The organism is Clostridiales bacterium, from assembly GCA_015243575.1.
Taxonomy (GTDB): Bacteria; Bacillota; Clostridia; order Peptostreptococcales; family Anaerovoracaceae; genus Anoxybacterium; species Anoxybacterium hadale.
Genome location: CP042469.1, coordinates 57,672 through 115,342 on the forward strand (window position 1 = coordinate 57,672; position 57,671 = coordinate 115,342).

General features: G+C 44.3%; 42 protein-coding genes and 3 pseudogenes (1 of these 45 only partly in view). 30 read left to right on the forward strand and 15 right to left on the reverse strand.

Going from position 1 to position 57,671, the window contains the following annotated elements; all coding sequences use genetic code 11:
• Positions 1-230 precede the first annotated feature (230 nt).
• Entirely contained in the window at positions 231-1,505 is a 1,275-nt protein-coding gene (locus FRZ06_00270; GenBank protein ID QOX65771.1) for an amino acid permease, read from the forward strand.
• On the opposite strand, the gene FRZ06_00275 is transcribed toward FRZ06_00270, so the two are convergent.
• Together FRZ06_00275 and FRZ06_00280 are read right to left on the reverse strand one after the other, a co-directional pair.
• Positions 1,506-1,853: a metal-dependent transcriptional regulator gene (locus tag FRZ06_00275; GenBank protein QOX61899.1), complete on the reverse strand. Its 348-nt coding sequence runs from the start codon at positions 1,851-1,853 to the stop codon at positions 1,506-1,508.
• A 483-nt stretch (positions 1,854-2,336) separates the two neighbouring features.
• Complete coding sequence (locus FRZ06_00280; GenBank protein ID QOX61900.1) at positions 2,337-2,945, reverse strand: TetR/AcrR family transcriptional regulator; 609 nt, start codon at positions 2,943-2,945, stop codon at positions 2,337-2,339.
• Between FRZ06_00280 and FRZ06_00285 the strand changes: the two are divergent.
• Positions 2,905-3,054, forward strand: a pseudogene (locus FRZ06_00285) (MFS transporter). The gene FRZ06_00280 and the pseudogene FRZ06_00285 sit on opposite strands and share 41 nt — an antisense overlap.
• A gap of 176 nt (positions 3,055-3,230) precedes the next feature.
• A complete protein-coding gene (locus tag FRZ06_00290; protein QOX61901.1) occupies positions 3,231-4,685 on the forward strand; it encodes an MFS transporter in 1,455 nt (484 codons plus the stop codon).
• Between the two features lie 140 nt (positions 4,686-4,825).
• On the opposite strand, the gene FRZ06_00295 is transcribed toward FRZ06_00290, so the two are convergent.
• Positions 4,826-5,713: a fructose bisphosphate aldolase gene (locus tag FRZ06_00295; GenBank protein QOX61902.1), complete on the reverse strand. Its 888-nt coding sequence runs from the start codon at positions 5,711-5,713 to the stop codon at positions 4,826-4,828.
• A gap of 344 nt (positions 5,714-6,057) precedes the next feature.
• On the opposite strand from FRZ06_00295, the gene FRZ06_00300 reads away from it, so the two are divergent.
• Together FRZ06_00300 and FRZ06_00305 are read left to right on the forward strand one after the other, a co-directional pair.
• Entirely contained in the window at positions 6,058-7,293 is a 1,236-nt protein-coding gene (locus FRZ06_00300; GenBank protein QOX61903.1) for an MFS transporter, read from the forward strand.
• A 57-nt stretch (positions 7,294-7,350) separates the two neighbouring features.
• Positions 7,351-7,887: a MerR family transcriptional regulator gene (locus FRZ06_00305; protein QOX61904.1), complete on the forward strand. Its 537-nt coding sequence runs from the start codon at positions 7,351-7,353 to the stop codon at positions 7,885-7,887.
• Positions 7,888-7,901: 14 nt separating this feature from the next.
• Here FRZ06_00305 and FRZ06_00310 read toward each other — a convergent pair whose 3' ends face one another.
• Entirely contained in the window at positions 7,902-8,249 is a 348-nt protein-coding gene (locus tag FRZ06_00310; protein ID QOX61905.1) for a winged helix-turn-helix transcriptional regulator, read from the reverse strand.
• A 267-nt stretch (positions 8,250-8,516) separates the two neighbouring features.
• On the opposite strand from FRZ06_00310, the gene FRZ06_00315 reads away from it, so the two are divergent.
• Positions 8,517-9,050, forward strand: coding sequence for an NAD(P)H-dependent oxidoreductase (locus FRZ06_00315; GenBank protein QOX61906.1), 534 nt, complete (start codon positions 8,517-8,519; stop codon positions 9,048-9,050).
• A 15-nt stretch (positions 9,051-9,065) separates the two neighbouring features.
• Here FRZ06_00315 and FRZ06_00320 read toward each other — a convergent pair whose 3' ends face one another.
• Positions 9,066-9,626, reverse strand: a complete 561-nt coding sequence (locus FRZ06_00320) for a TetR/AcrR family transcriptional regulator (GenBank protein ID QOX61907.1) — start codon at positions 9,624-9,626, stop codon at positions 9,066-9,068.
• 168 nt (positions 9,627-9,794) lie between these two features.
• On the opposite strand from FRZ06_00320, the gene FRZ06_00325 reads away from it, so the two are divergent.
• A complete protein-coding gene (locus FRZ06_00325) occupies positions 9,795-10,559 on the forward strand; it encodes a 4Fe-4S ferredoxin (protein ID QOX61908.1) in 765 nt (254 codons plus the stop codon).
• A gap of 23 nt (positions 10,560-10,582) precedes the next feature.
• Here FRZ06_00325 and FRZ06_00330 read toward each other — a convergent pair whose 3' ends face one another.
• A complete protein-coding gene (locus tag FRZ06_00330; GenBank protein QOX61909.1) occupies positions 10,583-11,245 on the reverse strand; it encodes a TetR/AcrR family transcriptional regulator in 663 nt (220 codons plus the stop codon).
• 204 nt (positions 11,246-11,449) lie between these two features.
• Between FRZ06_00330 and FRZ06_00335 the strand changes: the two genes are divergently transcribed.
• From FRZ06_00335 to buk, 5 genes are all read left to right on the forward strand, one after another.
• Positions 11,450-13,192: a CocE/NonD family hydrolase gene (locus tag FRZ06_00335; GenBank protein ID QOX61910.1), complete on the forward strand. Its 1,743-nt coding sequence runs from the start codon at positions 11,450-11,452 to the stop codon at positions 13,190-13,192.
• Positions 13,193-13,211: 19 nt separating this feature from the next.
• Complete coding sequence (locus FRZ06_00340; protein QOX61911.1) at positions 13,212-13,448, forward strand: acyl carrier protein; 237 nt, start codon at positions 13,212-13,214, stop codon at positions 13,446-13,448.
• Positions 13,449-13,784: 336 nt separating this feature from the next.
• Complete coding sequence (locus FRZ06_00345; protein ID QOX61912.1) at positions 13,785-14,129, forward strand: holo-ACP synthase; 345 nt, start codon at positions 13,785-13,787, stop codon at positions 14,127-14,129.
• Between the two features lie 28 nt (positions 14,130-14,157).
• Positions 14,158-15,201, forward strand: a complete 1,044-nt coding sequence (locus FRZ06_00350) for a phosphate acetyltransferase (protein QOX61913.1) — start codon at positions 14,158-14,160, stop codon at positions 15,199-15,201.
• Entirely contained in the window at positions 15,198-16,295 is a 1,098-nt protein-coding gene (gene buk / locus FRZ06_00355) for a butyrate kinase (protein QOX61914.1), read from the forward strand. The genes FRZ06_00350 and buk overlap by 4 nt, the downstream gene beginning before the upstream one ends.
• 4 nt (positions 16,296-16,299) lie before the next feature.
• Here buk and FRZ06_00360 read toward each other — a convergent pair whose 3' ends face one another.
• A complete protein-coding gene (locus FRZ06_00360) occupies positions 16,300-17,838 on the reverse strand; it encodes a hypothetical protein (GenBank protein ID QOX61915.1) in 1,539 nt (512 codons plus the stop codon).
• A gap of 292 nt (positions 17,839-18,130) precedes the next feature.
• Here FRZ06_00360 and FRZ06_00365 point away from each other — a divergent pair, with 292 nt between their 5' ends.
• The 7 genes from FRZ06_00365 (at position 18,131) to FRZ06_00395 (ending at position 27,608) form a co-directional block, all read left to right on the forward strand.
• Positions 18,131-19,084, forward strand: coding sequence for a flavodoxin family protein (locus FRZ06_00365; GenBank protein ID QOX61916.1), 954 nt, complete (start codon positions 18,131-18,133; stop codon positions 19,082-19,084).
• Between the two features lie 21 nt (positions 19,085-19,105).
• Entirely contained in the window at positions 19,106-21,196 is a 2,091-nt protein-coding gene (locus FRZ06_00370) for a 2Fe-2S iron-sulfur cluster binding domain-containing protein (GenBank protein QOX61917.1), read from the forward strand.
• Positions 21,196-21,867, forward strand: a complete 672-nt coding sequence (locus FRZ06_00375; protein QOX61918.1) for a 4Fe-4S dicluster domain-containing protein — start codon at positions 21,196-21,198, stop codon at positions 21,865-21,867. The genes FRZ06_00370 and FRZ06_00375 overlap by 1 nt, the downstream gene beginning before the upstream one ends.
• Before the next feature lie 16 nt (positions 21,868-21,883).
• Positions 21,884-23,353, forward strand: a complete 1,470-nt coding sequence (locus FRZ06_00380) for an FAD-dependent oxidoreductase (GenBank protein QOX61919.1) — start codon at positions 21,884-21,886, stop codon at positions 23,351-23,353.
• 6 nt (positions 23,354-23,359) lie between these two features.
• The gene (locus FRZ06_00385) at positions 23,360-24,652 is read left to right on the forward strand and encodes an OFA family MFS transporter (protein QOX61920.1); all 1,293 of its coding nucleotides are present in this window, start codon (positions 23,360-23,362) and stop codon (positions 24,650-24,652) included.
• 242 nt (positions 24,653-24,894) lie between these two features.
• Positions 24,895-26,151 carry an MFS transporter gene (locus FRZ06_00390; GenBank protein ID QOX61921.1) on the forward strand — a complete coding sequence of 419 codons (1,257 nt, stop codon included), beginning with the start codon at positions 24,895-24,897 and terminating at the stop codon, positions 26,149-26,151.
• A 182-nt stretch (positions 26,152-26,333) separates the two neighbouring features.
• Positions 26,334-27,608, forward strand: a complete 1,275-nt coding sequence (locus tag FRZ06_00395) for a 4Fe-4S dicluster domain-containing protein (GenBank protein ID QOX65772.1) — start codon at positions 26,334-26,336, stop codon at positions 27,606-27,608.
• Positions 27,609-27,733: 125 nt separating this feature from the next.
• Here the strand turns inward: FRZ06_00395 and FRZ06_00400 are convergent.
• From FRZ06_00400 to FRZ06_00410, 3 genes and pseudogenes are all read right to left on the reverse strand, one after another.
• A pseudogene (locus FRZ06_00400) lies at positions 27,734-27,961 on the reverse strand (MATE family efflux transporter).
• A gap of 64 nt (positions 27,962-28,025) precedes the next feature.
• Entirely contained in the window at positions 28,026-28,631 is a 606-nt protein-coding gene (locus tag FRZ06_00405) for a methyltransferase domain-containing protein (GenBank protein QOX61922.1), read from the reverse strand.
• A gap of 93 nt (positions 28,632-28,724) precedes the next feature.
• Positions 28,725-29,105, reverse strand: a complete 381-nt coding sequence (locus tag FRZ06_00410; protein QOX61923.1) for an Rrf2 family transcriptional regulator — start codon at positions 29,103-29,105, stop codon at positions 28,725-28,727.
• Between the two features lie 178 nt (positions 29,106-29,283).
• Between FRZ06_00410 and FRZ06_00415 the strand changes: the two genes are divergently transcribed.
• The 11 genes and pseudogenes from FRZ06_00415 to FRZ06_00465 all read left to right on the forward strand — a co-directional run bounded on the left by FRZ06_00415 (position 29,284) and on the right by FRZ06_00465 (position 50,803).
• The gene (locus tag FRZ06_00415) at positions 29,284-30,168 is read left to right on the forward strand and encodes a radical SAM protein (GenBank protein QOX61924.1); all 885 of its coding nucleotides are present in this window, start codon (positions 29,284-29,286) and stop codon (positions 30,166-30,168) included.
• Positions 30,169-30,260: 92 nt separating this feature from the next.
• Positions 30,261-30,431, forward strand: a pseudogene (locus FRZ06_00420) (response regulator transcription factor).
• Positions 30,432-30,476: 45 nt separating this feature from the next.
• The gene (locus FRZ06_00425; GenBank protein QOX61925.1) at positions 30,477-31,142 is read left to right on the forward strand and encodes a hypothetical protein; all 666 of its coding nucleotides are present in this window, start codon (positions 30,477-30,479) and stop codon (positions 31,140-31,142) included.
• A gap of 363 nt (positions 31,143-31,505) precedes the next feature.
• The gene (locus FRZ06_00430) at positions 31,506-32,885 is read left to right on the forward strand and encodes a hypothetical protein (GenBank protein QOX61926.1); all 1,380 of its coding nucleotides are present in this window, start codon (positions 31,506-31,508) and stop codon (positions 32,883-32,885) included.
• Between the two features lie 439 nt (positions 32,886-33,324).
• The gene (locus FRZ06_00435; GenBank protein ID QOX61927.1) at positions 33,325-39,387 is read left to right on the forward strand and encodes a DUF1349 domain-containing protein; all 6,063 of its coding nucleotides are present in this window, start codon (positions 33,325-33,327) and stop codon (positions 39,385-39,387) included.
• Between the two features lie 90 nt (positions 39,388-39,477).
• On the forward strand, positions 39,478-43,740 hold the full coding sequence (locus tag FRZ06_00440; protein QOX61928.1) for a DUF1349 domain-containing protein: 4,263 nt from the start codon (positions 39,478-39,480) through the stop codon (positions 43,738-43,740).
• Between the two features lie 99 nt (positions 43,741-43,839).
• Positions 43,840-46,587, forward strand: coding sequence for a hypothetical protein (locus FRZ06_00445; protein QOX61929.1), 2,748 nt, complete (start codon positions 43,840-43,842; stop codon positions 46,585-46,587).
• 22 nt (positions 46,588-46,609) lie between these two features.
• Positions 46,610-47,653, forward strand: a complete 1,044-nt coding sequence (locus FRZ06_00450; GenBank protein ID QOX61930.1) for a hypothetical protein — start codon at positions 46,610-46,612, stop codon at positions 47,651-47,653.
• A gap of 11 nt (positions 47,654-47,664) precedes the next feature.
• A complete protein-coding gene (locus FRZ06_00455; protein ID QOX61931.1) occupies positions 47,665-49,539 on the forward strand; it encodes a hypothetical protein in 1,875 nt (624 codons plus the stop codon).
• A gap of 211 nt (positions 49,540-49,750) precedes the next feature.
• The gene (locus FRZ06_00460) at positions 49,751-50,095 is read left to right on the forward strand and encodes a helix-turn-helix transcriptional regulator (protein ID QOX61932.1); all 345 of its coding nucleotides are present in this window, start codon (positions 49,751-49,753) and stop codon (positions 50,093-50,095) included.
• 192 nt (positions 50,096-50,287) lie between these two features.
• On the forward strand, positions 50,288-50,803 hold the full coding sequence (locus tag FRZ06_00465) for a cysteine hydrolase (GenBank protein ID QOX61933.1): 516 nt from the start codon (positions 50,288-50,290) through the stop codon (positions 50,801-50,803).
• Positions 50,804-50,887: 84 nt separating this feature from the next.
• Here FRZ06_00465 and FRZ06_00470 read toward each other — a convergent pair whose 3' ends face one another.
• The 5 genes from FRZ06_00470 to FRZ06_00490 all read right to left on the reverse strand — a co-directional run.
• A complete protein-coding gene (locus FRZ06_00470) occupies positions 50,888-52,078 on the reverse strand; it encodes an MFS transporter (protein ID QOX61934.1) in 1,191 nt (396 codons plus the stop codon).
• An 18-nt stretch (positions 52,079-52,096) separates the two neighbouring features.
• Positions 52,097-52,975 (reverse strand): MBL fold metallo-hydrolase, encoded by an 879-nt coding sequence (locus FRZ06_00475; GenBank protein ID QOX61935.1) that lies wholly within the window; start codon positions 52,973-52,975, stop codon positions 52,097-52,099.
• Between the two features lie 267 nt (positions 52,976-53,242).
• Positions 53,243-54,751, reverse strand: a complete 1,509-nt coding sequence (locus tag FRZ06_00480; protein ID QOX61936.1) for a hypothetical protein — start codon at positions 54,749-54,751, stop codon at positions 53,243-53,245.
• Between the two features lie 191 nt (positions 54,752-54,942).
• Positions 54,943-57,027: a hypothetical protein gene (locus FRZ06_00485; GenBank protein QOX61937.1), complete on the reverse strand. Its 2,085-nt coding sequence runs from the start codon at positions 57,025-57,027 to the stop codon at positions 54,943-54,945.
• A 180-nt stretch (positions 57,028-57,207) separates the two neighbouring features.
• Positions 57,208-57,671, reverse strand: partial view of a Crp/Fnr family transcriptional regulator gene (locus FRZ06_00490; protein QOX61938.1) — the 3' portion only. It continues 211 nt past the right edge of the window; the window shows 464 of its 675 coding nt (coding positions 212-675); the start codon falls outside the window, past its right edge — the gene reads right to left on this strand; the stop codon is at positions 57,208-57,210.

The window sequence follows — 57,671 nt, forward strand, 5'->3', positions numbered from 1 at the left end:
TATGGATTGTAATGAATTACGTTGCTTGGGGTATGTGTGCTTTGTTTGCTTTTTTGATCCTAAAAGATTTCATTAAGGTTGAAAAAGAAAACAAGGAATAAGGAAAGAATATCCTCGACTTGAAAGGAGATTTGATTTTGGACAATGAAAAAGGTAAGCACCTGTTGAAAGTTTTGGGGCCATTACATATTTGGGCCTTGGGAGTTGGAATCGTTTTAGTGGGGCAATTTATGGGTTGGAATTATACCATAGCCAAAGGAGGATCAATCGGTTCTATCATTGCTTGCTGGACGATTGGTATTTTATATATATCGTTAATTGCAATCAATACTGAAATGGGGTCTGTTATCCCCGAAGCAGGCGGACAGTATGCGATGGCAAAACATTTTTTGGGACCGCTTGCGTCGTTTAATATTGGTCTGATGCTTGTATTTGAGTATGTGATGCTGGAAGCTGCAGATGCTTTAGTCGTGGGACAAATATTACAGACGATTGATCCTGACATTCAAGCGCTGCCATACATTATTCTCAGTCTACTCGCGTTAACCTATCTAAATTATCGGGGCGTACAAGCCACTTTAAATTTCAATATCGTATTAACAGGGATTGCTTTTCTGACAATCATCGTATTGCTGTTTAGTACAAAGTTTTATTCGTCAGAGAGTATGCTTCGACTGTCCGAAATGACCAACAGCTTGCCTTATGGCTGGATTGGAGTCCTGGGAGCATTTCAATTCGGATGTTGGTTCTATCTGGGAATTGAAGGTACCGTGCTTGCCTCAGAGGAGTGTCGCTCTAAAGGGAGAGCCTTGCCGGTTGGTTCTATTGCGGGAATGATGACTTTGATTGTTGGCGCTTCGATTACCTGGTTTGTTTGTTCGGGAATGGTAAAATTTGATGTTTTGGCAAAATCAACCTATCCATTATATGATGCTGCGTTAGCGGGCAAAATCCCTGCAGTAATAAACATTCTATTCCTGGGAACCGTTTTATCCTGCCTTGCAAGTGCAAACGGGTGCATTGCGGATGCAAGTAGGGCATGGTATTCCATGGCCAAAGATACCCTTATCCCCAAGGCCTTTGCAGTACTGCATCCTAAATATAAGACACCATATCGTGCGATTTTGTTTTTATTGCCGATTTCAATTGCATTTGGTTTTACAGGACTTCTTGATCAGGTAATCACCTTTTCGATCCTGTCCGCATTGTTGGTTTATATCCTGACAGCATATATGATGATTAAATTTCGAAGAATGTATCCGCTTGGAACGATTGAAAGGGGATATATCTCACCCTATCACCCTCTTCCATCAATATTGGTTTTCCTTCTGACAGGCGCAACCTTGGTCGGGATGTATTTTGGATATTGGAGTAATCTTCTGGCTGGATTCTTATTCTATCTTTTGGCATCAATATGGTTTGTATTTCATAGATCGAGAGGCTTGGATTATAAAGCATTTATCAAAATAGATGATTTGAAATGGCCGCGTCCCCGTGGTTATTAATCAAAAAATATATCGCTCAATATCGATAACATGTTCCAGTGCACACGCTAGAATGCCTGCTTCTAGCTCATTAACACCAAGGGTTGACACGAAAAAGTTCTTTAATTTTTCATAATTTTTTACAATCGGTATGACAGTGTTTTTTCCTTTTTCCGTTAGGTAAACCCTGTGAACTGAGTCCTTGCACACGAGCATCATCTCTTCCAGCTCTTTGACTGCACGGCAGGTGCTCGCTTTGGTTACGCCTAGTTCTATTGCAATATCCGTTATCCGCGCACAACCTTCTTTTGCTGATAATTTGTAGATTGCTCTTAGATAATGTTCTTTTGAATTGCTGAGTTCAATCATAGGATGTATACCCTCCTTTACTTTTGTTAATATCACTGAGCAGTTTTTCGGCTGCGCGATGAAGACTCATTTTTTATCGGCATTTTAAAATACCTTATCTTATCATCATTTCAGCCTGTCTTTTCCCGCGTCCACATTTTGGCTCCGATAATTTACAGTTGCGCGGGCACTTGCCGCAACATTCTAATTCTAAACCTTTACGAGACTGCGGGGTAGTTGTAAAAGCAGGTTTGTTGTTCTTTCTTTTTAACCAGGTAAACATAATAAATGACCCTCCATATCATAAAATATTAATTGGGAGTTTTCTTCTGAAATCCCTAAGGGATAATTTCTAGTGATTGGCTTAATTCTAAAGCGACAAATTAAACCGAATATAAATAGAATTTAAACGCTAGGTAAACAACATAAAAAACGCTGAAAAAAATCAGCGCTTTTCCTAAATTAGCTGTCTTTATTTTTCTGTTAAAGCCTGTATACTACACATTACAGTGAAAAGTACTTTTGCACAATGTCGATTGCAGCATTGATTAATCTTTCCCTGTCTATTTCGTTTCGCTCAAAAACAATTCTATCAACAGTGGCTGAGATCAGATCGAAGATTACGATTGCAGTTGCTTCGATATCATCCGAATGAAAGTCATTTCTCAATTGCATAAAATATCCAATTGTTGCCTGCAAGGTCTTTCTCCTTTGTTCTTCCAGAATTTCAGCCATTGCAGGATGATAATAGGAGAGCACTTTCAGTTCTCTGTTTAACTCTTTTGACTCCTCGTGTACAGTAATCAGACTTTCAAAGAGAAGGCGCAGCCAGGTCTTGTAGTCTGCCTTGAGAAGATCAAGGTCATTGAGTACATCACTTTTGGCTATTTCAAACTTTTGGTGGTACCTTTCCAGTATTTCCAGAAAAATTGTGTCCTTATCCTTGAAATAAGAATAAAGGCTGCCAATTGAAACTCCTGCTCTATGGGCAATTTCATTGGTAGTCGTATTATAATATCCTTTTTCACAAAACAATTGAAACGCCGAATTGAGTATTTTCTCTTTCATGTCAATGCTTCTTTGTTGTTTCGGTTTTCGGACTGGCTTATTCATGTTTTCAGGCTTGCTTGACCTTTCGGGCTTGCTTGGCCTTTCGGGCTTTCCTGGCCTTTCAGGTTTGCTTGGCTTTTCAGGCTTGCCTGGCCTTTCGGGTTTGCTTGGCGTGTATTGCATTATACTCATTAACCTCCTGCTTGAATTTATTGTAAAATGCAGGATTAACTTTGTCAATGAAAAAATATAAGTATATGCTCATGTTTTTGTTGACAAAGAGGTTCGGCTGAGAATAATATAAAACATGAGCAAAAGCTCATATTGATTACGAAAAAGAGGTAGTATATGAGAAACAAAAAAACAGTAATGGTCGTGTTGGTAATTGCAATTGGTACATTTATGTCATCGCTTGATTCAAGCGTTGTCAATCTGGTGAGCCCAATTATAAAAGATGATTTTGGCGTTTCGGTATCCACGGTTGCCTGGATCGTAACCGCGTATCTGCTTGTCGTCAGCAGTCTGCTGCTCACTTTCGGGCGTATTTCGGACCTATACGGCCGCAAGAGGGTCTATTTGACAGGCTTTGTCATTTTTACAGTTGGTTCGCTTCTTTGTGGTTTGTCAGGAAATATCGTTGCCCTGATTCTTTGCAGAGTGATTCAGGCATTGGGAGCTGCAATGCTGTATGCAACAGGATCCGCAATCATTACAAATGCAGTGCCTGCTTCAAGCCGGGGCAAGGCGTTCAGCATATCTGCCATCGCCGTTGCCTTTGGTCTTTGCGCAGGCCCGGTAATCGGAGGGTTTCTTACAAGCCTGCTGGGATGGCAGAGCATCTTTTTTATCAATGTTCCAATTGGAATATTCGGAATTGTTATGGCCTCTCTTCAAATTCCGGAAGATGGAAAAAAGAATTCAGAACCGTTTGATAAAGTAGGAAGCCTGTTGATTTTTATTGCGCTGGTGTTGATATTACTTCCTTTAAGCATGCTGGAGAATTATCATCTAGGGCTGCCCGTATTTATTTCACTGATTGCGGGAGGAATTTTAACGGCGGGGTTGTTTCTTACCTATGAGAGCAAATGCAGATATCCGATGCTTAATCTCAATTTGTTCCAAAGCCGCATCTTTGCCGCGGGCAATGCCGCTGCATTCTTTCTCTATATGGCGCAGTTTATCATGGCATTTCTAGCTCCATTCTATCTGGAAAACTTCCGTGAGTTCTCGGCCCTGAAAACCGGAATGCTCTATCTGCCTTTGCCCCTTGCCACAATTATGATCGCACCGGTCAGCGGAATGATATCTGACCGCTTTGACAGCAGATACATCAGCACCGCAGGAACAACCGTTATGGCGGGAGGGATTTTCCTGATGAGTTTCCTGAATAAAGATACCTCCATCATTTATATCATTGCCTCAATGATTCTCACTGGCTTTGGTTTTGGTATGTTTCAAACACCGAATAACAGCGCGATCATGGGCAGCGTTCCTCCGCAATACAGAGGGATTGCTTCAGGCACACTTGCCACAATGAGAAACCTTGGTATGGTCATGGGCGTCGCAGCTTCCGGAGCATTATTTTCAACAAATCAGAGTAAAGCTTTCATAAACCTGGCATCTAAGGGGCTTTCCAATTCGGCACTGAAAGATCAAGCGTTTGTTTCCGCGCTGCACACGACTTTTATGGCAGCAGTTGTAGCTTCGCTAGTGGCAATGGTGGCATCGCTGGCAAAGGGAAAAGTGAAAACAGAGGAGGGAAAAGTGAAAACAGAGGAGGGAAAAGCGGGTACCGCCGGATGATTTTGCAGCAATATAAATAGAGCGCATCTGGCTCTTTCTCAAAAGAGGGCCAGATGCGCTACGGTATGGATGACCAATCTGTAATTGGACCGTTTAATTTACAGACGCTCCCCAATTAGACGGGGAGAGGGGGGAAGCCATTATGAAATCGATGCGGCAAAGATCGCTTTGATTGAGCTTGACAACATGGCATCAAACTCTTCCTCCGTCTGTTGAGCCGTCAAGCCTTGGGAAAGGGCGCGGGAAAAGCTGGCGATCAATCCTTGATTCCGTGCCAATTTCTCATTCGCTTCGGTCTGTGAATATCCACCCGACAAAGCCACAATTCGTGCAATATGAGGTTCTCCCATTAAATCGCTGTAGAAATTCTCTGCCGTCGGTATGGATAGCTTCAGCATAATTTTTTCGTCTTGCCTGAGGCCGGACAATTGGTTTAATAGTTCTTCTTTCAATATTTTTTCAGATTCTTCCTTATCCGGGCTGTGAATATCCACCTCGGGTTCTATGATTGGAACCAGTCCGGCTTCAATAATCTGCTTACCGATCTCGAATTGCTGCGCAACCACATCTTTGATTCCTTCGCTGTTGGCATCTTTGATCACAGAGCGCATTTTGGTTCCAAATATGTTCTTTTGAGCGGCATGCTTTAGAAGATTGTCCAGATCCGGTATGGGCTTCATCAGCTGAACTCCATTCTCAATGGCAGCGAGTCCTTTGTCAACCTTTAAAAATGGAACGATGCCTTTCTTCTCCCAAAGATAATCCGCAGTAAATTCATCATGAATGGTGCGATCCATCGTATTCTCAAATAAGATGGCGCCCAGAATATACTCGGAAGTAAATGCCGGACTTGTTATGATTCTTGTTCTCATGTCATGGACTAAATTGAACATTTCTTCTTCATTGGAATAGCTGTCTTCCTTAATTCCGTATTGAAGGAGTGCTTTTGGAGTACTCCCGCCGCTCTGATCCAGGGCAGCGATAAAACCTTTTCCTGTATGGATCAGGTCCATTTGCAACTGATTCATTGAATTCTCCTTTCAACGTAAAACAAATGACATTTAAAATTTATTGCTTATGATACAGTTACATTCCTATATATTCGTTCCCAGTTTAAGAAAATTATAACACTGAATTCGCACAAAAAATTGTAAAAAGGCTATAATAAAGTGCTGAACATGGAGAGGCAGAAGAATTCCCATCGATATTTTTCCATGTAGACCGGCAGGGTATCGATTAACATATCGGCAGGGTATGGACGAACATAATGGAAGTTGCTGACAAAATAATTTTTGTTGTTGACCTGTCTATTACTGTAGGGTTTATCGTTATATTTGTAAGATGATCTTACAAATATAACGCGGAGGCCGATATGAAAAGTATAACTACGAATCAAAACCTTTTTTTATTGTTATGTGGGCAGTTCGTATCGCAAATCGGTGATAAATTTTACGCCATTGCGCTGGCTTACTGGGTACTTCAGGTCACACACGCACCATCCATAATGGGTATTGTACTGTTTTCATCGATGGCACCCGCAATCGTGGTCGGTTTTCTTGCGGGAGGGATTATTGATTCATTTAGCAGAAAAATATTTTTGATCAGCACAGATTTGATCAGGGGACTTGTAGTAACTGCTGTCGTGGTTACCTATTATATGGGAGCATTGAATCTGTCTGTCATTATAGTTGCAGGAGTTGTACTTTCTGTATGCTCTGCATTCTTTGATCCTACCGTCCAGGCAGTTATCCCACAGATTGTGAAGCAGGAAGCATTGAACGAGGCAAATGCTAAAAGTCAGTTTTTAAGCGGTATTGCTCTAGTAGTAGGCCCTTTGCTTGGAGGCATTTGTGTGGCTTGGTTGGGGTATGGCTTTGTCTTTTTACTGAATGCCTTATCTTTTTTTGTTGCATCCGCTCTTGCATCTATGATCGCTATTCAACCTGTAATAAAAGAAACGCAATCAAAGAAAAAGATTAAAGAAAACATTCGTGATGGCTTTCAATATATTCTCAAGAGAAGAAGTACCCTTTCAATTGTATCAGTGGTTGCCATCTTGCATTTCTTTGTGGGTTCTGTTCAGGTAATCATGCCGGTATTTGCCGTAACGTTGGAGGGGAACGGAGCACAAAATCTGGGATACCTGGAAGCCTTTTATGGGATGGGTGTTATTTTGACCGGTTTTTTACTGAGTTTGATCAGTATAAACCATAAGGAAAAGAAATTTATGTACGGAGGCATCTGTTTGATCGGCTTGATTTATTCCGTATTTGGCATTCTCAGTAATTCGGGTATCCGCAACATTGTTCCATACTTTTTCGTCTTCTTCCTGATGAGTGCTGCGGTAGTTTGTATCAGCACCTGCTATCGTACGATTCTGCAGAAAAATGTTGAGAATGAAATGGCAGGCAGAGTATTCGGAATCATCGGCTCGGTGGGTAATTTTACCTTGCCCCTTGCAATTCTCATCTTTGGGGTTTTGCTGGATTGGTTTCAATCTGGGCAATTGCTGCTCTTTTGCGGAATTTTGCTTACGATTCTGGGTCTTGTTTTATTCAAGATGGATCGTAAGCATACGGCTGCTTCCGGCGATCATTGGATAAACTGATGATTGACCTGATCGAAAGCCTGGGCTTATACTAAAAAAAACAACTGGGAGGTTTTTATGGAATTAACAGTGGGTAAAATTGCATCGAAATTCAGGATTTCCAGGAGTACGTTATTATATTATGACGCAATCAACCTTCTTAAACCATCTACAAGGAATAAGGCAGGGTATCGGTTGTATCAAGATGCAGATATAGAACGACTCAGTAAGATTATGCTTTTTAGGCAAGCCGGGGTGCCATTGGCTGAGATCGCCAACCTTTTAGATGCAGCAAATCTCGAGGTTTCAGCACTTCTATTGAAGAGATTGGGAGAATTGAATCAAGAAATAGAAGCAGCACAAAAGCAACAAAATTTAATTATTAAATTATTGGAAAACAGTATTCTATATAAAAATCTTAAGAGCCTTGATGAAAGCACATGGATGACAATATTGAATTCGGCAGGCCTAAAAAGAGAAACAACAGAGGAGTGGCATTACGAATTTGAAAAGCACTCGCCAGTGCAACATCAAAAACTTCTAGAATTACTCGGATTTGAGGAGGATGAAATTCAAAGTCAAAGGGAGCATTACAGCAGCTTGAATAAAAAGTAGGTTGAGGCTGAATTCTATTTTTCTAACAGATCGATATCTTCCCCCCTGCTTTTTCTAAGCGCAATATTCTCCCGTCCCCAGGAACACATTACATGAATTATTGTATTAGCGGATTTACCGTAATCCGTTACATAGTATTCAACCTTGGGAGGCATCTGATGATAGTCTATTCTTCCCACAATTCCATCCCGCTCCAATTCTCGAAGCTGCTGTATAAGTACTTTTTGAGAGATGCCTGGAATAAGACGTTCTAATTCACTTGTTCTTTTGGGACCAGACATCAGTTGACATACAATTAACGCTTTCCATTTTCCGCCGAGGATTTCCAAGGTTGCTTCAATGCCTAAAGTATATTGTTTCAAAATATCACCTCCAAGATTTATTATAGTATATCAGCTTAACCGAAAGGAATACACACTTTAAAGTAAGTATTTACTGATATTAAAGTGTGTATTTGCTTACTTCATTGTGTGTATTTACAATCAATCTCTTTTAGAAAATAATAAGGATAACGTTAATTTTTCATGCTAAATTTGTGATTCGGGGTACGTTTTTACTGTCCCAAAACCACGATTTCGCAGCATTTCAGTAAATCAATTATGAAGAAAACAGAAAGGATTTATAATTTTATGAAGACTCTTGTCATTTTAGCACACCCTGATATTGATCGTTCGAATGTAAATAAAAGGTGGAAACAGGAACTAGAGAAATACCCAAACGACATTGTCATACATGAGTTATATAAGGAGTATCCCGGCTGGAAGATTGATGTTGAAAAAGAACAACAATTGCTGGAAGGGCATGATTTTATTATTTTGCAGTTTCCTGTCTATTGGTACAGCTACCCTCCGCTATTAAAAAAGTGGCTGGATGATGTTTTTACCCATGGGTGGGCCTATGGTTCGAAAGGAAATAAGCTGAACGGGAAAAAATTTGGAATCGCGAAGTCAATCGGAGATCAGGAAGAAAATTACACCCATACCGGTCCCATAGGATTTACTGTGGATGAGATTATTTCTCCATTCAAAGCAACTGCGGCTCATGTTGGCGCGGTTGCACTGCCATACTTTTCCGTGTTCAGAGCTTCCTTTCAAATCAGCAATGAAGAGGTTGAACAAAGTGCAAGGGATTTCATGGAATATATCTCTCAATACCGATCTTAATTTTGTTAATCTCTATTACGGATTAACCAGCTCAACTTTTTCAAACAGCTGCCACAATTGATCTACCATCGAAGCAGCAGGATAAGGCATTTCGTTGATGATCCACCACTCCACAATACCAACTGTGGCAGAAGCAACAAATTGAACAAGAAAATCTTTGTTGACCCTTATAAGGATGTTTTGCCGATTCAGATGCACCGAAATCATTTCTTGAACCATATGAAGCAGCTGATCCCTGAATGTGGGAGTTCCCTTGTTCGTTAGTAAAATAAAATAGAAAGAAATGTGCTGCTCCAGATAGTGAAATATTTGGAGCATATCAGCTTTGGGGGAATTCCGGCTGATCTCCTGGCTCTGCGGGATCATACAACTCGATAATAGTTGGTTGAGATGAATCTCAATACATTGATTTAACAAGTCAAACTTATCCACATAATGCAAATATACCGTACCACGATTGACATTTGCGCGCTCTGCGATTTCGTTGATGGTAATTTTATCGAAATCTTTTTCCGCCATTAGACTGGTTAATGCATCCATAATTGCCTTCTTAGATTTTTCAATACGCCGATCCATAAAAATTTCTCCTAACGTTATTCAACATGCAAGCGAAGCCTGTTGAGTAATGAACAAGTTCCTTTACATTAACGATTGAATCTTACTGATAAGGTTGCTAAACTCATTATAATAAACAATTGTTCTAAAATCAACGAATGTAAAAAATATAAGGAGAGAGGATCAAAAATGAAACTATTTTATTTTACTGCAACTGGAAATAGCTTATATGTTGCCAAGCGGATAGGAGGGGAACTGTACTCAATTCCTCAGATGATAAAGGAAGGGAACTATGAATTCGAAGATGACGCAATCGGGTTTGTTTATCCCTGTCATGGGTTTGGCATGGCAAGGCTTGTAAATGACTTTGTAAAGAAATCGAAATTGAAAGCCGATTACTTTTTTGCAATTATGACCTATGGGGGCAAATCTGCATCGGGTCTGCATCAGATGGAACGAGTTGCTGCTGAAGCAGGAATTCGGTTCAACTATACCAACGAGATTCTTATGGTTGATAATTTTCTGCTCACTTTTAAAATTGAGGACGAAATCCAAAATAAGGATCCAAAAGAAATTGAAGAGCGAATCCATCAAATAGGGGAGGATATTCGCAGCAGAAAGAATCATCTTATCAGAAAAGGTATTCCCTCAGACGTCATATCGAAATACGGCCGGCGTTTGGCCGATCGGCTTAGCTATAACTTTGCGTATAAACGGTTTCAGGTGAACGATAATTGCAATGGCTGCAAAATCTGTGCGCAGGTTTGCCCAGCTAACAATATCTATGTTGCCGAGAAACCGGAGTTTTCCCATCAATGCGAAGTTTGTTTTGCTTGTATTCACCTTTGCCCTCAGAATGCAATTCATTTGAAATCAGAGAGAAGCCAGGCTAGATATATCAACCAAAATGTAAAATTGAAGGAAATCATTGATGCTAATCATCAGGGAATATGAAAAAAAGTAGAAGAACTGATGATTTACATTTTTTCTATTACCCATTGCACATTATAATGGCTTAAACAGTTTGCGCCCACCCGCATCGTGTTCAGGATTACAGTAAGATTTTCCATTGTAAGAGAACTCTCCGATTTTTCATTTAGCCATTGACGTGCCAGCAACAGGTTAAGTTCAACGAAAGTCATGAGAAAATACTCACGCTGCTGGTCGTGAGGCATATGATCGCTGTCCATTAATCTGTTGACATAGTTCCAAAGAAGTTTTCTCAGTTTGATGACAAAATAAGGATCGCCATTGGGCCCTAAAAGAACTTGCAGCGTTTTTTTATTTAGGTCGCAATACTCAAACCAGCGGCTCAGTGCAGGCGGTGCATTAAGAGAAAATCCCCAGTCTGAGTAAACCCCCTTTGGATTGTCAAACAATTCTTTATCACTCAAGCAGAACTGTTGAAAAGACTCCAGCAAATCGGTTTCGATATGTTGCTGCAGTTCATAGATATCATTGAAGTACAGATAAAATGTACCACGGGTAATGTTGATCCTTAAAACCAATTCCTTAACTGTAATTTTTTCGAAATGCTTTTCCTGCATTAAATCGAGATATGAGCTGATAATTCGAGCCTGCGTTCGCATGCTCTTTTTTGTTTTGCCGTCAGTAATCCCATAAATTCGTTTCTCGTCCATTGCAGGAGCCTCCTTTGATGAAAACTTAGCTGAATAGTACAACAAAATGTGTTAAAAATGAACATTTTGCATAGAGGTGTTCTGTATTCCTTTGATTTTATTATTACAATGAAATAGAAAGAGAAGCAATTAATATGAGTCCATTATGACACATTATTATCAAAGCTTCAAGACGAAGTAATAAACCTGTTAGGAGTATAAAAGATGACAGATGCCAAGCACATTGTTAAGACGATCGAAATGAATGGTGAAAAAGTCGATGTAGCCATGCGCGAAATGCTGAGACCCGCTACCCATGAGGAGCTGGAAGCAATGACGCCTGAGGAGAGGGAGCGATTCAAGTATCTTTCTCCGCTGAATACCCGCACCTATATTGCAGAAGAAGGTATTGTATGTATGCAGGATATTCCTGTGACGATGAGAGACGGCGTAACGATTTACGTAGATATTTACAAACCGGAAGGCGAGGCTAAGGTACCTTTGATCATTAGCTGGAGCTTTTATGGGAAACGTCCTTTTGACGGGCAGAGTGAGTGGCAGATCATGGGAGTGCCTCCTCAAACCGTATCCAATATGTCAAAATTTGAAAGTCCGGACCCCGGCTATTGGTGCCGCCACGGCTATGCGGTGGCCAATGTTGACCCCCGGGGCATAGGGCATTCAGAGGGTGATTTTATGCAGTTTGGAACGCAGGAAGGCCGTGACGGTTATGACTTTATTGAGTGGGCTGCAGTGCAGCCGTGGTGCAACGGACGATGCGCTCTGGCAGGCAATAGTTGTGTCGCAATGACTCAGTGGCGAATTGCATCACAGTGCCCTCCGCATCTTACCTGTATTGCACCATGGGAAGGCACCAGTGACATGTATCGGGAATCGCTGTGTGAAGGAGGAATTCCCGCTGCGTCATTTGTAAATCTGGTCATGCGTGAAGCGGTCGGCCCAAATTATATCGACGATACAGTAAAAAATCTGGAACGATATCCTTTTATTAATTGCACCTACTGGAAGGATAAAGACCCGATATGGGAAAACATTCGGATTCCGGTATATGTTACAGCCTGCTGGAACCATTTCCACCTGAGAGGTTCGATCAATGGATTTCGAAAGATTAAGTCCGGAAAGAAGTGGCTTCGGGCCCATCGGGATTTCGAATGGCCGGATGCTTACAGCAATGAATATCTGAAGGATCTTGAGCTATTTTTTGCGCGGTATCTAAAACTGGAACGAAACGGATGGGAACTCACTCCCAAAGTACGAATCGAGGTACAGGATGCCTTCGATTATCTTTATCAGAAAAATCGTCCGGAAGACGCATTCCCTTTGAAGCGTACCGAATATGAAAAGCTGTATCTTGATGCCGCCCACCTGTCGATGAGTAAGGAACCCATTGCTGAACCGGCAATGGCGGCTTATGAAAGCGACGATGAAGAGATTTCCTTTGATTATACCTTTGAAGAGGAAACGGAGCTGACCGGCTACCTTAAGTTGCATTTATGGGTTGCGGCAGAAAGCTATCATGATATGGACCTGTTTATCAATGTACAGAAACTGAGTACCATGGGTGAATGGCTGCCAATTACCATTTTTAGTGAATCGCATCCGGGAGCATGGGGAAAAATGAGAGTTTCACGCCGCAAGCTTGATGAGAAACTCAGCACCGACTACAGTCCGGTTCAGGCACATGATGAAGATGAAAAGCTGGAGCCGGGACAAATCGTACCGGTTGAAATTGAGATCAATCCCACCAGCAGGATCTGGCATAAAGGACAGAAGCTTCGCGTGCAGATTGCAGGACGTTACATACGGGAAAACTGGTTCGAACCGCTCATGTGGGATACCGACAATAAAGGCCGCCACCTGATTTATTGCGGGGGTGCGTATGATTCCTATCTTCAGATTCCGGTTATTCCCCCGCGCTACAAAGACGGCGAGTATATTTACCGATAGTATGAAAGGAGTAATTTAGATGAGAAACGAAATTCTGGAAAAAATTATGGAACGAGGAGCCTACCTTTGGGGCAGAAGCAAAGAGAGCCTTAACGGTGACACAACTTTTACGGAAGTCAAGGCTAAGTCCGCTCATATTTCTCAGATCACAACATTCTTAGAAGATCTTTACGATGTTGAAATCCCCTATATGGGATTTACCCGATGCAAGACATTAGGAGAAGCCGCTGCGTTTGTGGAACAGCTGCTTGATTAGCATGGTGTTTGTGGTTAATAAACAAGGCGTTTGTGGTTAATAAACAGGCTTTTGTGCTTAATTAACAAGGCGTTTGTGCTTAATTCGCAAGGCGTTTGTGCTTAATTCGCAAGGGGCACTTGGTATCGGAAACAGCAGGGATTCGTTGAACCATATAATCAGTTGCTTCAACGAGTCCTTGTGTTATTTTTATTCTGGCATTTTTGGGGGAGCGTTATTTCTATTCCGGAATCTTCGGGCGAGTCTCATTCTATTATTTTCCGGGCGAGACTCTGCTTTACTTTTAGAAAGTTGGTGAAATGTTTGGTAATCGGCATTGGGACGGATATTTTACATATGGAGACGCTAGACAGGCGTTTCCTTCAGACTGAGGACCCTTTCTATCAAATGACCTATACTGAGGAAGAGCAGCTTCAGGGAGCGTGCAGCAATGACCCTTCCGCTTATTTCTGCCTGAGATTTGCTGGAAAGGAAGCAGTATTCAAGGCTTTGAATACCTCTCCTGATACGGTTCGTCGTTGGAATCAGATCGAAATATTAAACAGAGCTACGGGGGCACCGCTAGTAAATCTCTATGGAGATGTGAAGAATGCCGCAGCGAGGGCGGGCATAAAAAATATTCATCTAAGCCTTTCATACGATAAAGAGTATGCAGTGGCTTTTTGTGTTACAAGCGAATGAAATTACAATTAGGAAAGGAAAGAAATCTGTGAATGAGTTTATTGAAAAAATGATACTTCGAGCAAAAGAAAATCCGCAGCGAATTGCTTTTCCGGAGTCGGAGAATGCGGAGGTACTTCTTACCGCAGAGCAGGTCGTGAAAACTGGTATCGGTTACCCTCTCATGATTGGCGACAGGGAAAAAATCGAAGCTTTGGCAGCAGAGCATGGCGTATCAACAAAGGGATTTGATTTCTTTGACAATACCATTGATGAAATAAGAATGGATCTGGCAAAGGAATACTGCTTCAAGTTCGAAGATTTTAATGAGAAAACAGTGATTCGGAAAACCAAGGACACGGTTCGCTGCGGAATGTTTCTTCTTAAGCTTCAAAAGGCCGATTGTGTTGCAGCTGGAAAGGAGTATTCAACCGGAGAAGTCGTATTAGAGGCGATGAATATTGTCGGCCTCATCGACGGAGTGGACAGCCCTTCCAGTATCGGTCTCGCCGATGTACCTGGGTTTGACGGACCGGAGGGACAGATGTTTGGCGTAGCAGATTGCGCGATTACAGCACAGCCTGACGCCAGAGACCTTGCAGGAATTGCAATTTCATCTGCGGATACGGTCCATAAACTGCTGGGATGGGAGCCAAGAATTGCGATGCTATCCTTTTCAACCTGCGGAAGTGCGGAACATGAGAGCATTGATGTGATCCGCGAAGCACTGAACATCATTAGAGAGAAAAGGCCAGATATAAAATGCGACGGAGAGTTTCAACTGGACTCAGCGCTTATTCCGTCAGTTGCAGCAAAAAAGGTGCCCAGACAGAGCGAAGTTGCAGGGAGAGCCAATGTTTTGGTGTTTCCCAATCTGCATGCGGGAAATATTGGCGTAAAGCTGATTCAGATATTCGGGCATGCAAATGCGTATGGTCCAATCTTGCAGGGCTTCAGACAACCAGTATGCGACTTTTCTCGCAGTGCTCCGGTGGCCGAGATGTTTGGAAACGTTGCTATGCTGGTAATCAGAGCTGCTGCGGACAAAGGTCTAAGGATGAATCACATGAATATTAAGGGGGAATTACAATGAAAATATTTACCATCAATCCCGGATCAACCTCTACAAAAATTGCATTATTTGATGATGAGGTGTGCCTATTCACAAAGAATGTCAAGCACGAATCAGCTGATCTGGAGCGGTTTGCAAGTTTACCCGATCAGATTCCTTACCGGGAGCAGATCATCCTTAACTTGCTGGAACAGGAAAATATATCATTAAAAGACTGCAAAATATTTGTTGGGCGCGGCGGGGGGTTATTCTCCATGGAAGGGGGAGTCTATGAAGTGAACGACCTGATGCTCGATCATGCGAGGAACAATGCAAACGGAGTAGCACATCCGGCGAATCTCGGAAGCCTACTTGCGGATCAATTCAGCAGGATAGGTGGGGGCCGCGCTTTTGTAGTGAATCCGCCGGACGTAGATGAGTATCAGGAGATATCAAGAGTTACCGGAATAAAGGGGATTAACCGCGCTAGTCATATTCATGCACTGAACCACAAAGAGACCGCTTTGCGTCATGCCAAATCCATTCAAAAAAAATATGAGGAATGCAATTTTATTGTGGGTCATATCGGCGGAGGAATATCCATTGCAGCGCATAAAAAGGGCAGAATGATCGACGGGAACGACATCGTAGCAGGCGAAGGTCCTATGGCACCAACACGTGCAGGATCAGTTCCTGCAGACCAGTTGATCAGGCTGTGCTTCAGTGGAAACTTTACCGAAAAGGAATTGCTTGAAAAATGTACAAAATCGGGGGGATTTGTAGATCATCTCGGCACTTCCGATGCTCTAGAAGTATTTGATAGAGCGGAGAATGGAGATCAGCACGCGCGCCTGCTCTGGGATGCATTGATTTATCAGATCGTCAAGCAGATCGGTGCCATGGCGGCAGCTCTTCACGGTGAAGTTGATGCAATCCTGCTAAGCGGAGGGATGGTGTATAATAAAAGCCTTGTGGAAAATATCTCTGAGGCTTGCACTTTCATTGCACCGGTCCAGGCTTATCCCGGCGAATTTGAGATGCAGGCAATGGCTGCTGGGGCTATGCGTGTAATGAAGGGAACGGAGACGGCAAAGGTCTATACTGGCGTACCTGTATGGACAGAATCTCGACTGTGAAGTTCTATAAATCAATGGGATGAAACAATCCCAAGTATTGTAATGTCCTGAACGAAAACATATACACGTAATTGGTTTCCCCGTCGGTCAACTCATTATTCATGAAGTTTTTGATGAGTCCCAGCCTATAGTAGAGTGTATTCTTATGAATTCTAAGTTTCCTAGAAGCGAGTATTCCATCGCCGAAACAGTTCAGATAAACGGATAAGGTCTGCGCTAGGTCTGACTGATTTTTTTCATCATATTTTATTAGGTTTATGATATCGGGAGAGCAAAACTCCAATAAATCGCAATGGGCGGTCATGATATCCAATAATTTTAACTGGGCAATGTGTTCATAAAACACATAATAGCGGTAGCATGGGTCAGTCATTTTTTGATAATAACTGAGTGCCGTCAATGCCTGGTTAAGATGCTTGTGTACATCCGACAGTTCCGTAAAAGCATTGCTGATACCGATTTGAAGATTGTAATTGGCATGAAGTTCTTTTAAACGGGGCAGTACCTTGTTCTCTAAGTGAGAGGCATTTGTTATCAGCAGGATGAGCTTTTCCGATTGTATTGTATATAGATCCTCCGGGAAATAAGCGTCTATGAGCGTTGTCAATTCATTAAAAACCGTGTAGTTTGGGTTTGCGGAGAATGATATTACAACAAAACACATGTTATGAAGACGGTTAAACCCCAAGGAACCCAACTGCCGTTCCAACATGATCGGCGGATAATTGGGGGTATTGATCACATCGTTTAACAGCAACGACGAACTCCGGCCATGGGACTGGGAATAGAGGTGGTTACTTCCCAGTTCATGCGTCACAACGTTTATCAGTGCACAGAAAAAATTCCTGTCATTTTCGTCAAACAGCTTATCTTTTTCGAAAAGCATCATAGTGCCGACAATGTATCCATTAACAATGATATTAGACGCCAACATATTGTACAGCGAAAAAGCTTGCTTGATCATTGTCGGCATGAGATTATCTTTTAACACGTATTGGAGCTCTTTAAACCTCTGACCAAAATTTTCGATGTTGCTTTGGGAAAAACAGTCGAGCATCGAGTCATTCGCCGGAGCGTTTGCTATGGCTTTACTGCTTGAATCCAGCAATATAATCGGGTTTTGAAACACGCTGTACGCTGCGTTAAAAATCGAATGAATGCCATGCTTGTGAAAAAAAGAATCTGTAATACCACAAGTCCCTTCCATTAGTTTATATTTTTCAGCCAGGATTTCGTTGATTCGATTTACAACAGATGTAAAGCAATTTGGCCGTTTGACAACAATAAAATTTATGAAGTAATCAGGATCCTGTATCATTTCTATTTTTTTGACAGTGAAAATCAAGAATGTATACGTCTTTTTCGCCTTGAAATACTTATAAGGAAGAACAGGATCAAATAATACATAGATGATGTCCGACCGGATGATTTTTTGATCGATATAGAATTCAACTCCACTGAGCATTACATCCGGATTGTTCAATTCAACAGCAACATTTGATTCTGGAAAATTTAAACAGCTAATCATTTTCTTCAATTCCATTTTGCTCCTCCTGAAGAACCATCTGCGATGAAGTCTCTGGCGTCTGAGCCTATCTTAACTGCAAGTAAAGCTGCTGTCAATAAGGATTCATCATTAAAAAACATGAAATATGGGTTTGCCAACAGTCAGATTGTCATGAGAAAATTCTTATTGGGCTTTTGCACAATATGGGAGCCTAACTTTGAGAAATCGCCCGTTGAATCGTTCCTGATCCGGATGATATAAATAACATTGTGAATGAATCAGCCAGAATACGATTCATAGAATCTATGCTTTACAGGAGAGGATTTATATGGCAGAAAAAAAGATTGTGGCGTTTAGCGCAGGCAGAAAATACGGGAACACCGAAATCTATATCAAAACGGCATTGATAGAGGCGCAGAATATGGGAGTTGATGTGGAGTTAATCCGCTTAAATGATTGTAATCTGCAGCCTTGCAAGGCGTGTCCCAACATGCCGTGTATGGCGAAAGGCCCTGCGGGCTGCATCTTAAAGGACGATGCAGAGTGGCTTCTCAATAAATTTTTAGAAAGTGACGGATATCTTTTAGGCGCCCCGGTTTGGAGTCTTTCTCCATGTGGAGTGGTGACAGACTTCAGAGACAGAATCTTCGGTCCCAAAATGGACGTTGCAGGTTGGGCGTTGTCCGGCGGTGCGCCGGAATGGATACGGGGGAGAATACAACACAGGCCGGGAGCCCTGATCTCGGTAGGAGGAGCCCTGACGGAAAACTGGACCTCTCTAGGATTGGCGACACTGTATACCACCACTTTTTCCGCTCAGATCAATGTTATTGATCATCTCAATGTACATGCAGTAGCTGATCCGGGTGAAGCGCTGACCCGAAAGGACTATCTGCAGCGAGCTAAATATTTGGGACAAAATCTGGCGTACGCAGTGCAGAACCCGCAGATTGATTGGACGAAGAGATTCCTGGGAGAAACATCAGAAGACGAGGCATGCCCTGGTTGTCAAAATAGTCTTCTGCTTGCAAAGCCTGGAAGAGATTATGTGGAATGTGCGATATGCGGAAGAAAAGGCCTTATCGCAATTGAAAATGGCAAGCTGAAATTTGATTGGCCGGAAGATCATGGAGATCGGTTGACTGTTGCGGGTAAATTCAAACACATGCGTGAGATCCAATATCATACACGTGAGATTTTTGAACCTCTTAAGGATAGTGTAAAGGAAGATTATGCAGCGTTGAAAAGGAATAATGACTTCGTTGTTAAACCACTGGACTAGCATCATAAGAGAGGTATCGAAATGACTCAGATAACAATAACCATTGATGGACGAAAAGTCGCGGCAGAGGCAGGAGAAACGATACTGGAGGCTTCTTTGAGACAAGGGATCTACATTCCAAATCTTTGCCACCATCCCGACTTGAAGCCGATGGGCGCATGCAGGTTATGTCTGGTCGAAATTGAGGGAAGGAAATCATTGGTTGCGTCATGCAGTACGGAGGCGGAAGACGGAATGGTAATCCGCACAAAAACTGAACGGGCAGAGCGTCTAAGGCGTCTGAGCATGGAATTAATTTTGACAGAACATCCGGAGGACTGTTCGACTTGCTGGCGATATGGAAGCTGTCCGATGCAATCCTTACTTCAGTTTTTGTCGATGTCAACAGGCAGGATGAGAAATCACCATTTGAATTATAAGAAAGACACTGGAAATCCTTTGTTTATTCGGGATATGAGCAGGTGTATCAAGTGTGGCCGATGTGTCAGAATGTGTAAAGAAATCAGGGGCTCCAAGGCGCTGGATTTTATCAAGTGCGACAATGGTGAACTCGAAGTAAAAAATGTATGGAGCCAGACAGAGCTGGATCAATGCAAATATTGCACCGCATGCGTGGAGGTATGTCCAACGGGTGCTTTACGCGACAAAGAAGAGACATTCAAATTTCCTGAGCAGTATAAACAAAAGAAATATGCTTCATGTCGATGGGGCTGCCCTGCTCAGACAGATGTTCCGCGTTATGTTCGCTACGTTAAAGAAGGAAAATACGAGGAGGCATTGCGTGTAATACGTGAGAAATTGCCGATCCCGAGGATTTTGGGTTATCTTTGTGAGCATCCGTGCGAGGATAGCTGCAGGAGGGGATCCATAAGCCAGGGAGATCAGATTGCCATCAGGGAGCTGAAACGACTTGCGGTGGAGGAATCAGGTGACAGCTGGAAAGCGGATAGCAAGATAAGAAAGGAAACGGGATTGCGTGTAGCTGTTGTCGGGGCAGGACCTGGAGGTTTGACGGCAGCATATTACCTTCGGCATCAGGGACATCAGGTGACAATCTTTGAAATGCTTCCGGAGGCAGGAGGAATGGTAAGATACGGGGTTCCCGAATACAGAATTCCGAGAGAAGTTGTCCGGAAAGAAGTAGAGGACATTCAGTCATTTGAGATTGATATCAAGACCAATACAAAAATCAGCAGCATTCAAGAGCTTAAAAATCAGGGTTATGATGCGGTATTGCTAGCCGTAGGTACGCATCAGGGAGTAAAGCTCCCATTAAAAGGGAGCGAACTTCAGGGGGTACTCGTTAACCTTGAATTTCTGAAAGCGGATCGTCTGGATCATGCAATCATACCCGGAAAAAAAGTTGTTGTGCTTGGTGGCGGAAACGTAGCTTTTGATTGTGCCGGATTGGCATTGCGTTTAGGAGCAGAAACGGTATCGATTGCTTGTCTTGAATCAAGAGATGAGATGACTGCAAGCAAGGAGGAAATAGAAAACGGAGAAGCAGAGGGTGTTGTTTTGCTTCCGTCAAGCTCCTTTAAGGAGATTATAGGCGAAAATGGCGCGGTAACCGGAATGAGGCTTGCGGAAGTCGAATCATTTTGTTTTGACGAAGAGAGAAAAGCTACGATCAAAATAAAAGCAGATTCGGAGTTTACGATTCCATGCGACACGGTGATTTTCGGAGTCGGACAGAAACCTGAGGGTATGGAAGCCTTTGGCCTTGATCTTGTTCGCGGCGGTTATCTGAAAACAGATTCTGATCATGCATGTTCTGAAGAAGGGGTTTTTGCCGTCGGAGATGCGGTCACAGGCACCAGAACAATTATACAGGCCGTTGCGGAAGCTAGAAGGGCCGTTGCATCGATCGACAGATACCTTGGCGGGGATGGAGACATCGACGAAACTTTGATTCCGATGGAGAAACCAAATGGTTCCATCGGAGAAGAACCCGGATTCGGGTTGCTGAAACGAGAAAAAACGATTGAGCCCTTCACAGAAAGTCAGGCTGGATGTGAGGCGAGCCGCTGCTTGCAGTGTGACCTAAGAGAGCTGATCGGCCATGTTCCGCTCTATTCGGACTATGATATGGAAGGCGGAGAGAAAGCTTGATGGAGAACAGCATATTTTTCGGATATGAAGCGATGCGGGAAAAAGCAGGTGAACGATATATCGATGAATTCCTGCATCAGGCATCCATGAAATTGCAGTGCGGGCGAGACTCAGAGAAAGACTTCTGCATTGTAGCTTATATGAAACAATTGATAGGCGAGTTACAAGGGATAAGCTGCGGAAAGTGCACCTTATGCAGACTTTCCTTAAATCAGCTGAAGCTAATTTTCGATGATGCGGTCTCTGGCGAGGGTAAATCGGATGATATCAGTATGATAAGGCTGTTATGCGAAGCGTTGGAATACGGAACTGATTGTGAGTTTGGCAAAAAAGCCGCTGCATTCATCGAGTGTACTGCGAACGAGAATCTCACGGAGATTGAGGAACATATCGTGCAGAGAACCTGCAGGGCAATGGTATGCGGAGGAGGCATAACGTATCATATTTTGGGCGTTGCTTGCCGTGGCTGCGGAGCGTGCCTTGATGCTTGTACTGAACAAGCGATCAACGGAAAACCAGGATATATCCATATGATTGATAACGATGCGTGTATCAAATGTGGAACGTGCTTAGAAGTGTGCCCTAATCATGCAATCGAGAGCGCTGGGGCCGTCAAGCCGAAGTGTCCGGATCGATTGACCAAAGTGGGACATTTTAGAAATAGAAAATAAAAGTGAGGAGGAGAAAATGACCAGCATTCAGACAGAACTGGCGATTGTTGCCGCAGGCCCGGCGGGACTGGCAGCGGCGATTACTGCGGCAGAAAGGGACATTGAAGTAGTAGTTTTTGAAAAAGCATCCGTTGCGGGAGGAACTGCCAATATGGGGATGGGACCTTTGGGAGTGGAGAGCCGCCTGCAGAAGGAATTGTTGATTGGCATTACAAAAGAAGAAGCGTTTCAAATTATGATGGAGCATACACACTGGAACGTGGATGCAAGATTGGTTCGTGAGTATTTATGGAAATCAGGTGAGACGATAGACTGGCTTGAGGATATGGGCGTTACGTTTGACAGGCCAACAAAATACTATCCCGGAGCCGATGAAACATGGCATGTTGTAAAGCCGGAAGACGGAGGAATCCCCGGACCCAGGGCAGCTTCTGCTATGACAAAAGTTATGTATCAACAAGCGAAGAAACTGGGCGTCCAGTTTCATTTCGAAACACCGGTTAAGTCGCTGATAAAAGATGACAGCGGTAGAATAACGGGTTTCAAGGCAGAAGCGGCTAACGGTGAGATCTATGAAGTTGAGGCAAAGGCAGTGCTTGTAGCCTGTGGCGGATTCGGGAACAACCCGGAAATGATCCGTGAATATACCGGACATGTTGATGGAAAGGATATGTATGGTTTCAGGATACCGGGAATTGACGGTGATGGATTGAAAATGGTGTGGAATGCCGGCGGTGGGAAAAGTCATATGGAAATGGAGCGAATTCTGGGAAATGAGATACCAAATGTAGGATGCTTTACCAGCAAGCTTATTTTTTCGCAGGCTAGCGCCTTAATTATCAATCGTCAGGGATACCGTATTATAAATGAAGAGGAAATCAAAAACGGGGCTGTAGCTGCAAACAGCATTTCCAGACAATATAAAAGGGATGCATTCCAAATCATTGATGACAGCATTATCAAACATTTTAAAAGGAATGGACCTGATTTTCCAAGCACAGTTTTCCGCAGTGATTTCACCAAACTGTTCTATGATGAAATCGACGATATGATCGAACAGTATCCCGAAGCGGTATTCAAGGCAGATACCATCGAGCAGCTGGCGGAAAAACTGGGTATTAACATGGATACGCTCATAAATACCATTGAGGAGTATAATGAGGGTTGTGAAAAAGGCTATGATGACGTCATGGGCAAAAACCGTAAGTATCTGCATCCGCTGATCGGGAGGACGTTTTATGCACAGCGCATCTCCTCCAGTGCTTACGGCTCACTGGGCGGCGTTAGGACCAATCACAAACTGGAAGTACTGACAGATGAATTTGAAACAATCCCCGGGTTATATGCGGCGGGTACAGATGTATGTGACCTTTATGCAGGCACCTATTGTTACAGACTTGGGGGGAATACCATGGGCTTTGCGATTAATAGCGGAAGAATTGCGGCAGATGCTGCGGTGGATTATATCTTTGATTCGATAGAATAATTGAGGATGGTGGAAAAAATGAATAAGGTCGAAACTGGGTTTGGTAAAAAAGGTTGGATACTAATCATTTATTGTCTCATTACTTTCTATGTTTGTACAGCTTTTAAAGATACTATGAATGTCGCTGTATATACCTTTCAGGAAAAATACGGCTGGAGTCAGACGCTGCTTCTCTCTCTTGCATCCATCGGTTCTTATGTGACCTGTATCGTCATTTACATACTCGGAATACTGAATGCAACAGGTAAGCTGAAATTAAGGAATGTTGCTTTGATTACAGGGCTTATCTATGCCTGTACAATTTCATTATGGGGGCTGATCCATAGTCTGGGGATTTTTATTGTAAATTATATTGTCATGACGGTAGGATATACGGTCTGGTCCCAATATGCAAACAACTCCATCTGTGCAAACTGGTTCCCCAAAAAAAGCGGCGCGGTATTAGGCTGGACGACAATCGGGTTTCCTCTTGCTGCTGCAACCAATGCCTTACTATTTATGACGCTAATGAAGCACATGACGTTTGAAAAGGTTTACTTACTGTTTGGGATTCTTACCTTGTTCGTATGTATTTGGGGATATTTCGGCTTTAGGGATTACCCCGAAGAGATGGGGTACCATCCGGATAATGACACTTCGATGACACAGGATAAGATAAAGGAATTTCTTGAACAGGAAGATGGAATCTCCAAAAGCAGCATTTGGACAACATCAAGGATGCTTGCGACAAAAGAAACCTGGTTTATCTCAATCAGTAATGGAGTGATGCTGCTTTTGGCTAGCGGTTCGATGGGTCAAATGGTTGTACGTTTCGTTTCCGGAGGCATGGAACTGGAGATGGCAATTAAGATGATGACGGTCGTTGGCATTTTTGCAATGGTCGGAAGCTGGGCTTTTGGAAAATATGATTATCGGGCCGGAGTAAAAAAAGCGGTTTTGCTTGGAATTGTGATGATGTTTGTGGCTTGCGGCCTTTATTCCATTAACTCCTTTGTACCGATGGTGGTTGGGGCGGCAATCATCGGTGCGGGATTAGGCGGATCATCTAACTTTGTTGTTTCCTGTACCTCCTATTACTGGAAACGTAAGAATTTCAAAAAAGCCTATGGTACGATACTGACAATTACTACTGTGATTGGAAGCGCCGGAGCTCTTGTGGTTGCAAATCTTGCAAATGTTTTTAATTATTCGGTAGCATATTGGTTATTAATGGTTTTGGCGGCAATCGCCTTCCTGTGTATGCTTTTCGTAAAAGAAGGCTTCGTGGAACGCTATGAAGAGCAATTAAGTAAAATCTGATTTTACGAAAGATCGGGAGGCTGCTTTCCAGGAAATCCTCCCGATCTTCGTATCTGAATACCCCAATATAAAAAAAGAAAGAAAAATTAACATTCTCTCTTCAAATGTTCAAATAAGACATAATGTCACAAAGTGTTCTGTTTTTCGAACCAGAAAAGGCTTACACTTGCATTGAAATCTAATTCCGAAGGAGTTGGGTTTGCTATTACTAGATTTATTTTTATAATGGGGGAGAAGAAGGAATGGAAAAACAAGCAAGAAAAGGCTTTGGCAAAGGGTGGGTTTTAATCTTATATGCTTTTTTGGCATATTTTACAGCAACAGCAGTGGGAAGTGCAATGAATGTCGCTGCCGGTACTTTATCGGATCTGCGAGGATGGAGCAGCACCTTATTGACCAGCTTTATTTCGCTGGGGTGCATCGCAAATATTGTTGCAGGATTTGTGTTCGGACGTTTATCGATCAATCACTCGGCGAAAAAATTAAGCATACTTTGCAGTATTGTTTATATCGCAGCGTTGCTTGGCCTTGGCTTAACTTCACAAATATGGATTTTTGCAGCTTGCCTTATCATAGCCAACGGCATTTCCAGCGCGCTGGGATATCAATTGTCACCTGTTATCATATCGAAGTGGTTCCCTAAAAGAAAAGGGATGATCATGGGGATTGTTACCATGGGTATTCCTTTCTGTGCAGGTGTAGCTTCATTGATCTATCATGCAGGCTATTCAAGATTTGGCGCTGTGGGTGGATTTTCTGGTTTTATCGTCGTTGCCGCTGCTGCAGGGATCATATTAGCACTCTTCATTACCGACGATCCGGCGAAGGTCGGATACATTCCTGACAATGGCGTTGCTGCGGTAAGTAAAGCTGATAAAGTCATAAATAAAAACAGCATTTGGACAACAGGAAAACTATTAAAAACGCCGCAAGTTTGGATTCATGGTATCGCATTGGGACTTCAACTGACTTTTGCAAGCGGATTAATGGTACAGCTGATCCCAAGACTGCTGGAACTCGGTTATAATATCAACACTGCTGCAACCATGATGATTGCATCAGGGTTACTGGCATGTGTCGGCAGTTACCTCTGCGGTTTGATCGACCAGAAGGTTGGAGCGCGCAGAGCTGCCTATACATCATATATCTTTGGAGCAGTGGCGATGTTTACAAATTTGACCGGCACCGCAGTTGGGGTTTGGATTTCTCTAGTCTGCATCGGTATGGTTGTCGGAGGTGCGGCAAACTGGCCGGCATCTCTTTGTATTGAATTGTTTGGGGAGGATTTTGCAAACGGCTATGGTGTAATTCAGCCTATCATTCAATTAGTCGGCGCCGCGGGGCCAGCATTTTTTGCACTGATCGCAGGAGCGACAGGAGGCTACCGGATTCCTTATCTGGCTGGTGCAGGGCTTATGATTGCAGGCTTGCTCATGTTTGCATTATTGGCCAAATCCGATTTCGTAAAAAAGGAAGAAGCCAAATATATGAATGCGTAAAATTTTTGGTTCACTTAAGATAAGAACAGGCTATGACTGAGGAGCCCGGAGGAATTCTGAGGCTCCTTTTCCTTATGCTGTTCATTAAGTACAGGGACTTTTCCTGCATGACTGTAGACAAATCGGGAGAGGAACTGTATAGTAAAATCTATAAATTACCAATGAACAAGAAAGGTACAACCATGGGACATATTACAAGTAAGGACGCCTATAAAAATCTTGAAGAGAGAATCAACTGGTTCACCCAGGGAGCTCCGCCATCGGACAGCCTGTATAAAATATTGCAAGTTCTCTATACAGAGCCGGAAGCCAAGCGGGTCGCGTTATTGCCGGTTCGTCCGTTTACTGCGAAAAAAGCAGCAAAAATTTGGAAGATCAGCGAAGGAAAAGCGGAATCCTTTCTGGAGCATCTTTGTGAGAAGGCGCTCCAGGTGGATTCGTATTATAACGGAGTACGTCAGTTTGTGATGCCGCCGCCCATGGCAGGCTTTATCGAATTTGCATTGATGCGCACAAGAGGCGACATTGATCAGAAATATTTAAGCGAATTATATTTTCAATACATGAATGTGGAAGAAGATTTTGTGAAAGATCTATTTTTTGCAACTGAGACCCATCTCGGGCGGGTTTACGTGCAGGAGCCAGTCCTTACGAATGAAAACACCATCCATATTTTGGACTATGAAAGAGCAAGTCATATTATTGAGGAAGCAGACTATATTGGGCTTGGAACCTGCTATTGCAGGCATAAGATGCTGCATGCAGGCCATCCCTGCGAAATCGATGCACCTTTGGATGTTTGCCTCACTCTGGGAAATGTGGCCCGTTCCCTTGCAGAAAATGGGCAGCATGCAAGATTAATCGATAAGAATGAGGCAATGGATGTGTTAGAACGTTCCTTTGCGTCGAACCTGGTACAGATCGGCGAGAATGTTCGTGAGGCTCCGGCATTCATTTGCAATTGCTGCGGATGCTGCTGCGAAGCCTTGCAGGCAGCAAGAAAATTCAGCCCGATGCAGCCGGTGGCAACCACAAACTATATCCCTAAGATCTCCCATGAATGTGTGGGGTGCGGCAAATGTGAAAAGGTATGTCCGGTTTTGGCTATTTCAATGCAAGACAGCAGAGACGGAAAGCGGCTTGCTCAGGTGGATCATCAGGTATGCCTTGGCTGTGGTGTCTGTGTGCGGAGTTGTCCGAAAAAGACTATTATGCTTGTGAGAAGAGAGATCCAGGTCATTACGCCGGTGAATAGTACCCATCGGTTTGTATTACAGGCCATCGAGAAAGGCACGCTCCAAAATCTCATCTTTGATAACCAGGCTTTCGCAAATCACCGTGCTATGGCGGCAGTCCTTGGCGTTATTTTGAAATTGCCGCCACTCAAGCAGATGCTTGCCAGTAAACAGTTTCAATCCATATATTTGGATCAATTGCTGTCAGATAAAAGGGGCTGATCTTCTTGCGCAGGTGTGTCAAGATCAATCAAAGTGGGTTGCTTTTCATTTTCCCGCCTGTTAAGATGACCTACTGCTGATCTCAAGGCAAAAATGGCGATGAGGCTGGAAATCAGATCAGAAAGAGCAGCGGCGCCGATTCCTACCAACGAACTAACTGCAGACAGCAGCATCATAAATGGCAAACTCAGCCCGATACCGGTCATGGCAAGGCCGCCAATTCTGCCGACAAAGATTCTGTCTACCAGATTGTATAGGGAATTTACGATCATGCCACCAATGGCTGGCAGGGAAAATTGGAGCAAAAGCTTACCCACCGGCATTGTGACCAGCTTGTCTTTATTTGTATTCATCATTTATTTCTCCTCCTTATGGGAAGAACGGACTTATTGAAGGCGAACATCTGTGAACCTTTCATTAAATCTGTGCTCCCTTAGCGGCCAAAACCGTATAAATTCCATTGTTAATTTTTGTCTTCTTTACGATGTTGAACCCTGTAAATTCTAAAACTCTTTGGAGCTCGTCCGACGGAATACGAATTGCCATCGGCGGGCCTTCTATTACTTTATCGTCTTTTTCATACTCCAGACATAACAAGTGACCTCCGGCTTTCAGAACCTCATAGATCTTCGCAATCGCTACTTTGAGAGAAGGTACTTCGTGGAGTATTAAGGAAGCCATAACAAAGTCAATGCTTTCATGCTGCATGGACAAACTTTCAATATATTCTTGAATCAGTTCGATATTGTCCAGTCCTTTTTCTTTGGCTTTTTCTTTTATTACGCTGAGCATACGCCTGTCTGGATCCATGGCGTATACTCTGCCCGATGTGGCCTCAGCCATGGGAATTGTAAAAAAACCAGAGCCAGCACCTACATCGAGGAGTGTATGATTTTTTTGAATTGGCATCTGACGAATAAGCGCTTCGGGAGGTATAAGGGTCTCTCTTTGCTTACTTTCTAAAAAAGCGATTTTATTTAAAAATTTTTGATCCGGCTGGTTGTGATTGTTCATATGGTTCATAAAAAAATCCTCCATTAAATACATTGAAGACTGTAAATGTCTGCAATAAAGTTAAAAAATGAGCAGCAGGCTGCTGCTGCTTAGCGTCTCTATCTACAATATTTCATAAATCTTTTTTTCTTTTAAATGATTCACCATTTTCTCTTCTGCATCCCTCATAACCCTCTCGATGTGACAATCGTTGCTTTCATCCATCTCACAGGTGAAAAGCGCTCCGCTGCCCTCAATTGCCTGGATGACATCATAAAAACTAATTTCATCCTTGGATTTTCTAAGGCTATAGCCACCATTCATCCCAGGTGCAGATTGAATCAGATCCGCTTTGACCAATTGGGTCAGGATCTTTGACAGGTAGGTTGGGGATATATTCATGTGACTGGCCAATGGCTGCAGACTTAAGTTGTCCTTCCCTTGTTGTTGCACCAAATAAGCCATGATATGCAAAGCATAGTTCGTTGCCTTCGTATACTTCATAATCGATTCCTTTCTAAAAGAAATTACAGACTGTATTTATCCATAATTATAATCGCATCTGAATCATTTGTCAATAGTGATTTGTTACATGTTATAATATGACATATGTTTGTCCACTTACATACTGTATAATGGTTTTAAAACACTCTGAAAGGGAAAACTAAGGAGATTGGTTTGCATGGAATGGATACAGGCAAAAACAATTCTATCCGGTTACGCTGAAAACAACAACTGGTTTGGAGTCAACTACAACATGAATCTTTATAAAGGATGCAATCATGGGTGTATTTACTGTGACAGCCGAAGTGACTGCTATCGGGTTGAAAATTTTGATCAGGTTAGGGGAAAGGAAAATGTACTTCTGATCCTCGAACGCGAGCTCCGCTCCAAACGTAAAACGGGTGTTGTGGGCACAGGCGCTATGAGTGATCCGTACAATCCTTATGAAAAAGAGCATCAGCTCACAAGAAGTGCATTGGAATTAATCAACCGTCATGGATTTGGTACCTCTATTGCGACAAAAAGTAATCTGATCGTACGGGATATCGATCTTCTGAAGAAGATTGCGGAGCATTCGCCGGTGCTTGTAAAAATGACGGTTACAACTGCTGATGATTCTTTATGCAGAATCATTGAGCCAAATGTATCTCCCTCCTCCGACCGGCTGAATGCCATCCGAAGGTTGTCTGAAGAGGGAATTTTTGCAGGCATCCTGATGATGCCGATTCTTCCGTTTATCGAAGACACAGAGGACAATATAAAGTCTATTGTTGAGCTCGCCCATCAAAGCGGAGCAAGATTTATCTATCCTGCATTTGGTATGACATTGAGACAAAACCAAAGAGATTGGTATTATGGCAAGCTGGATCAATTGTTCCCCGGGCTGAAAGAAAAATATCTTGCTGCCTATGGAAATGCATATGAATGCCGCTCCCCGCGGGCAAAGGAGCTCTGGCGCTGCTTTCGCAGCGGCTGCGATCAGTATGGCATTCTTTATCGGATGGGGGACATCATAAGAGGATATAAGGAAGCGTATCAGGTTGACCAGCTTTCGTTCTTCTAAATTGCAAAAGGCAGAACCGTTTATCAAAAATGAAAGACTCCAGTCCATAAACCTTGATGTATTAGTATAATTCGCAAAGGAGCATAACTAAATTGAAAAAAATTCTTGTCATTGACGATGAACCTGCAATAAGAGATTTGATGGAATTGGTGCTGAGGCGTGACAACTATCAGGTAAAAACGGCGGAAAACGGCGCAGCAGGTCTAAAGGAAGTCTATACCTTCCAACCTGATTTGGTTTTGCTGGATTTGATGCTGCCGGACTATTGTAACAACGACTAGTACAGAATTGTTAAAGGAGGAACTGCAATGAGAGTTTTTAGAAAAATCGTCATCATGACGATCATTTTATCAGTTTGCCTGATGGCTTTTGCTGGCTGCAGTAAGAGTGAGGTTAAGACACCGGGCGGCAACCAATCAACGGACCAACCAACCGATCATTCAGAGGGAAATCCCACCGATGGCGGAATTATTAAAGAGGGAACCATCGAAAAGGACGGAAATGTTATTTTAAAGCAGCTGGCCTTCGTTTATCAGGGGAATACCATAGCCCTTTCCGATATTGCTGATGATCAAAAAATCGAAAGCATGCTGGGAAAAGCGGATGAGGTGAAAACCCACACGTATTCTCCGGATGACGGACTCAATATGGATCAGCTTGATGGAAGGACAGAGAAACAGTATCGGTATCCCGGACTCGTAATCAAAACCCTTGATATTGCGGAAAATAACGAGCCACTGATTTTTCAAATTGAGATTACTGACTCGAATTACCCGACCGTAAGAAATATTAAAGTCGGAGATACCTTCGAAAAGCTGCAGGAGGCTTACCCGGAAGGAAATTTGACAGGCGGAGAATTGACGGATGAAGAAGATGATTTTCGATATGAACCGGTTAATTATGTGGATGTAATGACGTTTCAAATCAAGAATAAAAAGGTGGAGAGCATCCGAATTTATACAATGATTGATTGATCATGAAAAACCCATAAAAAAGCATTAAAAAGTCTCGCGATGTTGTTTTGCGAGACTTTTGCCGCTAGATTACAGTATTGCCATAATTTACATAATAAACGATAATCAGACAAGCCATGGTGCGAAACAAGCCGAGATGAGCTTGTTTTTTTTTGTAATAAATCTGTCATATGTCATCATATTTTTAGAAAATATGAAAAATTATTGGTATTTGGCACAAAACAGCATGGAATTTGTAGGACTGATTGAGTTGAATCATAAGTTTTCAAAATGATATTATAAAACAAAACTTTTGTAAAGAAGTTTTTAAAAAGTGATTTACCTAATTATGTAAGACAAAGGATAAGAAAGGGGTAATTACGTATGATTCATAAGAATGCATTTGCCAAAAAGATGTTTTGTATTATTCTTGCAGTACTCTTCCTTGCAATGGGTTCAGGTTGCAGCGCGCAAGCGATTTCTTCCGCTGATACAACCAATGTGCTGACGCCCGGCAGCCCCCAAGCAGAAAAAACAGGGACATCCATCTCGTCTCCTCCGAAGGATTCCTCTGCACTTGCGGAAGGCTACCGGGCTATATGCGATGCAGGGAGTACATATATAGCAGTAGGTACAGGGGGACGGATTGATAAGATTAAGATTGACAAGACGGTCACCAGAGTACCTTCTGCTACAAAAGCTTGTTTAAATGATGTCATCTCGCTGCAGGGTACGGATATAGCGGTAGGAGATAACGGAACCATACTGATTGCAAAAGATGGCGGCAGCTTTCAACTCGCAAAAAGTGGGACAAAAAAATCCCTGAACAGTGTTGCTTTTTTTCGCGAAAAATTTTGGGCAGCCGGGGCTGATGGGGTACTTCTTCGCTCATCCGATGGTGAGCGCTGGGAAGTAGTGGATTCCGGAATTAAAAACAATATTCTTTCTATCACTGCAAATAGCAAATTGTGTATGGCTGTTACCAGAGAGGGGCAGATTTTGATCTCTGCTGATGGTCTGAAGTGGAATTTAACAGACTACAATAAGATCTATGAAGGCTATTCCGAGCTATATTGGTTTAAAAGTATACGTGCTTGCGGAGATGCTTTCCTGATTGTCGGTGAATATCAGAAGCATCCGGGCATCCCTGCTATTTTATCCAGTGATACAGGAGAAGTTTGGAGCGAGACTGTACTCAAGAAAATTAATGACAAGCCGGCTGAAGAGTTCTTCCCCCTGGCGATCAATGCAATTACTGTTGATTGGGATCAACTGGTTGCAGCGGGCAATGAAGGCAAGCTCCTCACTGTAACTGACTGCAGCGAATGCAATAAGCTTGACACCTTGGGCAGCAAAAATATCAACGACATGGTTTCTGCAAATGGATACCTTGCTCTCGCAGGAGATGGTTTCTGGTTTGACGTCCGTAAAAGTGATGCATTCCGGCAGTACAGCATAAAAGCAGAGCAGGCAAGGAAGGACTCTCAAAACGGAGCGTACATCGTAGATGTACGAACAGATGATGAATACAATCAGATGCATATCAAGGGAGCAATCCATATCCCGGTTGACACTGTGGATGCCGAACTGGAAAAGCGCATTCCGGATAAGTCCAGTAAGATTATATTCTACTGCGCTAAGGGAGTGAGAGCGCAAAAGGCTCTCGAAAAAGCGCTGATTCTGGGATACGAGAAAGTATACAATCTTGGCGGTATTGGCGATTGGCCCTATGATACCGAAGCAGGAACTTCTTCCCGCCAATAATAGGATATATGTGGAGCTTCAGGTGCGGTGCCGTTTGGAAGCTCCTTGTATATAAGAAGCGCTGAGGTCACTTAATCAGCGTTCGGGCGTGTTTGAAAACTGCTTGTGCCGGGCTGGGTGCTCACGATTTGTGGTTGACCAGGTGAAATTTGAGTATGCAGCTGCGTTGCTGCTCAGAATCTACTACACGGTATACCGCAAATCGGAGTGTTCAGAGGAGTGCAATGAGTTTTCCGACACACTGAGTACCTTGTAACACCTAAAAGTTGCATGATGCTTGCCTCTTTGCCCCACTACTGTGTTGGCGTCAATTAGCGTAGACACCGTTACGCCTCTTTCCGCCGCCTTGTATTGGGGCAAATATCCTGCGCATCATTAATACAACAATTAAGTGTTACAGGGTACTAGGAGAAGTATTTATTTAAAAGGGGGAAAAAAAATGCACAAGAAGAGTAAAAGAATCCTATCGCTGTCCCTTGTCCTATGTATGTGCATGGGACTGTTCACAGTAATGCCGGTTCATGCTGTTGAAGCCGATGCGGGAGTTACCCAAACGCCGATCTACATGGATCCAAGCTACTCCTATGCTGAAAGGGCAGCTGACCTAGTTGGCAGAATGTCGGGTACACAGAAAGGCTCGCAAATGTACAGCCAGAGCGCACCGGCAATCGTTCCTGCAAATTTAGGCGGGGGCGCCCTCAATGTTCCCGCAACCACCGGAATCAACGGCTATACCTGGTGGCAGGAAGCCCTCCATGGTTATTCCCTTGGCAACTGCACGAACTCCAACTCTTACCCGCAGAACACCTCGGTCGGAAACACCTGGAATCCTGATCTGTATTACACCGAGGCAGGTTATATCGGAGATGAGATCCGTGAGCGTGCCAGTAAGATTTCTTCCGGTGAAAATGCCGGCAATGCGGTAAACCTAACAGTTTACTCCCCAACTGTGAATCTGCACCGTGACCCTCGGTGGGGACGAAACGAGGAGTCTTATTCCGAAGATCCTTATCTCATGAGCAAAATGGGCGCTGCTTTTGTACAAGGGATTCAAGGCATGGATCGCGAAGGCAATGCGATTAAAGGAATCCGCAAGGTTAATGCTACAGTCAAGCATTACGTGGCCAACAACAGTGAGCGGAATCGTCTGGACGGCGGTGCTGAGACCTCATTGCGTGCGCTGAGAGAGTACTATACAGCTCCTTACCGCAACATTATACAAGAAGCTGATGTTTCTTCCGTAATGCAGGCATACAGTACCTTAAACGGAGATCCGAGCTCCTGGAGCAGCTACCTGATCGAGACCTTGCTGCGTCAGACCTATGGTTTCTCCGGATATATGACAGGCGACTGTGACTCTGTATCAACGATTAAGAGACACAATTTTACCAATCCATATACAGGAAAAGTACTTACTACCGTAGAGCAGCTCTCTCAGGCTATGGCTCATGGCATGGACCTGGAGTGCAGCGGCGGTTACAATAGTGGCACCGGTACCTATGGAAGCAACATGGCCAATATGCTTGCTCAGTCTGTTACAACTGACAAGGGCAAGTTTACCGAAAATCAAGTGGATGTTTCCCTGCATCGCCTCATGACTGCGCGGATGCAGACTGGTGAATGGGATAGTAATAATCCATACACGAAGGCTGCTGCGGAGCGTATCGCTTCTCAGACCGGCTCCATCGGCTGGCAAACTCCCGAGCGTTTGAAGATGATTGACGATATGAATGCAGAAGCAGTCGTCATGCTGAAAAACAATGCTCCCGCAGGCTCTTCGGAGAAGATTCTGCCTCTGGCAGTTCCAGCTTCCGGCGAATATAAGGTAGTCATTGTCGGCGCTTGGCAGACCAATTCCTATCTGGGGCTTTATTCTGCAGGCCAGAACAATGAGACCAACCGAATCAACATTCAGAAAAGAATTGTAAGCAATATTACCCAAATGAATCCGGGTGCTACCTTTACATACCTCACAAACTATGGAAATTCAACCGGCACCGCTTCCTATACTATTACCGAAGCGGATCAGGCGACCATTGCAGCTGCAGATGCAGTTATCGTGGTAGCTGGTACTCCTGAAAGCTACTCCAAAGAAGATGGAGACCGTACGAGCATCGTTTTCAACAACGGTCAGGCTACGATGATTTCCAATGTGGGTAAGTTAAACCCGAAGACCATTGCTGTAATGGAAACCTGCGGACCCATGCAGGTCACTCAATTTGAAAATGATGTGGCTGCCATCCTCTGGTCCAGTTTTCTTGGCAACCGCAAAGTCGGTTTCGGCGATGTCATCACCGGAAAGGTCAACCCCTCCGGCAAGACCACAGATACTTGGTACAAGACCGTTAGCGATAACGGCGAGTCTGATATCCCAAGCATTTACGATTATGATCTCTATCCATCTGAAGGGAAACAGGGACGTACCTATATGTACTTTACAGGGACGCCTTCCTATCCATTCGGATACGGGCTCAGTTACACGAATTTTGATTATTCCAACTTGACAATCAACAATGGAGCTGATGAAACATCAAGATTTGATGCCAACGATACGATTAGCGTTTCCTTCGATGTAACGAACACCGGTACTGTGAAGGGCAAAGAAACCACACAGCTTTACGTTGCTCAGCCCAATGCTCCTGCAGAACTTATGAGACCGATCAAGCGGCTGCAGGGCTTTGACAAGATCGAGCTGGAACCCAATGAAACGAAAACGGTAACCATGGAAGTTAAAATTCCAGATCTGGCTTATTATAATGAAGCTTCCGATCGGTTCATCGTGGACACCGGCGCCTATGAGATCCAGGTGGGCAGAAGCAGCACCGATGTGCCGCTGAAGGGCACCCTCAATGTTTCCGGTGCTATGACAGTGGTGCCTGAAGTTGTAACAGCCAAACCCAGCCAGCCTGGCGACGAAGTACTGGGCGTTGAAGAACGCTTGATTTTTGACAAGGGTGTAACCGTTGATCCAAAACTTACCGTTGCGATGAACGATGAAAGTCTCTGGGGCTATATTATCAAGCAGCAGAGCAGCCACGTCAAAAAGAAAACCACTACACCATTCCCAGAGGGTATGACCTTCAGCTATTCCTCCAACCGTCCTGAAGTCGTCTCAGTTAATGATGGCGTCATTAAGACCGAGGCACCAGGCGTTGCAACAATCACAGCAACGGCTACGTATAACGGTGAATCCGCTTCCGTTGAATTCGTTGTTTATGTCGTATCAACTCCGTATCTCAACGATATCAAAGTGGACGGCGTTTCCATCCCGGGCTTTAAGCCGGACAAAACGAATTATTCCGTGGTGCTGCCTTCGGATGCAACAAACATACCGAACATTGAACCAGTTTATACCAATACGGATTTGGAAGTAACTTATGAACCGCTGAAATCCGTACCTGGTGTTGTGGATCTTGTCTGCACCAATCGAATTACCAACGCAACAATAACCTACCGGGTAGGCGTCGGTTCCAAACCAGTAACCACCGACTTCATGGAGGGTGAGGCTGCGGCAGTGGCCAAGGGCTGGTCCTTCATGAATAGAAACGATAATGCTGTCTTTAATGAGTCTGGTTTAACCATAACCACCGAAAGAGGCGCATTCTCCAATATTGATAAACAACCCAAAAATGTGTTCAGGGTTCCCGGACTCGGGGACTGGGTTGCTCAGACACAGGTGAAATTATCAGCAACCCCAACCGCAAACAACCAGCAGGCAGGACTGATTATATACGATAACGCACAGAACTATATCCGGTTTGTGTATGAAAGGCCTTCCTCAGGCGGCAACGCGATTCGCGTTTACAACGTGGTAAACGGAGTGCAGACACAATCCAATTCAGCAACCTCAGATTCTCAGACCAGCGTGTACTTCCAGATTATAAAGCAGGGTGACACATACACCTTCGTATATTCACTCAATGGTACCACCTGGACGACATTCGGAACAAACATTATCGCAAACTATGCGTTCCCGCAGATTGGACTGTATGCTAACGGCGGAGATACGGATGCGGCATCCATTTCAGCCACTTATGAGAAACTTTACATTTTCGATGCAGCAGCTTTGCTTCCGAGGTTGACCTCTTTGAGTGTCAACGGCGCACAGGTAGCCGGATTTGATCCGAATACATTTGTTTATAATGTTGAAGTGTCAGAAAGCGCCACTGCGGCACCGGTCCTTGAGGCCACTGCAGATCCTTCCTACACAATCACTTATAATCAGATAAACACTCCAAAAGGCACGGCATCTGTTACGGTATCCACACTGGCTGCCAGCGCAACTTATACGGTAAGCTTCAATTCAAATCCTGTATCGGATTACTTTGCAGACGGAACCCTCGGTTCCAACTGGACGGTTCTCAATGAGAATAAAGCGACCTACTCCGTAGACAAAGGACTGGGCTTAAGGCTTCCGACACAGCGCAACGATATCTACACAAATGGCACAGGGTGGGAAAATGTTGTTGTACAGCCAGCCATGGGCAACTGGGAAGTAGTTGCGAAGGTATTCTATCCCAACGTACCGACTGTCAACTATCAACAGGCAATGCTTCTGGTATGGCAGGACGATAATAACTACATTAGACTCAACTGCCAGCAGAGTACCCTGACCATTCAACCTGGATGGGAGAACAACGGTGTGATGGGCGGAGTCAGTGGAGGCAACGCCGTGGCTAGTGCCGACGGTACTGTCACCATTTACTACAGAATCATCAAAGAAGGAACCACATACTCGCTTGCGTTCTCTCAGGACGGACAAAATTATACCAAACTTGGAAATCCGATCACCGGAGTCAACTTTAAAGATCCTAAGATCGGCATGTTTGCCACACAGAACAGCACCGGCAATCAGATGAACACCTACTTCGAATACATGTCGATTACCAACCTCAATGGCGTTCGGCAGATGACGTATCCTGAAATGCTGCAGGATGCAGTTGATAACGTAAAAGATTATGTAGCAGCAGGCATTCCGGCGGCCACATCTTCCGACATCGTGTTTAGTAAGCTTCCTCATGGTTACACAATGTCTGTGGAATCCAGCAATCCGGATGTGATCTCGAATGATGGAAAGATAAACCCGGATGCAGTTGCAAACAAGAGTGCGACGCTAACGGTTACTATTTCTGACGGTACAAGGTCTGCAGTTTCACAGCCGATTCCCGTAACGGTCAAGTCAGCACTGCCAAAGATGTCTATGACAGGCAGCAGCAGCGTAGAGCCCGAATCGAGCTTTACGGTAGGACTTGGAATATACAATGTATCCAAAGACGTATATGCCGAAGACTTCACTTTAAGCTTTGACCCTGATGTGTTTGAATATGATACAGCCACCAGTGACAACCCCAATGTCAGTGTGCTGGTGAAAGGACCTTCCAATTCAGGGACATTGAGGATCATTGCGGCGAATATCGGGGGAGTCAAAGGAGATACAGATTCCTTATTGAATGTGAGATTCAAGGTGAAGGATGGGGTCAAAGGTGTTTCCAGCAACATCTCCATTACAAAAGCAAAGCTTGGCGTAATGCCTGAGGGCTCAGTGGTAACACCGTTACTGGCCAGTAAAACCATCACAGTGGGAACAACCCAAACCGTTGACAGAAGCGAACTGATTGCAGCGCTTCAAGCAGCTCAGAGAGCATATGACAACGCAGTGGAAGGAAATGATCCTGGCGAGTATCCTGCAGCAGCAAAAGCTGCGTTCCTTGAAGCAATCAACGAAGCAACAGCAGTCAATGCGAATCCCGAAGCTACGCAAGCTGCCGTCGATGCAGCTGCAGCTGCACTGACAACAGCAACAGGCATCTTTGAAAATTCCGTTATACCGCAGCCTGGAGTAGACAAGAGCGAACTGATCTCAGCGATCAATGCAGCCCAGGCAGCATACGACAACTCAGTAGAAGGAAATGATCCGGGACAGTATCCTGCACCGGCGAGAGAAGCATTCCTGACGGCAATCAACGCAGCAAATCTGGTGTACGCGAATCCAGATGCCACACAGGCGGAAGTTAATCGTGAAGTAGAAGCACTGGCAGCAGCGAAAGTCATCTTTGATGGTTCCGTCGTTCCACAGCCTGGAACTGTTAAAACAGAACTTAAAACTGCAATCGATGATGCTCAGGCACTGTATGACAGAGCTGTCGTAGGTACAGATAACGGCTGTTACAGGCAGGCAGACAAGAACGTCTTCCAGCTGGCCATAGCCGCTGCGAAGACAGTCTTTGAAAACTTAAGTGCAACGCAGCAGGAGGTTGACAATGCAACCAGTGCATTGAAGGCAGCCAAAGCAGCCTTTGAGGCCTCTGTGATCACAGAAACAACAGGCGATCTCAACAATAATGCATCCATTGATGTAGGAGACCTTGCAATCATAGCATACTACTACGGCGCAAAATTAGGCGACGCAAACTGGGCAGCAGCGAAGATTGCAGATATCAATAACGATGGCAAGGTAGACATTGAAGACTTAGCCTTTGTAGCATTAAGAATGCGCGATTAATCCACATAACAGCATTGAGGCAGGGCTGTTTGGCCCTGCCTCAAATAAATAAAGATGTGATTATTAAACAAATGGAAGAGGTGCAAATGAATGGTTAAAAAAGTAATTTCAATATTCTTGGTCGTTGCAATGATGATGACCATGATGATCCAACCTGTTTTTGCAACATACCAGCCGGAGCTCCCATCTCTTTATCAGACGTTCAATAAGTATTTCATGTTTGGTTCCTTTCAGGGGATGAGCAGCTTCTTTGGGAGCAATGCGGATCAAAGAAACATGCTTCAGCATCATTACAACAGCTGGAGCCCGTCCAATGAATTCAAACCGTCTAATTTGCTCAATCTGAGCACCGCAGCTTCAAATTACACTACTGTTTATAATGAAGTAAACGCTGACGGTGTTATTGATGAAGCTGAGAGCGCGCGACTTTACGCCGCCAATACTACTCTTGTTCTTGGTTCAACCAGTTCACAGCTGTCCTTCTTAAAACAGGTCCAGGATTTAAACAAAACCCGTGGACCCGAAGATCAGGTCAAGGTAAAAGCCCATACACTGTTTTGGCATAACCTTGGTCAACAGCCAGAGGCATTTTTCCGTGTAGGTTTTTCAAACTCCAATGGATGGGCAAGCAAGGAAGTAATGCTGGATCGGATTGATTCGTATATTAAGCTGGTGTTTGAAAGGTTTGAACCTTATAAAGACGTACTGTATTCATGGGATGTAGTCAATGAATCAATTGATGACTTCTCTGGATTTATCCGCAATGAGAATGACTATCAGGAAGGCCGCTGGGGCCGTATCTTTAAAAGACCTGATATTACCGACAAAGATGCCAGACTATATGAGGAAGCAGTTTGGGTACGTCAGGCATTTAAATCAGCAGCAAAGTATAACAACCAGTACAACTTAGGGTTGACTCTTGTCTACAATGACTTCTTCGATGCAGACAAAGACTATGAACCTAAGCTCAGTGCCACCATCAAAATGCTTGAGCCCATCTACGAGCAGATGAAGAAGGACGGTGTCACCTTTGTTGTGGGTATGCAAAACAGGAATGCCACTTCACTGGATCTGGATGTCTTTAAGGATATGTACAATCGGTTCTCCGCAGTATGCGACGAGTTCCAAACCACAGAGTCAGACACGCGTTCCGACCTTGTGGCCAATCCTAATTACAGCAGAGATGTATTGCCGTATTACCTGCCGGATGGAACAAAAAATCCGGAATGGACTTATACCAAATGGCAAAATACACCCAATGCACATGTGGCACTGGTTCGAAACGGCTGGACCGCTGCAATGGGAAATAACACAGCAATTATGAAAGAACAGGCAGACTGGCAGGCAGATCAGTTTGACTTCCTTCTGGAGAACAGTAAGGGCAATGGCGGCAAACTTGCGATGTATGCCTTCGACGGTTTGACTGATTCCCAAACCTTTAATTCAAACAAGGGCGCCCATATCTTCATGGCAGGTGACAATGCAGGAAATACAGACTATACTGCAAAAATGTCCTATTATGCCATGATCGGCAGTGTGGCACGATTTGAATTGAAAAAACAGCTGCAAAATCTTCCTGATGATTCTTCAATGGATATTTATACACCTGACAGCTGGAGCAGATATACGGCAGCAAAGCAAGCAGCCAGTGATATCTTAAACGTAAGGATCTATGATTTAAATGCTGTAAATAATGTGAAAAATGCTGCAAGTGCATTGACTGCAGCGGTAGAGGAGTTGACAGATCTCTCTGTATCCTTGAGTGATATCAAGGTGAATGGTACGTCATTAACTGGTTTTGCTCCAGGAACACGCGTTTATAATGCAGCGATCCCTGTGGGCGTACTTCCTGAGGTTACGGCAACGGCTGCAGATCCTGCCGCAAAGATTGCAATAGTGCAGGCGGAGGGGCTTCCCGGCAAGGCTACGATTAACGTCACTTCAAGTGATGACTCGAAGCATAATACCTATACAATCAACTTTAACGTTGACACAACATTAAGCAGTCTAAAAGTAGATGGTATTGATGTCAGCGGATTCAGCCCGAATACTTTTACTTACAATCTGGTTGTTCCCTATGGGTCGAAGCCGGAGGTTACGGCAACCTCAAGCGATCCTGGCGTCTTGGTTAACATCAGCCAGGTTGATGGAGTGCCGGGGCAGGCGATAATCGATGTTTCACAGGCAAGCGTAAAAACAACATATACCATCAACTTCAATGTGGATTCTTCCCTGAAAAGTCTCAAGGTAAACGGAGTTACTGTCAGCGGATTCACTTCGGGTATCTATACCTATAACGTATACGTTCCTGAGGGTGTTAGCCCTGTGACTGTTGCGGTGCCGAATGATCTTAATGCGCCGATTTCCACTGTTCAGGCGGATACTGTTCCTGGAAAGGCGGTCATAACGGTTGGGACAGGGAGCGCGCAGCTGGTCTATACGGTGAACTTCAGCAATAGTGCGTCTTCCAGCGATGAATTCAGCAAAGCTGCATTAAATACTTCACTCTGGCATTGGGTAAATGAAGATCCATCAACATGGAGCCTTACTTCAAACCCAGGATACATGACAATCAGCCCGAGAGCAGGAGATATTTACGGTTCGGGATCCACAGATGCAAAGAACATTCTGCTTCAGAATGCGCCGGGAGACTGGACCATAGAAACCAAGCTTCAATGCTCAGTAAGACCGCATGCGGCTTACCAGCAGGGAGGCATTATCGCCTACCAGGATATGGATAATTATATCAAGCTGGATTGGGAATCAACCAGCTCAACCAATACCATTATTCAGGTCTGCAGGGAGGTAGGCGGATCGGCAACCTCAAGCAATGTGAACGGAAGTGTCGTGGGCAGTGACAATACACTCTGGCTGAGAATGGTTAAGAGCGGCAATGTATACACGACTTACTACTCCACAAACGGAACCAATTTTACTCAGCTCGGAACAAGTTATACCCTTAATTTTAAAAATGTTCAGGCAGGATTGATTGCGATCAACGGTTCGGGGACCAATACCGATCTGGATGTGAAGTTTGATTACTTCCACAGCAGCGCGAATATATTTGTTCCGCTTCCAGCGGATAAGGAAGCTTTGACCTCATTGATTGATCAAGCGAAGGCACTGAATGAGCTCCATTATACAATAGAGACATGGGCAAATCTGCAGACTGCATTGAATGATGCGATTGCGAAAAAAGATGATCCGGCAGCTTCACAGACTGATGTGAATACAGCAGCTACGAACCTGCAGGCGGCGATCGGTGCTCTGGTACACAGAGCTGCGGCAACGAGCCTCACGGGAAGTGACCGCGTTCAGCCCCAATCAAGCTTTGTAGTAGGAATAGGACTTAATAACATATCACAAGATGTATATGCAGAGGACATCTCGTTAAGCTTTGATCCGGAAGTATTTGAATATGATACGGTTACCAGTGAGAACCCGAACATCAGTATCCTCACAAAAGAACCGTCTGCTACAGGAACTTTGAGGATCGTCGCCGCAAATATCGGCGGAGTAAAAGCAGATGTCGAGTCCCTGATAAATGTGGGCTTCAAGGTAAAAGCAGGTGTGAAAGATGTTACAAGCAGCATCTCTATTACAAAAGCGAAGCTTGGTATCATGCCGGAGGGAACGGTGGTTCAGCCGCTGCTAGCCAGCAAGACCATTACCGTCGAGGCCGCACAAACCGTAGACAAGAGCGCATTGATTGCAGCGATCAATGCAGCGCAGGAAGCATATGACAACGCAGCAGTCGGAAATGATCCCGGTCAGTATCCTGCTGCCGCAAAAGAAGCCTTCCTGACGGCAATCAATGCTGCGAATCTGGTCTATGCAAATCCTGATGCGACACAGGCGGAAGTCAATCGTGAAGTAGAAGCACTAGCGGCTGCAAGAACCATTTTCGATGGCTCCGTAATTCCACAGCCCGACACAGACAAGACGGAACTGAAAGCTGCAATAGATGATGCTCAGGCCCTGTATGACAGAGCTGTAGTTGGTACAGCGGACGGCAATTACAGGCAGGCTGATAAAAACGTCTTCCAGCTGGCCATTGCCGCAGCTAAAGAAGTATTTGATAATTCGGGCGCAAGCCAAGAAGCTATTGACAATGCCACCAGTACGCTGAAATCAGCCAAAGCTGCTTTTGAGGCTTCCGTAATCACGGCAACAACAGGAGATCTCAACAATTCTGCAACAATTGATGTAGGAGACCTTGCAATTATTGCATACTACTATGGTGCAAAACTCGGCGACGAAAACTGGGCATCAGCGAAGATTGCAGATATCAATAATGACGGTAAGGTAGACATTGAAGATTTGGCCTTCGTAGCGTTAAGAATGCTCGATTGATCAAAATAATCAGGGGATTGGGATTGGAAACTTAGGTTTCCTTTCCCGGGCTCCCCGGCAACGATTGGTATCACTTCTGGTTATTAAGGAGGATAAGGAATGATAAAACGCAAACGTAAGACAGTGTTGATGCTTATCATCAGCCTCTGCCTGAGCCTGTTTGGAAGTCTTTGCTTTCCCGCAAGTGTTTCGGCGTATGACTATAGTCTGCCATCCTTGTGGCAAGAGTATGAAGACTACTTCATCATCGGTACCTTTGGCAACTGGAATACTACCCATTCCAAGTACCACTACCGCTACTCCAGCTTTGCTAACGACCTGAAGCTGGATGCCCAGATTGGCGGCACTGCTACCGGTAATAATACCCCCTCCCAGAATGAATACAATAGGCGTGTTGCTGAAATCAATGCTGACACCAGCCTGAGCGATGCGGAGAAGGCGCAGTTAATCGAGGAAGCCAACCGCAATGTGGTGCTGAGTGCCAACCCAAATAGTATCCGATTGCTGAATGAAATCAGAGCGTATAACGCAACTGTTTCCGAGCGGGATAAGAAGAAGATCCGTGCCCATGTCTTGGTGTGGCATGGCGGCCAGCAGCCCATGTACTTTTTCTGCGACGGTTTTAACTACAGCGGCAATACTACAACCGCCAACTGGGCTAGCCCTGAAACCATGCTTGCGCGTTTGGATAATTATATTCAGAAGATGATGGAGCGGTATGCTCCTTATAATGACATCATCTACTCCTGGGATGTGGTCAATGAAGGTCTCGATGACTACACCGGTCAGGTGCGCAACATGGATGATCCCCTCACTCAAAGCGGCCAATGGGGCAATATCTTTCGTAGGACAGATTTAAACGATCCTGGGGAGGAAGACCAGCGGCTGTATGAGGAATCTGTGTACATTCGCAAGGCCTTTGAATCTGCTCGTAAGTACTCCAATCTATATGGTGCGGACTGGACACTGTATTATAACGACTTCCAGGACAGCAATAAGCCCTACGAACCCAAAATGAGTCAGACCATTAAAATGCTCAAGCCTATATACGAGGCCGGCAACATTGACGGTTATGGTATGCAGGGCCGCCTGGCTACGGCATATCCGTCCATCGATTTACTTCGGCAGCAAATAGAGCTTGGCTTGACAGTGGCTGACGAGATATCGATTACCGAGGCGGATATTCGCAGTGATTTTATGCCCAATCCTGATTGGGATCCCTCCAAGCCTGCTGAACCTACAGGGGATAGCACGGAGACCAATACCTATGATGTCAGAAATGGCCCGGCAATCAGAAGAGATGGCTGGGGCCGCATGAATCAGGATGGATGGACCAGAGACAAGGCCCTTGAAATTGCTATGCGTGAGGATATCCAACGCGAGCAGGCTGATTACACGGCAGATCTCATGGACCTCCTAATCGAGTATAAGGATAAGTTCGTGGTCATGCAATGGGACGGTTCAAGCGACCGCAGTACCTTCAACAGCTACAAGGGCGCTCACCTGTGGGGGGGTGTGACAGGCAATCCTGAGAAGATGTCCTATTTTGCCTTCATCGGTGCGCCTAACCGAGATAAACTGAAGAATGCTCTTCAGACAGGTCCGACTGACAATATGGCAGGCAACTATCCTGCTCAGCTATGGGCTGCTTATCAGGAGGCTAAGGCTATTGCGGAGCCTCTCGTGAACAAGAGAATCTACGATATCAATGGTGTCAATGCGGTTAAGGAAGCTCTTGCAAATCTCAACAGCACGATCGGTGCACTTAACAGTGCATGCAGACTGAGCCTGGACGGAAGCAGCAGCGTACAGCCCGGATCGACCTTTACGGTAGGAGTTGGACTTTATAATATCTCACAGGATGTTTATGCGGAAGAACTCACAATGAACTTTGACCCTGAAGTATTTGTATATGATACCGTAACCGGTGCAGACCCGAATAAAAGCGTTCTTGTAAAGGATCCATCTGTCTCAGGGACTTTGCGGATCGTGGCAGCAAATATCGGAGGAGTAAAAGGTGATAACGCGCCTCTTCTGGGTGTGGGCTTCAAAGTAAAGGATGGGGTTGCCGATGTATCAAGCTCCATTTCCATTACGAGTGCAAAGCTCGGTATCATGCCGGAAGGAGCGGTGATACAACCAACATTAGCCAGTAAAACAATTGCGGTGGGAACTGCTCAAACCGTAGACAAGAGCGGACTGATTGCAGCAATTGATGCGGCTCAGGCAGCATATGACAATGCTGTAGTAGGAACTGCTCCCGGTCAATATCCTGCTTCTGCAAAAGCTGCATTCCTTGAAGCAATCAACGAAGCAAGTGCAGTGAATACGAATCCCGATGCCACACAGGCTGATGTCAATACGGCTGTATCAGCACTTACAGAAGCAAAAGCCATTTTTGACGGTTCGGTGATTCCAGATCCAGGCACAGACAAGAGAGCATTGAAAGAGGCAATCGATGCAGCCCAATCACTGTATGACAGCGCTGTTGTTGGAACACAAAATGGTTGCTACAGATTAGCCGACAAGATTACCTTCCAGCTTTCAATTGCTGCAGCCAATTCAGTATTTTCAAATATTAATGCAAGCCAGGAAGATATTGATCACGCCACTAGCGCACTGCTTGCAGCAAAAGCAGTCTTTGAGGCTTCGGTAATCACAGATAGAACAGGAGATATCAACCATTCCACTGGTATTGATGTGGGAGACCTTGCAATCATTGCATACTATTACGGCGCAATAATCGGCGACGAAAATTGGGAAGCCGCGAAGATTGCAGATATCAACAACGACGGTAAGGTAGACATTGAAGATTTAGCCTTTGTAGCGCTCCGAATGCGCGTTTAATTAAAACTGATAGGGATGTGGGATGGGAAACCTTGTTTCCTGTCCCGGATTTCCCGGTAAGGAGAAACAAATGAAAAAGCAGTGGTTTATGATTACAAGATTATTGATTGTACTAATGGTATTAACTTGCGTATCCGGTACGGCTTTTGCTGATACAGGCACCAGCTTCACCCTGGCACAAAACCCAGAGCATGTTACAGCGGGGCAAAAGATTGAAATTATTATCAACGGAAATAATTTAAAAGATCTTTATGCCTATGAAGCAATTCTGACTTTTGATCCGGCAATTGTTGAGCTGGATAAGGCTGAATCGAAGTTAGACGGCTTTTTAATGCCTGCCAAGGCAGAAAATAACAAAATTACAGTGGCATTTACCAAGATAGGTAAAAAGACAGGTGAAAACGGTAGTATTCCGTTATGTACCATCGCTTTTAAAGCAAAAGCAGAGGGTGATGCTGCAATCAAACTGACGTCTGTGAAGGCACTGGACCCCAAACTAACTGCAGTGGTCTATGGTGACGGAATCAAGACCTTCACCGACCTGACCGGATACAATTGGGCGAAAACCCAGATTGAAGTCCTTGCATCCAAAGGAATAATCAATGGAACTTCAGAGACTACCTATAGCCCGGGACTGAACATCACAAGAGCTGATTTTATGTGTATGTTGATGAGGGCAATGAAGCTTGATAACGCAATCGACAGCAATTTCAGCGATGTTCCCTCCACAGCATATTATTATCAGGCGGTAGGAACAGCAAAAAAACTGGGAATTGCCATGGGCAAGGGAGACAACCTGTTTCTGCCCAAAGAAAAGATATCGAGACAGGATATGATGGTGATCATTGCAAGAGCAATGAAAATCACAGGTAAGAAATTGGATGATTCAGCAACGGATCTCAGCGGATTTAACGACTCCTCCAAGGTTGCGCCTTATGCAGTAAATGCTGCAGCCCAGCTTGTTAAGGCTGGGATCGTAACAGGAAATAACGGAGCAATTAACCCTGAGGGTACAGCTACGAGAGCGGAGACTGCAGTAATCATGCATCGAATCTTGAATCAATAATAGAAACTGCGATGATAAAGGGGGATTTTAATATGAGTCGGCTTAGAAAGAAACTCTCAATTATGTTAAGTATAATACTGGTCATCCTATCCTCGTCCGGGCTCAATGCTTATGCTGGAGAAAATGAAATTTCGGTGTACGGCGCCAATGGCAATGCAACACAGATCGAAAAGGGAACCTCCATGAAAATGGCAGTGTCCGGAATTTCACAGGGGAAATCGGTGACTTGGTCTGTAACTGATTTGGACGGTTCTGCAACCAGTTTGGCTACCATAACACAAACCGGTGCGCAAACTGCAATTCTCACTGCCTCATCTGAAAGCTATGGAACGTTTAAGGTAGTGGCTGAACAAAATGGTGCATCGGGGAAAACAGGGGAACAGATCATTCAAATAACAAATGAAAATTTGATAACAGTGGATGACAATGATGCTCTCATCAAATATGAAAGTGCAGGCAGTGGGGAAGATTGGGAAACAAACAATAGCAGTAAGTATTATCAGGGAACCGGAATGAGCGTGACTCCTCCGGAGGATAACCGCTATTCGTCTTCCGAACCGGCCTATGCAGAATTTACATTTACAGGCACCGGGATTCAATGGATCGGTGAAAGCAATTATGACTGCGGCATTGCAGAAGTCTACCTTGACGGAATCAAGGTATCAACAGTCGATCCTTTTATAGCGCCCTGTGATGTAAATCAATTTATTAATTTCAGCAGAGAAGGTTTGCCTTACGGTGAGCATACGATTAAAGTTGCTGCGGCGGGATTGAAGAATCCGGCGAGCACTGTTTATCCGGGAACCCGGGTACTGATTGATGCCTTCCGGTATATGCCCGGATCTCCGACCCAAGAAGTGAATAAGGCAGAATTGAGGGCAAAGATTACGGAAGCGCAGGCGCTCAGTGAGAACGCGTATACCCCAGAATCATGGGCAGCTCTGCAGCAAGTACTCATCACAGCTGTTTTGGTTAATGAAGATCCGAATGCTTCCCAGGAAGCGGTTGATGCGGCTGCTTCTGATCTTGCAGCTGCCATCTTGGAACTGGTACCTTTTGGACCTACTGTGGTTCTTTCCGGGGTTGACCGCGTTCTTCCTGACGAGACATTTTCGCTCGGTGTCAGTCTGTACCATGTGAGACAGGATGTATATGCAGAATTCATTGATCTGAAGTATGATCAAAATGTGTTCGAATATGTAAACACTGAAGCCGAAAACAGTGATATTCTTATTGTGGATGTAGAATCCGATGATGGATACGTATCCATCATAGCATCTACGTTAAAAGGAGTCACATCGGACCGAATGCCTTTATTACAGACGACCTTTAAGGTAAAGAGCGGGGTTCAGAATACGTCGGGCAAAATAGAGGTAATGAGGGCGGAATTAGGCACCAAAGACGGGGATACCATTGCAGCAGGATTTACCAGCAAGACAATCAGCGTCGGTAGTTCAGAGACAGTTGATAAATCATTATTGTCAGCGGCTATCGACAGTGCCAAAGCTCTGTATGAAGCAGCGGTTGTGGGAGACCGGCCGGGTCAATATCCGCAGGCGGCCAAAGATGCACTGAAGGCAGCCATTGATGCCGCTGAGCTGGTGCTGAATGACAGCTTTGCTACTCAGACAGCGATTGACAATGCGGTTAATGCACTGAATACGGCAGTTAGTTCCTTCAAGGACGCAGTCATAAAAGAAGAAGCCTCCGCGGACCTTAATGATGACGAAAAGATCGATGTTGTTGACCTTGCCATCGTAGCGTACTATTACGGTAAAACTTCCGACAGCCCAGACTGGGATCGTGCAAAAGCAGCTGATGTAAATCGCGACGGAAAGATCGATATTTCCGACCTAGCCTATGTGGCACTCAGAATTGTAGAATAGAGAAAATTCACATTCTTAAAGCCTCTTCATTTCAATGACCCCCGTTTGGTGCAAAAGTAATTACACCGGACGGGGGGATTTTATTTGCGGGATCATTTGATTAAAAAGAATTGTATGATAAAAACGTAGTAAAATTAGGTATAATGACTATAACGTTAAGCAGCCAAATGATGAATAAAAAACCCAGAGTGTAGATTTGGAGGTTCCCAATATGAAAGTTAGAAAAGAGTACACCTGTCCTTTGGAGATTACCCATGATATCCTGAAAGGAAAGTGGAAAACAGTTATTCTATGGCAATTGAAGTATCGTGGAAGAGCTTCTCTTTCCCAGCTGGAAAAGGATATCAAAGGAATCAGTCAGAAAATGCTGCTGGAACAGCTCCATGAATTACGGGAGTTTGGTTTGGTCGATAAAATACAGCACGATGGCTATCCACTAAAGGTTGAATACTTTCTTACTGAGGATCGGGGGAGAACCATTATAAAAGCATTAGAGATCATGCAGGAATTAGGCCGTGAATACCTCGATGAGAAAAGAGCCACGGATATCTCTTAAGGAGTCCATGGCTTTTCATTGTAATAAATGATGGGTATTGAAATTTTTATTAAACGGAGCATACACACGAAAAAGTGGGTAATTTTCAAAGCAAATCAGAAGTGTTATTGTAAAACTAACCGTTAAGGATCAACGTTTTCCGGATAGAGATCATGATAAACGATATTAAAAATTGAAATGGAGGAATGCTATATGAGCAAGGCGCTTTTGGTAATTGACCTGCAAAACGACTATTTCCCAGGTGGCAAGTTTCCGCTATGGAATACTGATAGAACACTGGAACGGGTATTGACTGCAATTGATCGTGCAAACCATGCGGGGATTCCCGTGATTCATATTCAGCATATTGCCGACACCAAGAAGGGCATAGCACCATTCTTCAATGAAGGAACAGAAGGGGCGGCGATCAAATCGGAGGTATTAGATGCTGCACCAGGCAGTCCGATTGTGATTAAGCACCATGCGGATGGATTTTACCAAACAAACCTAAGCGAAGTATTGGATGGTCTGGGGGTGAAGGAACTCATTCTATGCGGGATGATGACACAGAACTGTGTCACTCACACCGCTATTTCAAAAAGTGCTGAACAATACAGTGTGACGATCATCCCAGAGTGCTGCACCACCGTAAACGAAGCAATTCATGCCTTTGCAGTAAATGCGGTTTCAACCAGATTAAAGCTTGCAGAGATTGAAGAAGCAATTTGATCTTCGGGATTATTTTTTCCGTGGGAATGATACAAAAAAGCCTGCTCTATGAAGAGAGCAGGCTTTAAAATACTGATAATTCTATTAGGTAATCACAATTTTACGGGAAAGAATAAAGTTCAGGAAAGCAATGACTGCTGCAGCAATAAATACGGCTTCATATCCTGCAGCAGCCCACAGGAGGCCTCCGAAAACCGGAATAACCATGGAGGCAATATGTTGCAGGCTGACGCCGGTGGACAGAGTCGGCGTTACATCAGCAACATCTACTGCAATTTTCCTTACATAGGTGGATCGTGCCATTTCCACCGCAGACATGGAATTGTCGATAACATAGCAGGCGGCAATGATCACTACTGCAACTTTTGCTGTAAAAAGCATATCTGAAAATGCATAGCCGAGGCAGATGACAAACAGAAGGAAGGCTTCTGCCGTCAGGACGAAACGCTCGCCTTTGCTGTCGATCAATTTGCCAATCATCTTTCTTGTGCCGATACTGACAAGGGCAACCACCATTCCCAGGATCGCAAACATCTGAGGCTTTACGTCAAACACCTTAATCAATACCCAGGGGGCAAAGGTCATAAAAATTTGATTTCTGGCACCGCTGATAACAGACAGCACATAAAAAAGCGTATATCGTTTTCTAAAAACAAACTTTGCTTTACGTACCTCCGGCTCGCTTTTCTTCATGAATCCAATTGAAAAAGCAGCGAATACGTAAAATACGGTACCGGTAATGAATGCCGTTTGATAAGACATCTGCATGTAGTGAAAGCCTAAAAATATAAAGACATAAGCGACAATGCTGCCAATTAGACCGAAGGCACTGACTGTTCCGAGCCTTGAACCGAATGATTCCTGCTTGGACAGTGTCATGCCGATGGATGGCGTCACAGGCATAATCATGTGTGTACCGAGGCTGTACATCATCATCCAGATGATCATCAGTGCAAACGTCGGTGACAGGAGACCCAGCCCCAGCATCCCCAGCCCCGCAGCAGCCATTCCCAGCATTGCAATTCTAACATCGCCTAAAAAACTTAACGTCGCCAAAATTAACAAAATAAAAAAGCCAGGGGCTTCTCTCGGTACCTCCAGAAGACCTCTGATTTCCTCAGACAGGTTGAAAATATCGTTCAAATAGTTGTTGAATATAGATGCATTAATGCCTGCCCCGATTCCAGCAAACAGTGCAGCAAGCAAAAACAGATTAAAGTCCCGGTCGTGATGGGAGCTTTTAAAAATTCCAAATTTCTTGTAGATTATTCTCATTTTTTTACCAACTTTCCTTTATATGGAGCACCAAAGAGGCAGGGCATTTTCAAAATTGATACACACTTTTCCTGTATCTTTCAGCCATGAAAGATATGAACGAACGGTACTTCCCACAAGGACATACTGATCAAAATTCATGGTCAGATCATAAGACTGAAACAACTTCTGTAAAATATGTTCAAAACAGAGCGGTTCTTTACAAAACAAAAGAATCTTTTCAGCGATCTCATTTACCTTATCGATGTTGATCTGAGCAAGGGGTGCAATGTTGTCTGTGGTTTCTGCATGCGCTGGAACATATAGCGCAGCATCAAGCCCCTTCACGTTTTCAAGGGTGTTCAGATAGGCAGCGATATCATATATAAAAGTGATCTGATATTTGTCCAGTGTTTCTTTGCTGGACAAAGAGTCTGCCAGATAGACCACATCATTTGCATCCCGAAAACCGACCATATCAAAAAAATGACCCGGAAGGGGGAGGATGGTCATCCCTTCGGGCAGGGCTTCAGCAGTAAGATACTCTGCGTCACTTTCTTGAGCCATAAGAAATTTATGCCGTAAGTCTTTGGGAGGAAAGCCGCCATATAAAAAGGATGGTTCGAGAAGGGGGTGACGGGTAAAATCGCAGTCAATTCCCGGTGCATATATTTTGCATCCGGTTTGACTTTGCAGATATTTGTTGCCGCCGATGTGATCGGCATTGGAATGGGTGTTCAGAATTGCTTTTAAGCGCCAATTGTTTTTTTCCAGATGCTGACGGATTTTTCTTCCTGCATCCTTGTCGTTGCCGCTGTCCACCAGATATACTTCATCGTTCCCATTCAAGTAAAGTCCAATTTTCGCAGGACTATTGATATAATAGCTTTTGTCACAGATTTTGATTAGTTCATACATATCGTAACCTCCTGTATCAATCAAGTGTTCCTTCTGTATTTTGAAAGCTTCAGATATACCTCAACTTTGTTTTATCAATGCTCCAGATTATAGCATAGTTTACCATATCTTTGAATGGAATGCCAGTGTGCTAGCCTCATTAAATGAATGATAAAGCAACCCCGATTTTATTCAGGGTTGCTTTTCATTTTGCCGAGTATTTTCTGTTACATATAGTACTTGCGCATTCCTGCATGTAGATATAGTGGAACGCGTCTCCATTAAGCACTAGATAAATTTATGGTAATGCTCTTCCGCTACATACTGAAGAATTGCAGGCATGTTTTGACCGATGATCTCATTATTTTTTGTTAATATTTCACGAACTTCCTGTAATTTTCTGTAGTGAGCTTCTGTACATGGACTGAAGCGGTAATCATCAATATTGTTCGTTTTCCATACTTCACAACCCTGGAATGGGTTTGCTGTTCCCAGATATAACTTTTCGCAGCTGTCGACAAAGAGGATTCTTCCACCGTAGTTATTTGGATTAAAAAGCCCGTTTAAGAAGATGGAATTAAAATGTACTCCGTCTTCGGAAACATACAAATCAAATCCGATGGGGTACCTGATAAATCTTAGAATCTCAACGACACTCTTATAGATTTCAATCAAGAGAGTGGTTACTTCTACACCGATGAGCTGATATAATGCAGCTCGATTTGCCAAAAGAGTATCCAGGATTACCTGCATATTGCTGGAATCATCAAAGGTGCTGATGAGCAATTTGTCGTCGAATTCCTGTATCTGCCATGCGTACACATTGAAGGGATTGTTAAATCCTGAGCCAAGACCGGATGCGCTATCTGCTTCTGATGGGAGGAATGGATTTCCCCCAACAATCAGTTGCCATTCATCATTCGTATCAATTCTAATCACATCGCAGCCTCTGGGAATCGCCCAGGATAGCGGTAATTCCTTTGTGCCTCCAACATAGAGATAGTCCCTGAAAACACCCATGCTGAGGGTGTAAACATTTGCAGGATCTCCAAAACCTCTGTCTACGATTAGTGTCCATTCGTTCTGTCTAGGCTCAGGACCATTGGTTCTCCAAACCTGAGCGCCCTCTGAATTGCTAACACCTACATAGATTCGGTTGTTAAATACCGCCATATTGCTAATTGGGCTGGTTGGATTCCTTGCAGGGTCGAAACCGGGTGCATCAACATTGATAAGGCTTTCCCATGGATAAAATTCCGGATCTTCACTACTATATAATAGAGGGGCGGAATTTTGATTGATTTCGTCGATGGTGGATACATAAAGCTTACCATTTTGAACAGCCATAGATCTGGATGATGTGCCCTGCAGCACATTGTCCGGTAAGATAAACCAGTTTACGCCATTTGTTGATTTGAGGATCTGTGCTCTTCTGCCAAAGGTTGCGGCATAAAGACAGGGACTTCCACCGAATGGACGGTACTGAATCATAAATCGGAAGCCCGTTATCCCTGCATCGGAAGGGGCTTTGTAAACTCTTTCCCATGGAAGAGAACCGTCTTTTTTATATCTCCATATTTCAGCCTGATTATCAATGGGGCCTGGATTGATGAGTACCGGCAGATGTGTTTGTGGCTGAATGGCTCGTATGATATTAACTAATATATTTCTGCCGGTGCCCACATAGATATAGCCATCTAAATCGCTCATGGACCAGGCGTAGTTATTTTGTCTCGCATTGATTAGATTATTAAAATCAAATCCGTTTGTCGGAGTCAAATTATGAAACCCTGACATTTTTCTTTCTCCTTTTTAAAGTTGATATTGTCATAATATGAGAAGAAAAAGGAATATGTTAAAGAACTAGATAGGTACCTTGACATAGGGGATGGCCGTTGCCGTTAAGTCAACTTAAAACAAGAGACTGCGCAAAAGTGGTCTTTCAATCGCTTTGCGGCAGTCCCTTACTCTGAATGTTCGGAATCCCGTCATACTTGTGCGTATACGGTCACGTTCATATTCCGATGTGAAGCGGTCGCTGAACTAACGTTTGAGGGGATCCCAAAGGCAGTTCTTACTTCATATAAAATGGTCCCAGTTGATGGAGCTGTATCGATAAAGGTATCTGCAACGGTAAATGTTTGAGAGCCACTGCGTGAACCGTTGCTAAATGTTACTTTTCGGTTTATTTCAGTACCGTTCCGATATAATCTCACATGAAATTCTACGCTCCAGGTGGCTGCAGTGGTTAAATCAACAGATACGGAATAGTCTATTTTTACTAAATCATGAATCACAGCATTGGTAGATACGGATGCTACGGTTACCGTTGATCCCACCGGTGTAACTGGAAATACTGATATACTGTCAGAAACTTGATTATATTTTAAAGTCAGAAGATCCGCAACAGACCCGGTAGGGCCAGTATCACCGATCGGTCCTGTATCACCGACAGGGCCTGTAGCACCGATCGGTCCAGTATCCCCGATAGGGCCAGTATCCCCGATAGGGCCTGTAGCACCGATCGGTCCAGTATCCCCGATAGGGCCAGTATCCCCGATCGGTCCCGTATCCCCAATCGGTCCAGTATCCCCGATAGGGCCTGTAGCACCGATCGGTCCAGTATCCCCGATAGGGCCAGTATCCCCGATAGGGCCTGTAGCACCGATCGGTCCAGTATCCCCGATCGGGCCTGTATCCCCGATCGGTCCCGTATCCCCGATAGGTCCCGTATCCCCGATCGGTCCAGTATCCCCAATCGGTCCAGTATCCCCAATCGGTCCGGTATCACCGATAGGGCCAGTATCCCCGATCGGTCCGGTAGCACCGATCGGTCCTGTATCCCCAATCGGTCCGGTATCACCGATAGGGCCAGTATCCCCGATCGGTCCGGTAGCACCGATCGGTCCTGTATCCCCGATCGGTCCAGTATCCCCAATCGGTCCAGTATCCCCAATCGGTCCGGTATCACCGATAGGGCCAGTATCACCGATCGGTCCTGTATCCCCGATCGGTCCTGTATCCCCGATCGGTCCCGTATCCCCAATCGGTCCTGTATCCCCAATCGGTCCGGTATCACCGATAGGGCCAGTATCCCCGATCGGTCCTGTATCCCCGACAGGTCCTGTATCCCCGATAGGTCCAGTATCCCCGACAGGGCCAGTATCCCCGATCGGTCCGGTATCACCGATAGGGCCTGTATCCCCGATCGGTCCCGTATCCCCGATCGGTCCGGTATCCCCGATCGGTCCTGTATCCCCGATCGGTCCTGTATCCCCGATCGGTCCGGTATCCCCGACAGGTCCTGTATCTCCGATCGGTCCGGTATCTCCGATCGGTCCTGTATCCCCGATCGGTCCTGTATCACCGACAGGTCCAGTATCCCCGATAGGGCCAGTATCCCCGATCGGTCCCGTATCTCCAGAAGGCCCTATGATACCTGCAGGACCAATCGGGCCTGCAGGGCCGATTACTCCGGCAGGCCCAGTGTCGCCAGTTGGACCCGTATCACCAATCGGTCCGGTGTCACCAGTGAGACCTGTGTCTCCAGCAGGACCGATAGGACCGGCAGGCCCAGTATCTCCGGTATGCCCAGTATCTCCGGCAGGCCCAGTATCGCCAGTAGGTCCAGTATCTCCGGTAGGACCACAAACATCTGAGAAATTATCTTCTATTATGATTAGTGAAGCAGAGAGTGGAACATTGACCGGATAAAACAGTTCTGCGTTGCTTATATTTACTAATGAAAGAGTAACTGGTGCCAGAGCGATTTCAATAATACCGGCTCCTGACACTTCTCCAATCTTAAACGGTGAATTTCCCGGGATATGGTCTCCTTGGGAGGATATCAGCGAGAATGCAGTACCATTTTTTGATAGAGAGCACTGGGTATTCACCCACCAATCGACAAGAAATCTTCCTGTCGTATTAAATGTGATTACTCCTGTTATCAGATCATAGCTTACATTGCCGTCTAAATATTTTATTTGATTAAAAATAACGTTTCTTCCTGAGTCTACGATGCCTCCTGAAGAGCGCGTAACTTGTAAAGCAATATCACTCATTTTACTCATACTTTCTAAATTTTACATAAACCTAATTGATAGGTTTGTATCATAATATGAATAAGCCTTAGCTGGGGACATAAAAAAGGGCGAAATATTATAAACCCCTCTCTTCAGAAGTCAGAGAGGGGTCTTTCTACAGAAAAAGGAAGTGTTTCCTTCTTATGGTGATAGGACTTAATTTGTGTTTTACAATTGATCTTCCAGCATCTGCAGATCAGTAATTTCAATGCGGCGGCCTTTGCTCCGAATCAAGCCTTCATCTTCCATTTTGAGGAGTTCACGGGAAAGTGAGGGCCTTGCGACATTTAGATAGTCAGCAAACATTTCCCTGTTCATGCTCAACGTGACTACGCGGCTTTGGCCCATATTTTCAATCAGATAACGGATGATTTTCTGACGAAGCGTACCGCTTGCGAGTATCTGCAACTTAAGATTAAAATGAAATGCCTTTTTTGCCAGAATCCTCATCATATTTCGAATCAGCATCGTGTGATGGGTACAATTTTCTGAGCAGGTAAAATAAAAGTAATCCTTTGGTATTTCAAGAACGGTGGTTGGCTGAAGTGTTACGGCGTAGTATTCATAAAGCGGTCTCTCCATAAACAGATATACTTCCCCGAATACATCTCCTCTGTCCTCAATATGCAGGA

Bases quoted from the DNA above. Each gene is read 5' to 3' on its own strand.
- FRZ06_00270 (QOX65771.1), top strand. From the start codon at position 231: ATGGGTTGGAATTATACCATAGCCAAAGGAGGATCAATCGGTTCTATC.
- FRZ06_00275 (QOX61899.1), bottom strand. From the start codon at position 1,853: ATGATTGAACTCAGCAATTCAAAAGAACATTATCTAAGAGCAATCTAC.
- FRZ06_00280 (QOX61900.1), bottom strand. From the start codon at position 2,945: ATGAATAAGCCAGTCCGAAAACCGAAACAACAAAGAAGCATTGACATG.
- FRZ06_00290 (QOX61901.1), top strand. From the start codon at position 3,231: ATGAGAAACAAAAAAACAGTAATGGTCGTGTTGGTAATTGCAATTGGT.
- FRZ06_00295 (QOX61902.1), bottom strand. From the start codon at position 5,713: ATGAATCAGTTGCAAATGGACCTGATCCATACAGGAAAAGGTTTTATC.
- FRZ06_00300 (QOX61903.1), top strand. From the start codon at position 6,058: ATGAAAAGTATAACTACGAATCAAAACCTTTTTTTATTGTTATGTGGG.
- FRZ06_00305 (QOX61904.1), top strand. From the start codon at position 7,351: ATGGAATTAACAGTGGGTAAAATTGCATCGAAATTCAGGATTTCCAGG.
- FRZ06_00315 (QOX61906.1), top strand. From the start codon at position 8,517: ATGAAGACTCTTGTCATTTTAGCACACCCTGATATTGATCGTTCGAAT.
- FRZ06_00320 (QOX61907.1), bottom strand. From the start codon at position 9,626: ATGGATCGGCGTATTGAAAAATCTAAGAAGGCAATTATGGATGCATTA.
- FRZ06_00325 (QOX61908.1), top strand. From the start codon at position 9,795: ATGAAACTATTTTATTTTACTGCAACTGGAAATAGCTTATATGTTGCC.
- FRZ06_00330 (QOX61909.1), bottom strand. From the start codon at position 11,245: ATGGACGAGAAACGAATTTATGGGATTACTGACGGCAAAACAAAAAAG.
- FRZ06_00335 (QOX61910.1), top strand. From the start codon at position 11,450: ATGACAGATGCCAAGCACATTGTTAAGACGATCGAAATGAATGGTGAA.
- FRZ06_00340 (QOX61911.1), top strand. From the start codon at position 13,212: ATGAGAAACGAAATTCTGGAAAAAATTATGGAACGAGGAGCCTACCTT.
- FRZ06_00345 (QOX61912.1), top strand. From the start codon at position 13,785: ATGGAGACGCTAGACAGGCGTTTCCTTCAGACTGAGGACCCTTTCTAT.
- buk (QOX61914.1), top strand. From the start codon at position 15,198: ATGAAAATATTTACCATCAATCCCGGATCAACCTCTACAAAAATTGCA.
- FRZ06_00360 (QOX61915.1), bottom strand. From the start codon at position 17,838: ATGGAATTGAAGAAAATGATTAGCTGTTTAAATTTTCCAGAATCAAAT.
- FRZ06_00365 (QOX61916.1), top strand. From the start codon at position 18,131: ATGGCAGAAAAAAAGATTGTGGCGTTTAGCGCAGGCAGAAAATACGGG.
- FRZ06_00370 (QOX61917.1), top strand. From the start codon at position 19,106: ATGACTCAGATAACAATAACCATTGATGGACGAAAAGTCGCGGCAGAG.
- FRZ06_00375 (QOX61918.1), top strand. From the start codon at position 21,196: ATGGAGAACAGCATATTTTTCGGATATGAAGCGATGCGGGAAAAAGCA.
- FRZ06_00380 (QOX61919.1), top strand. From the start codon at position 21,884: ATGACCAGCATTCAGACAGAACTGGCGATTGTTGCCGCAGGCCCGGCG.
- FRZ06_00385 (QOX61920.1), top strand. From the start codon at position 23,360: ATGGTGGAAAAAATGAATAAGGTCGAAACTGGGTTTGGTAAAAAAGGT.
- FRZ06_00390 (QOX61921.1), top strand. From the start codon at position 24,895: ATGGAAAAACAAGCAAGAAAAGGCTTTGGCAAAGGGTGGGTTTTAATC.
- FRZ06_00395 (QOX65772.1), top strand. From the start codon at position 26,334: ATGGGACATATTACAAGTAAGGACGCCTATAAAAATCTTGAAGAGAGA.
- FRZ06_00405 (QOX61922.1), bottom strand. From the start codon at position 28,631: ATGAACCATATGAACAATCACAACCAGCCGGATCAAAAATTTTTAAAT.
- FRZ06_00410 (QOX61923.1), bottom strand. From the start codon at position 29,105: ATGAAGTATACGAAGGCAACGAACTATGCTTTGCATATCATGGCTTAT.
- FRZ06_00415 (QOX61924.1), top strand. From the start codon at position 29,284: ATGGAATGGATACAGGCAAAAACAATTCTATCCGGTTACGCTGAAAAC.
- FRZ06_00425 (QOX61925.1), top strand. From the start codon at position 30,477: ATGAGAGTTTTTAGAAAAATCGTCATCATGACGATCATTTTATCAGTT.
- FRZ06_00430 (QOX61926.1), top strand. From the start codon at position 31,506: ATGATTCATAAGAATGCATTTGCCAAAAAGATGTTTTGTATTATTCTT.
- FRZ06_00435 (QOX61927.1), top strand. From the start codon at position 33,325: ATGCACAAGAAGAGTAAAAGAATCCTATCGCTGTCCCTTGTCCTATGT.
- FRZ06_00440 (QOX61928.1), top strand. From the start codon at position 39,478: ATGGTTAAAAAAGTAATTTCAATATTCTTGGTCGTTGCAATGATGATG.
- FRZ06_00445 (QOX61929.1), top strand. From the start codon at position 43,840: ATGATAAAACGCAAACGTAAGACAGTGTTGATGCTTATCATCAGCCTC.
- FRZ06_00450 (QOX61930.1), top strand. From the start codon at position 46,610: ATGGGAAACCTTGTTTCCTGTCCCGGATTTCCCGGTAAGGAGAAACAA.
- FRZ06_00455 (QOX61931.1), top strand. From the start codon at position 47,665: ATGATAAAGGGGGATTTTAATATGAGTCGGCTTAGAAAGAAACTCTCA.
- FRZ06_00460 (QOX61932.1), top strand. From the start codon at position 49,751: ATGAAAGTTAGAAAAGAGTACACCTGTCCTTTGGAGATTACCCATGAT.
- FRZ06_00465 (QOX61933.1), top strand. From the start codon at position 50,288: ATGAGCAAGGCGCTTTTGGTAATTGACCTGCAAAACGACTATTTCCCA.
- FRZ06_00470 (QOX61934.1), bottom strand. From the start codon at position 52,078: ATGAGAATAATCTACAAGAAATTTGGAATTTTTAAAAGCTCCCATCAC.
- FRZ06_00475 (QOX61935.1), bottom strand. From the start codon at position 52,975: ATGTATGAACTAATCAAAATCTGTGACAAAAGCTATTATATCAATAGT.
- FRZ06_00480 (QOX61936.1), bottom strand. From the start codon at position 54,751: ATGTCAGGGTTTCATAATTTGACTCCGACAAACGGATTTGATTTTAAT.
- FRZ06_00485 (QOX61937.1), bottom strand. From the start codon at position 57,027: ATGAGTAAAATGAGTGATATTGCTTTACAAGTTACGCGCTCTTCAGGA.